The organism is Bacteroides sp. FSHCM14E1 (genome assembly GCF_019633785.1).
GTDB classification, from domain to species: domain Bacteria; phylum Bacteroidota; class Bacteroidia; order Bacteroidales; family Bacteroidaceae; genus Bacteroides; species Bacteroides hominis.
The window spans coordinates 230,685-288,355 of record NZ_JADKYL010000003.1 but is presented as its reverse complement, the minus strand read 5'-3'; the positions used below and the strand labels follow the sequence as shown (position 1 = coordinate 288,355).

General features: G+C 43.1%; 47 protein-coding genes and 2 pseudogenes (2 of these 49 cut by a window edge). 27 read left to right on the top strand and 22 right to left on the bottom strand.

Annotated elements, in window-relative coordinates:
• From ISX59_RS06885 to ISX59_RS06820, 14 genes are all read right to left on the bottom strand, one after another.
• Positions 1-486: the beginning of a serine hydrolase gene (locus tag ISX59_RS06885; protein WP_220575758.1), read on the bottom strand. Its footprint begins 1,437 nt before the window's first position; only the first 486 of its 1,923 coding nucleotides appear in the window; its start codon is at positions 484-486; its stop codon lies beyond the left edge, outside the window.
• A 31-nt stretch (positions 487-517) separates the two neighbouring features.
• Positions 518-1,363 carry an N-acetylmuramic acid 6-phosphate etherase gene (gene murQ, locus ISX59_RS06880; protein WP_005811927.1) on the bottom strand — a complete coding sequence of 282 codons (846 nt, stop codon included), beginning with the start codon at positions 1,361-1,363 and terminating at the stop codon, positions 518-520.
• A 25-nt stretch (positions 1,364-1,388) separates the two neighbouring features.
• Positions 1,389-2,225: a BadF/BadG/BcrA/BcrD ATPase family protein gene (locus ISX59_RS06875; RefSeq protein ID WP_005822879.1), complete on the bottom strand. Its 837-nt coding sequence runs from the start codon at positions 2,223-2,225 to the stop codon at positions 1,389-1,391.
• The gene (locus tag ISX59_RS06870; protein WP_005779079.1) at positions 2,222-3,385 is read right to left on the bottom strand and encodes an acyltransferase family protein; all 1,164 of its coding nucleotides are present in this window, start codon (positions 3,383-3,385) and stop codon (positions 2,222-2,224) included. The genes ISX59_RS06875 and ISX59_RS06870 overlap by 4 nt, the downstream gene beginning before the upstream one ends.
• 23 nt (positions 3,386-3,408) lie before the next feature.
• Complete coding sequence (locus ISX59_RS06865) at positions 3,409-6,270, bottom strand: FAD-binding and (Fe-S)-binding domain-containing protein (protein WP_220575757.1); 2,862 nt, start codon at positions 6,268-6,270, stop codon at positions 3,409-3,411.
• A gap of 38 nt (positions 6,271-6,308) precedes the next feature.
• Positions 6,309-7,583, bottom strand: coding sequence for an exo-beta-N-acetylmuramidase NamZ domain-containing protein (locus ISX59_RS06860; RefSeq protein WP_220575756.1), 1,275 nt, complete (start codon positions 7,581-7,583; stop codon positions 6,309-6,311).
• A gap of 42 nt (positions 7,584-7,625) precedes the next feature.
• Positions 7,626-8,924, bottom strand: a complete 1,299-nt coding sequence (locus ISX59_RS06855) for an MFS transporter (RefSeq protein WP_005779073.1) — start codon at positions 8,922-8,924, stop codon at positions 7,626-7,628.
• 15 nt (positions 8,925-8,939) lie between these two features.
• A complete protein-coding gene (locus ISX59_RS06850; protein ID WP_220575755.1) occupies positions 8,940-10,253 on the bottom strand; it encodes a SpoIID/LytB domain-containing protein in 1,314 nt (437 codons plus the stop codon).
• Complete coding sequence (locus tag ISX59_RS06845; protein ID WP_220575754.1) at positions 10,250-11,182, bottom strand: DUF4922 domain-containing protein; 933 nt, start codon at positions 11,180-11,182, stop codon at positions 10,250-10,252. The genes ISX59_RS06850 and ISX59_RS06845 overlap by 4 nt, the downstream gene beginning before the upstream one ends.
• Complete coding sequence (locus ISX59_RS06840) at positions 11,179-12,645, bottom strand: glycosyltransferase family A protein (RefSeq protein WP_005811909.1); 1,467 nt, start codon at positions 12,643-12,645, stop codon at positions 11,179-11,181. The genes ISX59_RS06845 and ISX59_RS06840 overlap by 4 nt, the downstream gene beginning before the upstream one ends.
• A gap of 417 nt (positions 12,646-13,062) precedes the next feature.
• Entirely contained in the window at positions 13,063-14,934 is a 1,872-nt protein-coding gene (locus ISX59_RS06835) for a PQQ-binding-like beta-propeller repeat protein (protein ID WP_022011022.1), read from the bottom strand.
• Between the two features lie 111 nt (positions 14,935-15,045).
• Complete coding sequence (locus tag ISX59_RS06830; protein ID WP_220575753.1) at positions 15,046-18,096, bottom strand: xanthan lyase; 3,051 nt, start codon at positions 18,094-18,096, stop codon at positions 15,046-15,048.
• Between the two features lie 12 nt (positions 18,097-18,108).
• A complete protein-coding gene (locus ISX59_RS06825) occupies positions 18,109-19,557 on the bottom strand; it encodes a sodium:solute symporter (RefSeq protein ID WP_220575752.1) in 1,449 nt (482 codons plus the stop codon).
• A gap of 43 nt (positions 19,558-19,600) precedes the next feature.
• A complete protein-coding gene (locus ISX59_RS06820; RefSeq protein ID WP_005811900.1) occupies positions 19,601-20,770 on the bottom strand; it encodes an exo-beta-N-acetylmuramidase NamZ domain-containing protein in 1,170 nt (389 codons plus the stop codon).
• A 1,143-nt stretch (positions 20,771-21,913) separates the two neighbouring features.
• Between ISX59_RS06820 and ISX59_RS06815 the strand changes: the two genes are divergently transcribed.
• The 3 genes from ISX59_RS06815 to ISX59_RS06805 all read left to right on the top strand — a co-directional run bounded on the left by ISX59_RS06815 (position 21,914) and on the right by ISX59_RS06805 (position 28,580).
• Positions 21,914-22,762: a hypothetical protein gene (locus ISX59_RS06815; protein ID WP_005783329.1), complete on the top strand. Its 849-nt coding sequence runs from the start codon at positions 21,914-21,916 to the stop codon at positions 22,760-22,762.
• A 462-nt stretch (positions 22,763-23,224) separates the two neighbouring features.
• Positions 23,225-26,707, top strand: a complete 3,483-nt coding sequence (locus tag ISX59_RS06810) for a TonB-dependent receptor (protein WP_022011020.1) — start codon at positions 23,225-23,227, stop codon at positions 26,705-26,707.
• A gap of 13 nt (positions 26,708-26,720) precedes the next feature.
• Entirely contained in the window at positions 26,721-28,580 is a 1,860-nt protein-coding gene (locus ISX59_RS06805; RefSeq protein WP_032540326.1) for a RagB/SusD family nutrient uptake outer membrane protein, read from the top strand.
• 54 nt (positions 28,581-28,634) lie between these two features.
• On the opposite strand, the gene ISX59_RS06800 is transcribed toward ISX59_RS06805, so the two are convergent.
• Positions 28,635-29,645: an aspartate-semialdehyde dehydrogenase gene (locus ISX59_RS06800; RefSeq protein WP_005779051.1), complete on the bottom strand. Its 1,011-nt coding sequence runs from the start codon at positions 29,643-29,645 to the stop codon at positions 28,635-28,637.
• Between the two features lie 198 nt (positions 29,646-29,843).
• On the opposite strand from ISX59_RS06800, the gene ISX59_RS06795 reads away from it, so the two are divergent.
• The 3 genes from ISX59_RS06795 to ISX59_RS06785 are packed head-to-tail and all read left to right on the top strand — an operon-like array spanning position 29,844 to position 33,344.
• Positions 29,844-31,979, top strand: a complete 2,136-nt coding sequence (locus tag ISX59_RS06795; protein WP_032531108.1) for a cation:proton antiporter — start codon at positions 29,844-29,846, stop codon at positions 31,977-31,979.
• Positions 31,961-32,689 (top strand): ThiF family adenylyltransferase, encoded by a 729-nt coding sequence (locus tag ISX59_RS06790; RefSeq protein ID WP_080715586.1) that lies wholly within the window; start codon positions 31,961-31,963, stop codon positions 32,687-32,689. The genes ISX59_RS06795 and ISX59_RS06790 overlap by 19 nt, the downstream gene beginning before the upstream one ends.
• Positions 32,690-32,693: 4 nt before the next feature.
• Positions 32,694-33,344, top strand: coding sequence for an ABC transporter ATP-binding protein (locus tag ISX59_RS06785; protein WP_032540324.1), 651 nt, complete (start codon positions 32,694-32,696; stop codon positions 33,342-33,344).
• Here ISX59_RS06785 and ISX59_RS06780 read toward each other — a convergent pair whose 3' ends face one another.
• On the bottom strand, positions 33,345-34,247 hold the full coding sequence (locus ISX59_RS06780; protein ID WP_005811885.1) for a helix-hairpin-helix domain-containing protein: 903 nt from the start codon (positions 34,245-34,247) through the stop codon (positions 33,345-33,347). It lies immediately after the preceding gene.
• A 2-nt stretch (positions 34,248-34,249) separates the two neighbouring features.
• Positions 34,250-35,617 carry a sodium-dependent transporter gene (locus ISX59_RS06775; RefSeq protein WP_005811883.1) on the bottom strand — a complete coding sequence of 456 codons (1,368 nt, stop codon included), beginning with the start codon at positions 35,615-35,617 and terminating at the stop codon, positions 34,250-34,252.
• 104 nt (positions 35,618-35,721) lie between these two features.
• Here ISX59_RS06775 and ISX59_RS06770 point away from each other — a divergent pair, with 104 nt between their 5' ends.
• The gene (locus ISX59_RS06770; protein ID WP_005779039.1) at positions 35,722-36,114 is read left to right on the top strand and encodes a VanZ family protein; all 393 of its coding nucleotides are present in this window, start codon (positions 35,722-35,724) and stop codon (positions 36,112-36,114) included.
• A 4-nt stretch (positions 36,115-36,118) separates the two neighbouring features.
• On the opposite strand, the gene murF is transcribed toward ISX59_RS06770, so the two are convergent.
• Entirely contained in the window at positions 36,119-37,417 is a 1,299-nt protein-coding gene (murF, locus tag ISX59_RS06765; protein ID WP_032540323.1) for a UDP-N-acetylmuramoyl-tripeptide--D-alanyl-D-alanine ligase, read from the bottom strand.
• 88 nt (positions 37,418-37,505) lie between these two features.
• A complete protein-coding gene (locus tag ISX59_RS06760; protein WP_005779036.1) occupies positions 37,506-38,741 on the bottom strand; it encodes an MFS transporter in 1,236 nt (411 codons plus the stop codon).
• A 261-nt stretch (positions 38,742-39,002) separates the two neighbouring features.
• Between ISX59_RS06760 and ISX59_RS06755 the strand changes: the two genes are divergently transcribed.
• Positions 39,003-40,445: a glutamate decarboxylase gene (locus ISX59_RS06755; protein WP_220575751.1), complete on the top strand. Its 1,443-nt coding sequence runs from the start codon at positions 39,003-39,005 to the stop codon at positions 40,443-40,445.
• A 14-nt stretch (positions 40,446-40,459) separates the two neighbouring features.
• Positions 40,460-41,425, top strand: a complete 966-nt coding sequence (gene glsA / locus ISX59_RS06750; protein WP_005811878.1) for a glutaminase A — start codon at positions 40,460-40,462, stop codon at positions 41,423-41,425.
• Between the two features lie 77 nt (positions 41,426-41,502).
• Here glsA and ISX59_RS06745 read toward each other — a convergent pair whose 3' ends face one another.
• Positions 41,503-43,515: a HAMP domain-containing sensor histidine kinase gene (locus ISX59_RS06745; protein WP_220575750.1), complete on the bottom strand. Its 2,013-nt coding sequence runs from the start codon at positions 43,513-43,515 to the stop codon at positions 41,503-41,505.
• Between the two features lie 110 nt (positions 43,516-43,625).
• On the opposite strand from ISX59_RS06745, the gene folP reads away from it, so the two are divergent.
• From folP to ISX59_RS06715, 7 genes and pseudogenes are all read left to right on the top strand, one after another.
• Positions 43,626-44,486 carry a dihydropteroate synthase gene (folP, locus tag ISX59_RS06740; RefSeq protein ID WP_122142921.1) on the top strand — a complete coding sequence of 287 codons (861 nt, stop codon included), beginning with the start codon at positions 43,626-43,628 and terminating at the stop codon, positions 44,484-44,486.
• Between the two features lie 33 nt (positions 44,487-44,519).
• Positions 44,520-45,284 (top strand): diadenylate cyclase CdaA, encoded by a 765-nt coding sequence (gene cdaA, locus ISX59_RS06735; protein ID WP_005779023.1) that lies wholly within the window; start codon positions 44,520-44,522, stop codon positions 45,282-45,284.
• 419 nt (positions 45,285-45,703) lie between these two features.
• Positions 45,704-45,931 carry a hypothetical protein gene (locus tag ISX59_RS06730; protein WP_005811873.1) on the top strand — a complete coding sequence of 76 codons (228 nt, stop codon included), beginning with the start codon at positions 45,704-45,706 and terminating at the stop codon, positions 45,929-45,931.
• Positions 45,928-46,998: a hypothetical protein gene (locus ISX59_RS06725; protein WP_005811871.1), complete on the top strand. Its 1,071-nt coding sequence runs from the start codon at positions 45,928-45,930 to the stop codon at positions 46,996-46,998. Before ISX59_RS06730 ends, ISX59_RS06725 begins: the two co-directional genes overlap by 4 nt.
• A gap of 65 nt (positions 46,999-47,063) precedes the next feature.
• Entirely contained in the window at positions 47,064-47,291 is a 228-nt protein-coding gene (locus tag ISX59_RS06720; RefSeq protein WP_005779008.1) for an NVEALA domain-containing protein, read from the top strand.
• Positions 47,291-47,498 (top strand): annotated as a pseudogene (locus ISX59_RS21400) (hypothetical protein); the annotation flags it as partial. The gene ISX59_RS06720 and the pseudogene ISX59_RS21400, both read left to right, overlap by 1 nt.
• A 245-nt stretch (positions 47,499-47,743) precedes the next feature.
• A complete protein-coding gene (locus tag ISX59_RS06715) occupies positions 47,744-48,802 on the top strand; it encodes a BF3164 family lipoprotein (protein WP_005779014.1) in 1,059 nt (352 codons plus the stop codon).
• A 54-nt stretch (positions 48,803-48,856) separates the two neighbouring features.
• Here the strand turns inward: ISX59_RS06715 and ISX59_RS06710 are convergent, their stop codons facing one another.
• Positions 48,857-49,174 carry a transposase gene (locus ISX59_RS06710; protein WP_122296863.1) on the bottom strand — a complete coding sequence of 106 codons (318 nt, stop codon included), beginning with the start codon at positions 49,172-49,174 and terminating at the stop codon, positions 48,857-48,859.
• Positions 49,175-49,228: 54 nt separating this feature from the next.
• Complete coding sequence (locus ISX59_RS06705; protein ID WP_234059408.1) at positions 49,229-49,294, bottom strand: hypothetical protein; 66 nt, start codon at positions 49,292-49,294, stop codon at positions 49,229-49,231.
• 271 nt (positions 49,295-49,565) lie between these two features.
• On the opposite strand from ISX59_RS06705, the gene ISX59_RS21395 reads away from it, so the two are divergent.
• From ISX59_RS21395 to ISX59_RS06650, 11 genes and pseudogenes are all read left to right on the top strand, one after another.
• A complete protein-coding gene (locus ISX59_RS21395) occupies positions 49,566-49,955 on the top strand; it encodes a hypothetical protein (protein ID WP_032535549.1) in 390 nt (129 codons plus the stop codon).
• A 52-nt stretch (positions 49,956-50,007) separates the two neighbouring features.
• Positions 50,008-50,385, top strand: a pseudogene (locus tag ISX59_RS06695) (hypothetical protein); the annotation flags it as partial.
• A 65-nt stretch (positions 50,386-50,450) separates the two neighbouring features.
• Positions 50,451-50,678, top strand: coding sequence for an NVEALA domain-containing protein (locus tag ISX59_RS06690; protein WP_005779008.1), 228 nt, complete (start codon positions 50,451-50,453; stop codon positions 50,676-50,678).
• Entirely contained in the window at positions 50,678-51,565 is an 888-nt protein-coding gene (locus tag ISX59_RS06685) for a DUF1573 domain-containing protein (RefSeq protein WP_032540321.1), read from the top strand. Before ISX59_RS06690 ends, ISX59_RS06685 begins: the two co-directional genes overlap by 1 nt.
• Positions 51,566-51,699: 134 nt before the next feature.
• Positions 51,700-51,993 (top strand): NVEALA domain-containing protein, encoded by a 294-nt coding sequence (locus ISX59_RS06680; protein ID WP_032531268.1) that lies wholly within the window; start codon positions 51,700-51,702, stop codon positions 51,991-51,993.
• Positions 51,994-52,055: 62 nt separating this feature from the next.
• Positions 52,056-53,234 (top strand): 6-bladed beta-propeller, encoded by a 1,179-nt coding sequence (locus ISX59_RS06675; RefSeq protein ID WP_005810839.1) that lies wholly within the window; start codon positions 52,056-52,058, stop codon positions 53,232-53,234.
• A complete protein-coding gene (locus ISX59_RS06670; protein WP_032535541.1) occupies positions 53,231-54,118 on the top strand; it encodes a DUF1573 domain-containing protein in 888 nt (295 codons plus the stop codon). Before ISX59_RS06675 ends, ISX59_RS06670 begins: the two co-directional genes overlap by 4 nt.
• Positions 54,119-54,702: 584 nt before the next feature.
• The gene (locus tag ISX59_RS06665; RefSeq protein ID WP_032531352.1) at positions 54,703-55,869 is read left to right on the top strand and encodes a 6-bladed beta-propeller; all 1,167 of its coding nucleotides are present in this window, start codon (positions 54,703-54,705) and stop codon (positions 55,867-55,869) included.
• 20 nt (positions 55,870-55,889) lie between these two features.
• Positions 55,890-56,321 (top strand): hypothetical protein, encoded by a 432-nt coding sequence (locus ISX59_RS21390; RefSeq protein ID WP_005810832.1) that lies wholly within the window; start codon positions 55,890-55,892, stop codon positions 56,319-56,321.
• Positions 56,322-56,375: 54 nt separating this feature from the next.
• The gene (locus tag ISX59_RS06655; protein ID WP_032540320.1) at positions 56,376-57,476 is read left to right on the top strand and encodes a 6-bladed beta-propeller; all 1,101 of its coding nucleotides are present in this window, start codon (positions 56,376-56,378) and stop codon (positions 57,474-57,476) included.
• Positions 57,477-57,527: 51 nt separating this feature from the next.
• Positions 57,528-57,671, top strand: the 5' portion of a protein-coding gene (locus ISX59_RS06650) for a BF3164 family lipoprotein (RefSeq protein WP_032540318.1). The gene runs 978 nt beyond the window's last position; the window shows 144 of its 1,122 coding nt (coding positions 1-144); the start codon lies at positions 57,528-57,530; its stop codon lies beyond the right edge, outside the window.

The window sequence follows — 57,671 nt, the reverse complement described above, 5'->3', positions numbered from 1 at the left end:
TACAATGCGGATGTCCTGTTTCTCTCCGTTCTCTCCCTGCCATTCCCGGAAGTCAGGCAGGTAGAGGTTGACGCGATCGAGTAGGCGCAGTTGTCCGCGTTCAATCAGAATCATGGCAGAAACAGCAGTCGACATCGGCTTGCTGCAAGAAGCCATATCGAAGACGGTATTTATCTCCATCGGTTCTATATTGGGATAGATCCGCCGGTTACCATAAGCCTTGAGATAGGCCATTTTGCCATGACGGACCACGGCGAGTACGGCTCCCGGTATTTCTTTGTTAAGGATCGCCTTCTGAATAGCCTCGTCGGCATGCAACAGACGGTGAGAATCCATGCCTACTTGCTCGGGGGCAACGCGTGGCAGAGGTTGTGCGACAGCTTGCAGGCTGCAGAACAGAAGCGCCAAAGCGGTGAGCAGAGATTTCGTCCCTTTTCTTTCCTGCAGGGAGATGGGGGAGAAGTGAACTTTGTTTTTCGTATTCATGGTATTGTAAGTTTAGGAGGGTTCGGTTTTGTTATCCGGCTTTATATGCATCCACCGCTTTTTTCACGGAACCGTGCATCAGCAACAGTGCTTTAGCCTTGTCATATTCTAACCCGAGTTCTTCGACAATCATGCGTGTGCCGCGGTCCACCAACTTCTGGTTGCTAAGCTGCATATTGACCATCTTGTTGCCTTTCACGCGTCCCAGTTGAATCATAACCGAGGTTGTGATCATGTTCAGAATCATCTTCTGTCCTGTTCCTGATTTCATGCGCGAACTGCCTGTTACATATTCGGGACCTACGATCATTTCGATGGGTACATCGGCTTCTGCGGCCATCGGCGAGTTCGGGTTGCTGGTGATGCAACCGGTGAGGATGCCGTGCTCGCGTGCCGCATGCATGGCTCCGATCACATAGGGAGTCGTACCTGAGGCTGCAATACCGATGACGGTATCTTTACTGTTGATGTTATGTTCCGTCAGTTCTTCCCACCCCCGGGTGGTATTGTCTTCGGCATTTTCCACCGGATTACGCAAGGCGGTATCTCCGCCTGCAATCAGCCCGATGATCAATGTGGGAGGCATCCCGAAAGTGGGAGGGATCTCTGAAGCATCGAGAACCCCGAGGCGTCCGCTGGTTCCGGCCCCCATGTAGAAGATGCGTCCCCCCTGTTTCATGCGGGGGACAATCTGTGTGACTAACTTTTCAATTTGAGGAATAGCTTTCTGTACGGCAAGAGCCACCTTTTGGTCTTCGGTATTGATATCTTCCAGTATTTCGCGGACCGACTTCTTCTCAAGATCACTGTAGAGCGAGGGTTGCTCGGAAATCTTGACGAAGGATGTTTTATCTGATTTTTCTATATTACTATTCATGTTTTTGTTCTATTATTCGTATACGTTACTCGTGAAATTTAATCAGTCCTTCCATCGGACTCTTGATAATCGTTCCCAGGTGAATCCCCATTGCCTTACACGCCTCCGACAGTAATTCTTTGTAGTAGAACGCTACTGAACCGATGAAATGGACCCGGGCATGCTGGTAGTCGTATTGCATTACATTGCGTTTCAGGAACTTTTTAAAGCTGTTCAGAACCAGTTCGCGTATGGCCGGTTCATCGAGGTGTTCGACCAGGAATGGAGAGAAACTTGCCAGGAAACGATTTGGAAACGGTTGGCGATATACCCGGTCGATAATTTCGGCAGGCGTCAGGTTGTATTGTTCCAGGAACTTTTCTTTAAGTCCCGGAGTCATTTGATTCTTAAGGATATCGCCTACCAGCAGCTTACCCAAAACCGCTCCACTGCCTTCGTCACCCAGAATAAATCCTAATGGCGATACATTGCTGACTATGTTTTTACCGTCATAATAACAAGAGTTCGATCCTGTGCCCATGATGCAGGCGATGCCCGGTTGATGCCCACACAGTCCCCTGGCGGCAGCAAGCATGTCCGTACTGACCTCAATCTCTCCGCTTACTTGCAGATGCGCAGCTATGGCTTTGCGCACCGTTTCTATTTTGTCGGGGAAAGCGCAACCGGCTCCATAGAAGTGAACAGTCTCGAACTTGTTTGTCTTTAATTGAGGAATCAGGGCGGTTGCTATTTCATTACTGATTTCCTCTTCAGACTGAAAGAAAGGGTTAGTGCCTTTCGTAAAAATCTGCTGGACTAACTGTCCATGCTCTACTACACACCAATCGGTCTTAGTAGAACCACTGTCTGCTATTAGTATCATATCTTTATATATATTTTTTTCTTATACAAGATGTATCCGATACACCAGTTCAGCCCTACGAATAAGATGGCGAATGCTAAAGAACCGGGATAATCGCCGAGCAGGGGTTGGAGGATGATCTTATACACAAATCCGTGAAGGCTGATGGTATGACCGTCATAAGGTATCAGTATGTTGCCCAACAGAATAGAGAGAACGGCTCCGGTCACATAGATGAATAGTGGGTTGACTCCGAACGATTCGAAGAACCGGCTCCATCGTGTATAACCTTTCACGTCGATAATCCATACGAGGAGTGCCAGGAAACTGGATGCCAGTCCGCAAGTGACAATCGCGAATGTCGGTGACCAGATCTTCTTGCTGATTGGACAGCCGTAGCTGAGCAGGAAACCCGCAAAGGTGAGGATAGTGCCAACCAGGAACAGGCGTTCTATTTTTTCATTGATGTCTTTTACTTCCATCAGCAGTTTGCCTACGCAGAAGCCTATCAGCACATGGGCTATCGAAGGTATGGTGCTTAATACACCTTCCGGATCGATGCCGTTGTCTTTGTACATATGTGCCTCGCCCAATACGGCACGGTCCACCACCGCCAGGATGTTGGTACTGTTGTATTCAAATCCGTTTCCGGTGATCAGGATGATGAAGTAACCGATTAGCAAGGCGGCTATCAGGTATGGGATGTATTTATGCTTCATGATTAAAGCGATGATAGCCGTTGCGCCGTAGCAGAGGGCCAATCGCTGCATGACACCCAGGATGCGAATGTGACCGAAAGTCCAGACTGATTCCCCCAGACGGGAGAAGAATGGAATATCTTCGCCGGATAGTGAATTCCAAGTGTGGCAAAACATGGAGAACCATGCGATTCCCAAACCGATGGCAAAGATCACAATGGTTCTTTTAAGTATTTTCAAGGCTGCAGAATGACTGAATTCGAAGTTATACTTTCTTAATGATATATAGGTGGAAATGCCCATGATGAACATGAAGAAAGGAAAGACCAGGTCGGTCGGAGTCAGACCGATCCATGCCGCATGTCCGAGGGGAGCATATACGTAGCTCCAGCTGCCGGGATTGTTGACCATAATCATTCCTGCGATAGTGATACCCCGCAACACATCGAGGGCAAGTAGACGTTTGTTGGCTGTTTGATTCATTGCATTCTTATTTAAGTGTTAAGTTATTCTTTTGTTTCACGTGGACGAGTGCACTGATCCACCAGATAGGCAATCGATACATAGGGGATGCCGGTGTTAGTGGCTAAACCGATTTCACAGGTGCGGCTGTTTGAATAGCCGATACTGATTCCTGCTTTCTCCAGTTGCGGACGCAGTTTGCGTAAAGCATAAGTGTTGAGTTCCGGCCGGGTGAATCCTTTATCTCCGGCAAAGCCGCAACAACCCACCTCTTCCGGAACAAGCACTTGCGTTGAACATAGTCCGGCCAGTGAAATCAGTGTATTCGACAATCCCATTTTACGCATGGAACATGTGATGTGTACGGCTACGGGACGGTTTGTGGGAGTGAATTCCAGTTTATCCCGCAGGAACGTATAGATAAATTCAGCCGGTTCGTATAGCTTCATCTTTTGGATAGTGGCACGCATACGGTGCAGACAAGGGCTCTGGTCGCAAAGTACTGGATACCGTCCCTGTTCGCTGGCCTCCCATAAGGCGGCTTCCAGTTCAGCCGATTTGCTGTCGGCTATATCCAGCATACCTTTGCTTTCCCAAATGGTTCCGCAACAGAGTTTCTCCATCTTGGGCGGGAAGATGACTTCGTATCCCGCTTTCTGAAGCAGAGAGAGCATTTTGTTAATCAAAGGTTGCTCTACGGGAGAATTTTTTGCCAATCCCATAGTTTGGTTGATGCAACTGGGGAAGTAGACCACCTTGTTCTTTGCATCCGGTGCCTTGTTGTTGTCCTTCTTGTGTATCTTATAGCTCATAGGCATGGCCGGTGTCCATTGCGGAAGTCCCCATACGTTGTGCATCTTTCGAGTAATGGAAGTCATCCTGGAAGTTCCCAGCAGGCTGTGTGTCGTATTGGCAAGTGACAGTACCGGTCGCAGGGCATTTTTTATTCCTGCGAAATGATTGGCGGCAAATTTTCCCGCCTTATAACCGGTGCTGTTGGACGGTAGCTCTGCCTGACGCAGGAGGTGGGTCAGGTCACCGGTATTGATACCCATCGGACAAGACGTGGCACACAGGCCGTCACCGGCACAGGTCTGATTACCCGGATACCGGTATAACTTGGACAGTGTTTCCAGTAACTGCGGATTTTCCCCGCTTTTTTTCAGGCGTGAAATTTCCCTCTGTATGACAATGCGCTGGCGTGAGGAGAGCGTGAATCCGCACGAGAGACAGTTCACTTCGCAGAATCCGCATTCGATACACCGGTCTATCTGGCGTGTCACTTCGGAGCCTTCTCCTATTGCCAATGGCGAGAGAGGCTTGAAATGTTTGATATGGCATTGAGGGTCGTCGTTGAAGATAACACCCGGATTAAATAATCCTTTGGGGTCAAAGAGTTGTTTTACTGCCTTCATGATAGCGAAAGCTTCTTCTCCCCATTCCTGCTTTACGAACGGAGCCATGTTTCGTCCTGTGCCGTGTTCTGCCTTTAATGAGCCGTCATATTTGTCCACTACCAGTTCTTTTATGTCGTTCATCAGGGCTTCATACCGTTTTATTTCAACTTCATTACTGAATGACTGGTTGATAATGAAGTGGTAATTGCCTTCTAACGCATGACCGTAAATGCAGGCGTCATCGTATCCGTGCCGGGCAATGAGCTGTTGCAGTTCGGCTGTCGCCTCGGGGAGGTCTTCAATGTGGAAGGCCACATCCTCAATCAGACAGGTTGTTCCCGGAGGACGGGTTCCTCCTACAGAGGGGAAAATGCCCGAACGGATTGCCCAATATTTGGAATATTCCTCGGGACGGTCGGTAAAGTGGACCGGGATGTAGGTTTTAAATGCCTTTAATGTATCTTCGATGACAGTGATGTTGTGGTTGAGCTCTTCCTGTGTGCGTGCTTTGGTTTCGGTCAATACGGCTGTTAGCCCTTCTCCCGTCGGATCATTCACAGAAGCCAGGGATTTCCAGTCGAGCAGTTCCGCACCTTTTACAATCCACTCCCCATCTGTGTTGACGAGTTTTTTCATGGCTACCACTGCACGGCATGCTTCTTTGATGTCGCTGAAATAGAGCATGGCGCTTGCCTTGTGCGGATAGTCGTATTCCGTTTTCATAGTCACACCGGAAAGGAAAGCTAATGTGCCCTCCGAGCCTACCATCAGGTGGGCAATAATATCGAACGGATCATCGTATACGAGGAAGGGAAGAATATTCAACCCTGTTACGTTCTTGATTGAATATTTATAACGGATACGTGCACTCAGTTCTTTGTTGCTGCGTACCTGGTCACGTAGCTCGCAGATGCGGCGGAGGAAATCGGGATGATCTTCTTCAAAGTTTTCTCGGGATTCCTGGCTGGCGGTATTAAGATAATATCCGTCAGGGAGTATGATACGTACCGACAGCAGCATCTTATCACTGTTGGCATGTGTCCCGCAGTTCATGCCCGAAGCATTGTTCATTACGATTCCACCTACCATGGCGCTTTTTATGGAAGCCGGATCGGGAGCAAATTTACGTCCGTAAGGTGCGAGGATCTCGTTTACCCGTTGTCCGATGATACCGGGCTCCAGGTAAATCTGTTCGTGATCGGGTGAGAGTTCGTAGTGATCCCAGCCTTTGCCGGCTATAATCAGAACAGAGTCACTGATGGACTGTCCCGAAAGACTGGTTCCGGCAGCGCGGAAAGTTACCGGTATATTATATCTGTCGGCCAGATAGATCATTTCGAATACTTCATCGTCGTCGATCGAGTTAACTACAATTAGAGGAATCAGTCGGTAGAAACCCGCATCTGTCCCCCATGCCAGGCGATGGAGCTCGTCGGTAAATATTCTATCCTGTGGGATAAATCGGCTGATGTCTCGCAGGAATTCGTCATAGTTTCTTTCCGTTTTCATTGTTTCTTTGTTTGTCGGGCACTCCTCGGTCCCAGTTTTTATTTATACAAATAATACTTCTTCGACAGCCGGCGGAAGTCGTCAACGTCTTTGTACCAATAATCGCGGACGTCTTCCCAGCGGTTGCGCCGACTGAAACGTTCGCGTACTTCTTTGGAGCCGCTGACGAGATCGAACATACGGAAACGTCCTTTATCGGCATGGTCGAATACGGCCCGGCCCGGATAGAGTACAGCTATTTCCTGCATCACGTAAAACTGTATCTCGCTTAGTGCAGCTTTATTAAAGTCCACAATATGTACTTGTACGCCTTGCAGATGTTCCCCTTTGCCTACCGAATAGAAGGGTTTGAGGTGCATCGGACGGAATATCACTCCCGGCAGGTTCAGACGGTCCAGGTTATCAGCCAACCTGTCTGCCTCTATCCAAGGAGCGGCAAACATCTGGAACGGAATGGTATAACCCACACCAATCGACATATAGCCCAGTTCGCCGAGTATCCCCGAAACGGGATAGAAGAAAGCGGAATGCGGATGCGGGATGTGTGGGGACGAAGGAATCCATTGGAGTCCTGTCTGTACATAATCCATTTTTCGCTTCCACCCCTTCATTTTCACAACATGCAGGTTGCATGGCCTGCCCAACATTTGTTCTCCATTGAGCATCAGTGCAAGCTCGCCACAAGTAAGTCCGTAAAGGTACGGAATTTTAAATTGGCTGACAAAAGATATGTATCCATCTTCTACGAGATTCCCTTCTATTTTTAATCCGCCTATCGGATTGGGGCGGTCAAGGACAATAAACTCTTTACCATTTTCGGCGGCAGCTTCCATAGCCACTCCCATGGTGCTGATATAGGTGAACGAGCGGCAGCCGATGTCCTGTATGTCATATACCAATACATCAATGTCTTTTAGCATTTCGGGGCTCGGCTTACGCGTTTTGCCATAGAGTGAATAAACGGGTAGTCCGGTAGTGGGGTCGTTCGTGTTATCCACTTTGTCGCCGGCATGCATATCACCCCGTACACCATGCTCCGGTCCGTACAGAGCCACTAAGTTGACATTGGGCGCTTCATGAAGAATGTCGATAGTGGACCGCAACTGATTGTCTACACCGGTCGGGTTGGTGATCAGTCCTACACGTTTCCCTTCAAGACATTTGAAGTTTTGTTCTTTTAGGACTTCAATACCTGTTTTGATACGGATTCCCGGAGGTTTTACACCTGGTTCCATCCCTTGGGAAAGGGGAGTATTGGAAACAAGGATAAAAAGAATGAGCAAAAGTCTCAATATACTTCTTTTATGTGTCATAATCTTATCTTTTTTAGTTATCCTACAATGTCTGGAGTAACTTTATTTCTTCTCCTCGGCAATATTCTCTTTTTTCTTCCCATAATCGGGGTCTATCTTGATGAAGGCACATACGGCAATTGTGGCGGCACAACAAGCCATTACCCAAATAAAGAAGTTTTCGTATCCGATCAGTTCCTGTAACCAGCCGGCGGCCATGCCCGGCAGCATCATGCCTAATGCCATGAAAGCAGTGCAGATGGCATAGTGCGCCGTCTTATGTTCTCCGTCAGAGTAGTAAATCAAGTAAAGCATATAGGCTGTGAATCCAAACCCGTAACCAAACTGTTCGATAAATACGCACAGGTTGATGATCACAAAGTTCTGTGGCTGGAAGTAACCCAGATATACAAAGGTGAGGCAGGTCAGCGACAGGCTCCATGCCATTGGCCACAACCATTTTTGCAGTCCTCCTTTGGCTGCACAAATACCGCCGACGATGCCTCCTAATGTCAGTCCGATGATGCCGATGGTTCCGTAAACCAATCCTACTTCGGCGGTAGTCAGTCCTAATCCGCCTTTCTCGACAGGATCGAGCAGGAATGGGTTGATGAGCTTCACTAACTGTGCTTCAGGGAAGCGATAGAATAGCATAAAGAGGATGGCTACTCCAGCCTGTTTTTTGCGGAAAAAAGAGGCAAAGGTTTCTATGAATCCATTGAAAATGGCGCTTGCGCTGTTCTCACCTACTACTGCTTTGTCACTGTCAGGTTTCGGTAATACGCATTTGTGGTAGAGGCAAAAAGCAAGGAACAGTCCTGCAAGGATAAAGAAGGTGATGCTCCATCCGTATTTAATACTGCCTGTCCATATTTCCAGGCCGCCGGCAAGCATCACCAACAAACCTTGTCCGGCAATTGTGGCAATGCGATAGAAAGTACTGCGTATCCCTACATAAAGTGCCTGGTCTTGTACGTTCAGTGCCAGCATATAAAATCCGTCGGCAGCAATGTCATGCGTAGCCGAACTGAAGGCCACCAGCCAGAAGATGGCAAGGGTAGTCTGGAAAAAATTTGGCATGGGTATGGTGAAAGCGATTCCTGCCAGTCCGGCACCAACCAGCAACTGCATGCTGATTACCCACCAGCGCTTGGTTTTCAATAAGTCGACAAACGGGCTCCAAAAGGGTTTGATGACCCAGGGCAGATAGAGCCAGGAGGTGTAGAGTGCAATATCCGTGTTGGAGATACCCAGATTCTTGTACATAATTACCGAAATAGTCATTACGGCTACATAAGGTAATCCTTGTGCAAAGTACAGGGTCGGAATCCATGCCCATGGTGATATGGTCTTGTTTTTCATGATAAGAGTGTGTGTTTAATAAAGTTTATCTATCGTTGCACCGATGTAGTAATGCAATAAAATAGTATCGTATGGGTAACCTTGTTCGCCCATGACGGCTGCTCCTATTTGGCAAAGTCCTACTCCGTGCCCCCATCCGGCACCGGTGAGGATAAACCGTCCCGGTACGTCATCCACGATATCTGCCTTGTCGATGACGAAAGCGGAACTGTAAAGGTGAGATGTAGAGAGTGTACGGCGTATTTCCAGTTCCTTACCGATAGTCATGGTCCGTTTGCTCCCTCTGATTTTTAACTTGACAAGCCGTCCGGAGGTTCCCCGTTCCACCGGAATCAGGTCGAGTATCTGTCCATAATCAATGCCCGAACGTTTCAGGATAAGCTCGGAAAGTTCATCTTGTTTATACTCTATTTTCCAACGATAGAAGTCGGTGGTCTCCTGATCGTAGTTATTTAAAACCTGAGACAATATTTTCTTGTCTTTTGTGTTACAGAAAGCTTCGGGTGAGGTTCGAATCCATTGGTCGGCTTCGGACTCTACCCGTAGATCGGGCAGTCCGGATCCTGTTTTGCTGTCTCTTTGCTTGGAAAGATACGGATGCTTGATACCTTCCCAACAATATTGGAACTCTTCGAAAGCACCGCCGCAACATTTTGAGAAACGGGCGTCACAAATGTTTCCTTTCCACATAAGTACTTGTCCGCGGGTGGCAGCGATGGCTTGCCTCACCATTTCGGTTGAGGCACGGGTGATGCCTTGGTAGCGCTGGCAATGGTCGTCGGCGCAAACGTCGAAGTGGGTGTGATCTTCACGGTCGTACCATCTGATAAGCTCCTGGCCGGTCTGTGTGAAAGCTGAATAGAGGCTTTGAGATGCCGTAATTGCTTTGTTCTTATGAATTTGGGCCAATAACCAGCTTCTTGAGATCACTGCATGGGCCTTCAGCAGTTCGAGGCTTGCCGTTGCACTCATCTCCGATGAGATGACACTGGTCAGGTAGTCTTCCACATGAATTACATTGATCCCTGTCAGCTTTTCGTTCTCGACAATGATTTTCAATGCTCCCATAAAGCGTTGGTCTTCTTTCCGTTCCCAATGGAAGTTAATGCCGATGGTGACATTCAGTAATTCGAAAGCATCACTTTCTTCGTGCATGGGTTCAAACAGCAATTCGTCATAAAGGTGTCCTTGCCAGCGGATTTGTCCGTCAACATAGGTCACGACCTGTCTGCCGGCAATCTCTTTTCCTTTGATATGGTAAGAGTTCAGCAGTATGAATTCGATTTGAGGTTCGGACAAAATGCCGACCTGTACTTTAGGTTCTTTCATGATCGTTGTTTTATGCGTTCTATCAATGCACGGAAGTCTGCCGGTTTCAAGCATACCTCACTGAGAATGTCGGCAATATCATTTGCTGTGATTTTCTCAAAGTCCTTCTCCAATGGAGTGATGAAAACGCCACCCATATCTACTGACGCCGGGCTGATCAGTATATTGGTATCTCCTTGGGCCATATAACATGCAGGGCGGTGTCTGGCGCGGGGAAAGATACAGACAATCTGTTTGCCTCGTTCTTTCCATGCCAATACATTCATCATCGGCTCCTCTTCGCCGGATTTGAGATTCATGGCTCCGTATACGGCGTTGAACAGTGTGACGGCTGCCTCTTTACTTTCCGATTCAATTAAGAGTGTTGTACGGGGAGAGTCGTCCAGTGCCCATAGAGTGGCAGCTTCATTGGTAATTATTTTCTCTGCCCTTTTCCCCTTCCATTCTTGTTCGATGGGAAGGAAGCCTTTGCTACCGGCCTGGAAATGCATATGGTCGGGGGCTGATGCGCCACATTGGGGGCCGTTGTAGAAGACAATATAATCTTCCGCACAATCAGCCAGATCGAGCATATCAGCAAAACGGTACAAGATGCGCTGGTCGACGTGCTGTAGTTCGGGAACTGTCAGGTGCCTGGGGAATATGGGAAACGGATTGACCAATATCTGATAATGGTCTCCGAAAGGAATCCCCTTTTGCATTGGCGGAAGATGGGCCGGACACAGGAAACACTTACGTTCCTGAATCGACTTGCTGTCTACTTTGGCTGCCGATGAAACAATGCGTGCCGGGTTGAATTGCACTTTGTAAAGACAGCCATTCACTTCTACCTCTTTTACACGTACACGCTTCAACGCATCGTAATTCTTTTGCGCCATTTCCCACGAGGTGAGCTGCTCATTCAGCAGGTTCTGTAATTCCTTGTTCATCTTTGTTTTTTGTTTAATGCGATCCGTGCCTGCAATTCCCAGGTACGGATGCGATCTTTGTAAAGGTTGTGTCCATTCATCTTCACAATGTCGAGTGAGGCGTCCGAGTTATCGTCCCATCGGCGGCAGAGGTAGACAACTTCGTATATACGGCCGATCTGGTAGCGGCGTGAGAAATTCAGTCCCAATGCGTAATCTTCACCATAGCTGGTATTGGGCACTTTCACTTCGCGGAGCATCGGTGTATAGAATGCACGGGGAGCACCCAGACCATTAATACGGAGCGCATTGTTGCGTCCGTTTTCCGGGGTCCACTCTTTATGGTCAATGACGCCCGGCGGAATCATGTTCATATCGAAGTCTGTCATCATGTAGGTGCCTACTACCATGGCACAGTTCTGTTCGTAGAAGGCATTGACCATCAGTTGCAGCGCTCTCTCGTGAGCATATACATCGTCACTGTCCAGTTGCACGGCAAACTTGCCGCACAGGGGATGGTACACGCCCAGGTTCCAGCAACCGCCGATACCCAGATCGTTACGCTCGGGAATGAGGTGAATCAGGCGGTCATCCTCTTTATATTCGTCGATGGCTTCGGTAGTGCCGTCGGTAGAATGATTGTCGATAACGATCAGATTGAACTTGAATTCTGTTTTTTGGCTGAGCACCGAACGGATGGCATCGCGTATGGTGCGGATGCGGTTACGTACCGGGATTATCACGGAAGCTTCGTATTCAAAGTTATCGGCACTGAACTCTATCTTTTCAAACTCCGGTTTCAGATAACCGCCTATCTCTTTCAGGTGTTCGGTGCAAGTTGCTTCCATTTCGATCTGCCGTTCACGATTCTTCGGGTCTACATAATCGAATATCTTTTCACCACTCTTGCGGGTATCATTCTCTATTTCCGAGTAGAGATATTCGTTGATGTGTACCAGCGGATATTTCTGCGATAGTTTGAGGCGCAGGTCATAGAGACCGGCGAAGTCGTAACTGGTTTTCATCCTCTTGACAGTCTCTTTCAGGGCTGAGGCCTTGAATAGGAGTACAGAGCCGAAGTCAAAATCGTCACGGAGGCTTCCGAACTGATAGTCGATGACAGGGGCATTGCTCTGCTTACCTTCCGTCACCTGATAGTGGTCGGCATATACCATGCCGGCTCCCGAGTCTTTGGCGATATGAATCATCCGTTCGAGTGCGAACATGCCCAACTCGAGTGTGGTATGTTTGGTATAGAGTAATGCATAGTCTGCATCGGAACGCTCAGCAATGGCGTACATGGCAGCACTGTCAGTGAGTTTGTCCACATAGAGCAGTTCGCATCCCGGCAGTGGATCGATGTCGGGAGAGGTGGCGAGGAGGTAGATTTTCTTCACTAAATCTGTAGCCTGTAATCCTTGAACTGTTTTTTCTGCTTGTGCCACTCCCGCATAGGGGATGAAGCAATTGATTGTTGATTCCATAAGCGATTGACGGTCTCTCCCAAAATCTCTCCTACATTGGAGGGGAGGAGGGATACTGCCGATTATTATTGTTATTATTTCATTTTTTTCTCTCTTTATTGTCTTCCGGCCTGTCACTAAGGCAGGTAGTCTCTTTTTTTATTCATCCGATAGATGCATAATTCCGATAACCGGAATAAAGCGTTCGTCTCTTTTCACGATCACTCCATTCACTCCGCATGATCACTCCATTTACATACCGGGGTAAAGAGCTTTACATGCCGGGGTAAAAGGTTTTACATGCCGGAGTAAAAGCCGTTACACGCCGAGGTAAATGCTTTTACATCCGTTCGAAAAAGCCGGTAAATGTAACGCGTTGATAAATAGAGCTATTTATTAAACTACGCATTTACCGGATGAACCTCTCTATTCTCCTCATTACGGGAGGGGAGAACAGTTGAGTCTTCCCACTTCGCCGCCGGTAGCTGTAAACAGTACCTGGTGGCGACTGACGGGAATCACGGTATTAATCAGTGAATTACCGATCTTATGTTTCCACAGTACCTGCCCGGTGCTTGCTTCCAGTGCAAAGATAAGTCCTTCTTTGGTACTACTGAACACTATGCCGTCTTTTTCCATCTGCATGGATGGGGCATGTTCATAGCCGAAACCGACATTAGAGGCCCAGAGCTTTTTCGGGACGTCTCCGATGGTGGAGTAACAGACTACGCTGTCATTCATTGTTTTGCTATAGATCCTTTTTTTGTCGGCGGATAATCCGATGGTTTCGCGTACCATCGACTGGAAGGTACGCCATACAGTTTCTCCTGTCTCCAGGTTGATGGCAGTCATGGCACGTTGCGGGTCGGTGATGAATACTTTTCCGTGTGCAGCTACCGGCCATACGGCAGCGGGTGAGAAGTGCATGCGGGTGAGTCCTCCGGTCCATTTCCAGAGTTCCTTGCCGTTAGTCTTGTCAAGGGCATAGAGCGTATTGTCCCATGCACCGAATATGACTTTGTTTCCTTCTATCAGAGGTTTTGTCTCAACATAGCCCTTGATGCCGGCATAGCTCCACAACACCTTTCCGCTTTTGATGTGGATGGCACGGAAGGTGGAGTCGCTGGCACCGATATAAGCAACTCCTTTTTCAATGGTTACGGCTCCTAATACCGGTTCTCCTGCGGTCACCCGCCAACGTTCTTTACCGGTTCGGGCATCCAGGCCGTAAATGTTATGGTCGGCAGAGCCAAAGACGACGACTCCATCGGCTACATCGGGAGTGCCTACAATACGTTTCCCGGATTGGAAATTCCACAATTTCTGTCCGCTTTTCAAGGTATAGCAGGTCAGAAAACCCAAGTCGTCACCGACATAGACTTTGTCTTTCCAGACAGCAGGTGAGCAGTAAATACCGGCTCCGGTCTGCACTAACCAGTCTGCTTTCACTTGTGGATATTCTTCGTTCACCGCGAAACTGGGATATTTCACTGCTTTTCCGGAACGGTCGTAATAAGGTTTAGTGAGTGACAAGGCAGCCCATCGTTTCATCGGTTCACCGATACGCTGTTCGTAAGTGATAATAGAATCCGGAGTGACATCAAATATGCCATAACCGCCTATGCCATCTTTGTCCCGCAGGTTCGAGCGGGTGAGAATGCCCGGAATCCCGTCGTACGAGAGGAGACGGTTACGGTGATAGTGCCCTCCGATAAAGGTGCGGATATTGTAGGGACGCACGGCATCGGTGACATCATACCAGTTGTCAACATCTCCATCCAGCATGGGGTAGTGGGTGACTAGAATCACAGGCTTGTCTTTCCCTGCTTTGTTCATTTCCTGTTTCATCCATGTGATGTCTTGCGGCACTACATGCCCGTAGGCCATGCGCATTAGCGGACCGGAATTGAATCCAAGGAACAGGAAGCCTTTGTGTTCAAATTCAAATCGCTCTCCTCCGAAAATATCGCTGAACGCGGTGCATCCGGAGTCGCTCCATTTGGTTTCGTGATTACCCAGTATGACATAGTATTTCACCTTCAACTGGTCGAGTATGGACTTTACAAGCAACATGGTGGCACGGTCACCTTCTTCGGTGAGGTCTCCGGTGACTAATACAAAGTCTATTCCCGGCGTGGTGTTAATCTGTTCGACAGAACGTTTCAAATCTTCTGCCGGTTTCGGGTTGTTGGGACTGAGGTGTATGTCCGTCAGTTGTGCAAAGCGGAAAGAACCTGTTGCCTGTGCCTGCACGGCGGCAGGCAACAGGAAAAACAAAATGATTACGAATGTAGAAAGCCTTCTATTCATAGATGATGATTTTATTTGTTATTACTACACTTTTCAGTTTCTTGTCAGTGGGACGGTTGCTGCCTTGATGAGGGTATGCACCCTATACGTGCAGTTACTCCACCTGTGTTATCATTGTTCAAAGAAAGCCAGTATGGCTTTCATTAACTGTTCTCTCTCTTCGGGGGTACGTACCGATTCGAACGGGAATCCCAATACACAGGTCTTATAATCTCCTTTATAGGCTATACCGGCACTCAGGTTGTTTTCCGAATATCGCAATACGGTGAATGCTCCCCGGACGGCCGGTTCGATGGCATCGGGCGACTCTACGACATACGATTCCGGATTCAACTCCTGATGGTATGTGTAATTTCCCTTGATTGCAGGGAATGGGGAAGCAACGCCTTTCACTTTTCCGTTACGGGCGGCTTGTCCTGTGCGCCATTTGTATTTCAATACTTCCATCGCGAACTTCTTGTCTTTTTCGTCCGCTTTCGCTAAACGATTATCCCATAGGTCCGATGCTACATAGGCTCCCGATACGAAGAAATTACCCCCTGTCCGGCAATAATCTGAGATGGCATTCTGCATTTCTTCGCTAAAAGTCTTAAACTCCAATGGTTTTACTCCTTCCCGTCCCATCTTGCTCTGACATTGTTTACCCAAAATCAGGTCTACGTATTTGTAGTCGTTCATCCGCAGGACAGGAATGCCCCCTGACGCAGCATCCGTCTGGTTGGCGATACTATCTCTCCCGTTCTTCTTCTTGAGTGAAGAGCAGGGAGTGAGACCACACGATACAAATGAATATCCTGCTTTCAGAATCGCCTCTCCATGTACAGCCGGATAGTCGAATGAGTTTCCGGCAATTACCATTGTCTCGTGCGTACCATAGCTGTCGCCGAATCCGGAGGCGTCGTCGTCCATCCATGGGATCTGTCGACGAAACTCTTTCATCGGACCAATATAGCTGATGTCTGTCTGGTAAGGTACTCCGTGGTCCAGTTCGTCAAGGAATCCGGCCAGGGTGTCTGCATCTGCCGTAAAGTCTGCCGGACCACTGACTCGGCTAAACCCGTTCACTACCAGTACTGTTCCCTTTTCGTTGAGGGCTTTCCCGATAGAAAGAATTTCGGACGGGAAACTTTCACCTCCCTTGTTGAGGGCGGTTACTTTGAAACTGCAAACTACGCCTGAAGGGATGTTTGTCTGGTAATCCGGAGTGTCTACGATCACGCCATTATCAAAGTCTCCTTCTCCAATGCGGGTATATACGATGTATTGGTCTGCTTTGGCGGTAGGTTCCAGCGGATCGTCTACCGGTTGCCATGAAAGCATTATCCGGTTGCCCTCTATGAAGCGCAGGCTTATAGAATCGACGGGCAAAGGCTGTACCACATAATCCATTTTATATTGGGAACAGAGGAATTGCAGCATTCCTTTGTAGATGGCACGGCTGACGGTGAAACGAAAACGGGGATCCAGTCCGTAACGCATGTCGGCAAAGTTCTGGTGAGACAGGAGTTCAAGCAACATGGTTGGTACTCGTGGCACACGGGCCTCATAATAGGACTGGTTCCACATTCCCCGGCGGGTCCATTCCGGTTCATGCAAAGTGCGGATGTCTTTCACGATGTTGGACTGTATCAGATCGCACAAGTCCCGGGAGGCATACCGTGAAGTGCCATTTGCATATATCCCGTCATAGGCAGAGGTTTGGAAAATACCTAATGTGCCGATAATGGTGTCACCATAGGTGGTGCCGGCATCTGAATGGAAGGCGAAAGCCATGTCTATGGGAATATTCAGTCCTTTTTCAGTGGGGTTGGCAGCCGAACCTCCGGCGAGATAGTTCACCCAAATTCCACGTGATTTATAGTCATCGGTATAATCGTTCTTACCGCGACTGTCTGAGTAAACGCTATCCGGTATGCCTGCCCATTGCATCCAGTAGCGTGCTGCTTCGCAGAAACGAGGGTAGTTACTGATCTCATAAGGATAATCTACACCCCCTTCTTCAGAGATACTGCGGGCGATGTTTCCATAACCACCGCCTATTTTTACAGCATCGGCTGTCACCAGACGGCCCGCTTTGGAGGATTGGTTGCTGAGGACGACTTTATGATCGGTTTTGCCTGCACTGAAACTAAAAGTGCCTAAGTAGACCCAGGTTCCTCCTCCCATCTGCTGGTTTACTTTGAACTGTGATGTGCCGCCTTGGTGATAGACGGTGTATAGAGCATCGTCTGTACTGTTGTCCACCGTTTTATAGGAGACATAAACAGCATATCGGCCTGACCGGGGAATTGCGGGGATCCATTCGGCAATGCTTGCGGTTCCTTTCTTAATCGTTTCTGTCTGGCGGTAACTGCCTTCGCAAAAGGGATTCTCAAAGTCTTTGTACGTTGCCCTCAGGTGGGCGAATCCTGTTTCGGTTCCGTTGCTCCATGCCTTACTGCCGTTTTGTTCTGTATAAATTGAGTGTCCGTCTCTGCATCCATCGTTGTCGACAATAATTTCAGTTGTCTGCCAGTCTCTTTCACGAGGAAGAAGGACAGTCGCTCCGGCATTTTCTAACATCGGAACAAGGAAAGGGAGTACATAGCTTTGAGTGTAGAGATCTTCTACGGTCTGAAAAATACGTGCACGCTGCCACTCCCAACGGGTTAGCTTCGGTTCGTAATAAAAGCCGTGACTTTGCCATAAAGCGATGTGCCGGTTCTGTAATCCGTTTGTGGGGGCATACGGAGTAGATAACCTGGTAATCAGGGGGTTGTCTACTTTGTGGCTGAATGTCAGAGTTTTCATCTTGCCCTTTTTACTTCGAAGTGCCAGGGGGATCAGTTCTTCGATGGCATGGTGGTCTGTCCGGATCTGTAATTTCCGTTTGCTCAACTCTGGGGGGAGCAGCGCTTTTACGCTCTGATAGATTTCGGCTACGTTGTTTTCGCGGAAAGGAATGTATGAACAGTTCATGTTAGCGAAAAATATCAGTTCGTTTTTTTCCATACTGATAGAATCGATAAGGATTTTCCCGATAGAAACTTCTTTCCGGGCAGTTTCATTCAGGAGCTCACCTACTTGGGAGCGTAGGTCTTTGGGCAGGTCTTGCGCTGCTGCGGCTTGTGGGAATAAGCCGGCTGCAAGCAGCAGAATCAGGGAAGTGCGAATTGGTTTCATTGTGGTGTTAAGTTAATTGGTTTTCTTAATCAGGAGGCATAGTCCTATAAAAGTGAACAAAGCATTAAATATCAGTAGTTCGTAACTGAATTGATAACCATTGAACCAGGTCTCCGAGTTCTTTTGCAAAATGAAACAGAGGATGGGTGAGAGGATGGCTACCAGGGGGATATATCGGTCACGTACTTGTTTTTTAGTAAAAATGCCAAAGGCGAACAGGCCTAAAATAGGGCCATATGTATAGCTGGCAAGGATGTAGACAGCATCAATAACGCTGGTATTATTCAGTAGATTGAATACGAAGATGACAATTCCCATCACGACCGCCATGCCGATATGTACTCGTTTACGTATCTTTTGTACAGTCTTTTCTGTTTTCCCTTTGCTTCCCAGTATGTCTACGGTGAACGAGGTAGTCAGTGCTGTCAGGGCTGATCCTGCTGCGGAATAAGCTGCTGAAATCAACCCAATGATGAACAAGATGCCCACAATGGCTGGAAAATATCCACCTGTAGCGATCATAGGGAAAAGCTCGTCACTTTTTGCCGGATTTGTGATGCCCTGGCGTGACGTGAAGATGTAGAGCAGTACTCCCAGCATCAGAAATAAGAGGATGATGAAAAATTGGGAGATGCCGCTGGTAATCATATTCTTTTGTGAGTCTTTGAAGTTTTTGCAGCTTAGGTTACGTTGCATCATATCTTGGTCGAGTCCTGTCATGGCTATCATTGTAAACACACCGGCAAGAAACTGCTTGAAGAAGTAACGTTTGTCATTTACGTCGTCAAAAAAGAACATACGTGACAGGGAACTGTCGGAGATACTGGAAATCATCTCTGTGAAACTGAGCCGCAGATCAGTGGCAATGTAGTAAATACATAATACGACGGATACTACCAGACAGAATGTTTTCAGTGAATCAGTCCAAATCAATGATTTCACTCCTCCACGGAATGTGTAGAGCCAGACCAATGTTACTGTGAGAATGACATTCAGGATGAAAGGCATGTGAAAAGGTCCGAAAACCAGAAATTGTAATGTGAGGCATACGAGGAATAACCGTACAGCTGCTCCCAGCATTTTGGAGATGAAGAAAAACCATGCTCCTGTCTTATAAGAAGAGGTTCCGAAACGGCTCTCCAAGTACTCATAAATGGATACCAAATTCATCCGGTAGAACAAGGGTATCAAAACAAAGGCTATAACGATTTGTCCGGTTACAAAACCAAGTACCATTTGCAAGTATGAGAAATTACTGACTCCAACCATGCCGGGAACCGATACAAAGGTGACTCCGGATATGCTGGAACCAATCATGGCAAAGGCTACCACATACCAAGCCGATTTGCGGTTACCCACAAAGAACCCTTCGTTATCAGCTTTTCTTCCTGCAATGTATGAAATGGTAAACAATATCAGGAAATAAGCAGCAATAGTGATTAATACCGCTATAGGTGTCATGCTTTTCAGATTAATGAATATAATATTTCCGGTTAAGAGTTAATCAATTGTCTGGATAGAGTAGATAAGGCTTTCGCTGTACTTTGAACTTTTCGACATCCTCTTTCCATCTTGCTTTTATTTCGTCGGCATTTTTGCCCTCTTCTATCATTTTACGTACATAGTCCGTACCGATCAGCAACTCAAAAAATGGTCTGAAGAAATGGTCCCCCATATTTAGATTACGATAGGCATCGATTATGTAGGTTAGGTTTACTCCTTTTTTCCATATATCTTCGTCGCTGAGATTGCTTAGATTTACTCCATGACACAATTTATTGAGTTGTGGTGGGTTCTTTGCTCCTGGGACACTTCGAGGAGTAAAACTGTAGTTGTATCCGGTCATATTAGGATGTCCGTAAACTTGGAAAGGTAAACTAGTCCCGCGTCCCAGACTTACCGGGGTCGCTTCAAAGAAGCAGGTAGAAGGATATAGGTAGATCGCTTTCATATTCGGCAGGTTAGGTGAAGGAGGAATGGGCAGGCGATACATCGTCTGGTGAGTGTAGTTCTTACAAGGAATGACTGTCACATCACAAGTCCGTGAGGAGGGCAACCAACCCTCACCGTTGACCATCAGGGCTAACTCACCCAGTGTCATTCCATGTACAATGGGAATAGGTAATCCGCCTACTCCTGATTTATATTTCATATCCAATATTGGTCCATCGACATAATGCCCATTCGGATTGGGGCGATCCAGGATAAGAACCTTGCGGTTGTATTCAGAACAGGCATCCATCAGCCGTACCATGGATATGTAATAAGTATAGAAGCGCAGCCCTACATCTTGTATATCTACAATCAATATGTCGAACTTTCGTATGGAACTCTCACTGGGTTTCTTGGATTTTCCATCGTAGAGAGAAAGAATGGGGACTCCTGTTTTTGAATCTACTGTACTGGATACATGCTCACCGGCATCGGCATTCCCTCGGAAACCATGTTCGGGAGAGAAAATAGCGACTACATTGAACTTGTTTTCCAGCAAAACATCCAGAAGATGCTTGTTTCCTATCATTCCGGTATGATTGGAAAAAATAGCTATTCGCTTATTTTTCAGGATAGGAAAGTATTCATTGGTTTGCTCGGCACCTACAATTACCTCCTTCTTTTGTGCCTGACAAAAGAGAGTACTGCATAATAAAGTGAGTATAAGTAGGATCTTTTTCATAAAAATAGTATTAGCAGGAATTTCTTTGTAGCAAAGATAGTCTTTATTTTAATATCAAAAACATATATTCAGATATATTTTATATTATAATCAATAATTTGCAAATTGAATCTTTGTCTGAAGCTATAAGGTAAAATATAAAACTCTTCCTATTTCTATGGTTCAAATCGTTATAGGAATAGAATGGGCTTTGTATTTTGCTGAGTATCCCTGATTACCAACCGGGGATGTTGAGGCCTAATTGCGGATTTTACGCAATTGATAATGTCTTAAAGTATAATTCTCCGCAGCCTGTGCCATTATCATATCCTAAGAGTTGTTCATAAAATGTATTCACATAGCCGGATATATTTCTTTCATTGGGGCATTTAGTTCATGAGAATTGTCACGTACTGAGTTCTGATCTACTCTGTATCTTCATTGACTTCTGTTGGGGGGAGAAGTATTTATTTTTTTCTCCCTGGGAATTTCAATACACTGTCGGCAATCTACTGGTTTAATGGCTGTATTATTGAAGTTAAATATATAGTTGGCATTTGAAGTTAATCCTTTGATAATATTTGCTTTAAGGAAAGCTTCCATATGGGTATAAGAACTGTTGGTTTAGTCATTTACTGTTTGCTTGAGGATATGAGGCAATGTTCTTTATGCCAACTTCCTGATAAGTCCCATTAGAACTTATATGAAAATTAGTGTACTTATATATCTGCATCTGTTCTGAGTAGTGAATCTTCTAATTAGCACTAATAATATGCGTCCAATCCAACACAGGTCCTGTAAGTATCTGGCAACCTGTTTTTTGATATTGATAGTTTTAAAATAAGTCATAATATATCAATGTTATGTTAAATCAAAGTGTCTTCTAATGAACTGATGACTTCTATTGCATATAGATAATCATCACATTATTATATATATAAAAGATTCTCGGATATTAGGTTATGGATAAAAGAGTATATTAGATAATATTGTTTTTGACGATCTCAAATATTCGGCATATGCAGAAAAAACACATGGATTTTTCTACCAACTATAAATAAAGTTTTGGGGTGGTTATTGCGTTATAGAAAAACTTTCCGATCAAAATAAATTAAATTACAAAAAATGTTATATATTTGTATCCAAATCAAAAAAAACTGCGAAATGAAACTTATTGCGGAAAGTGGTTCTACAAGAACAGAGTGGGCATTGGTTGAAGACAATCATCTCGTACAACGTGTGTTTACCGAGGGGTTAAACCCTTTCTTTCAGACCAGAAGAGAAATTAGCAGAAGTGTCAGACTAGGATTACCGGAGTCTTTCTTCAAAAAGAAACTGGACCAAGTATATTATTATGGTGCCGGATGTAGTTCATATGAAAAGAAAAACATTTTAGGTGCTTCCTTAGTAGCACAGTTTAAAACTCCTATCCAAGTTGAAAGTGACTTGTTGGCAGCGGCTCGAGGACTATTCAAATGTGAATCTGGAATTGCCTGTATTTTAGGTACCGGATCGAACTCATGTTTTTACGATGGTAAAATCGTTGTCAAAAATGTGAAAGCTGCAGGATATATTCTCGGTGACGAAGGCAGTGGAGCTGTTCTCGGAAAACTATTTTTAGCTGATCTTCTTAAAGGGTTAGCTCCCAAAGAATTGGCGAGTGAATTCCATGAAAAATTTCGCATATCTGCCAATGATGTGATGGAATCTGTATATAATTTACCTTTCCCTAACCGTTTTTTAGGTACGATTGCATATTTTTTAGGAGATTATATGGACAATGAATACGTATATAATTTGTTAACCAATAATCTGCGAAGCTTCTTTAACCGTAGCGTGTGCCAATACGATTATATGAATTATCCTATTCGGTTTGTAGGATCACTTGCCTATGCGTATTCAGATACTTTGCGTAAAGTAGCCAGAGAATTTGGAGTGGAGATTGACGTTATAGAAGAAACTCCAATGAATGGCTTAATTGAATTTCATTCAATGAACATTGAAGAACCTTAAAAATACACAGCTATATCTAAATAATAGTTTCGAACTCTTAAATACCGCATTTTTATCTGTCAGTATGAGCCAAAACTCTTAAAGTCAAATCACTCTCTATGTGAATATATAGATATAAATCTAAAATATAATAAATATTTGTTCTTGATATTAAAATAATATATATCTTTGCTATGATGAAACTCGGAAGGGTTTTGAACCTTTGTTAATAATGGACAATTTATCTCTTAAAAGAACCATAAAGCTAATTGACATTAATTAAACTGGCGAAAACCAAAGTTCTAATGGAACTTTAACTCAGTTAATAATAGAGATAATATAAAAATTAAAACCTTTAAATGACAAGAAGCCTATGATGAATAAACAACCTCTTGTGGTGGGATGATTCCCACTTCCTAATTTTACCTTACCTGCATTTTGAGAAATCAATCGATTAACAAACAATTTAATCATCTATCTTTTATGAATGAAGATCGCAAGAAACGAGGACTAGCAAACAGCAAGCTCCTTACGGCCGTGGCAATAACTGCTTTGTTTATAGGCAGTGGTAATGCGGTGGCTGCTTCAACTGCTTCCGGCAGTGCTTATGAAGTGACAGAACAATTACAGTCGCAAGCTATTAGTGGTGTAGTGACTGATGCAAACGGAGAGCCTGTTATTGGTGCCAGTGTTTCAGAGAAAGGGACAACAAATGGTACTATTACAGATATTAATGGCAAATTCAGTTTAAATGTTAAACCCGGGGCTGTCTTGAAAGTCACATTTGTGGGCTATAAGCCACATGAAGTGAAAGCTACAAGAACAATGAAAATCATCTTGAAAGAGGACAGTGAGCTTTTGGATGAAGTTGTCGTTGTAGGTTATGGCACTCAAAAGAAAGAGAACCTGACAGGTGCAGTGGCTTCAGTAGATGTGAATAAAACACTAAGTAGCCGTCCGATTGCGGATGTTGGACGTGGCTTGCAAGGAACGACACCGGGACTTTCTGTTGTAATCCCGAGTGGAGAAATTGGTTCGGATCCTACCATGAAGATCCGTGGCCAGATTGGGTCTATTAACGGAGGTTCCGCTCCGCTTATTTTAATGGACAATGTTGAGATTCCAAGTATTCAGATGGTCAATCCGGACGATATTGAATCTATTTCAGTTTTGAAAGATGCGGCAGCATCTTCTATTTATGGTGCAAAAGCTGCGTTTGGTGTTGTATTGATTACTACTAAAAAAGGAGCTAAGCAGGAAAGTATAAATGTGAGCTACTCCGGAAACTTTTCTTGGCAGAATATTTCCAAGAAAATGGAGATGGGAGGAATTGATGCCTTGGAGTATTCGGTCGAAGCTTTTAAACGTGTGGGAGGAACCGTAGCCGGTGCATTTGTTCAGATTACTGAAGAGGGTCTTGTCAAAGCCAAAGAGTGGGACCAAAAGTATGGTGGCAAGTTAGGTCCTAATGATCCTTACGTGTATGGTCGTGACTGGTATGTAGACGCTAATAACCGTAAGATTGGTTTGAGAACTTTCGATCCATATGATTATATGATTAAAGAGTGGACTCCCTCAATGACTCATAATCTCTCGGTTAATGGTAAAAGCGGACGTACGACTTATAATATTGGCTTCGGTTATCTGGATCAAACAGGACTGATGAAACCGGCGAAAGATGATGATTTTAAGCGCTATAATGGTTCTTTGAGAATCAGTACCGATATTAATAAATATGTCACAGTGAGAGCTGGAGCCATGTATTCTAAACGTGAAAAGAGATACGCCTATGCTACCTCCTCTACTACTGCTGATCCTTGGTTGTATTTATACCGCTGGGGACCGAACATGCCGATGGGGTATGATGATGAAGGAAATATTATCCGCAGCCCGCATTCGGAAGTAGCTCAAGCCAATACGGCATCACGTGCATACAACTATATAAATGTAAACGTAGGGGCTACGGTCAATATTATGAAAAACTGGAAGTTGGATATTGACTATACACATGCTGCCAATGAATATGTACTTAAAACTCCTGGTACCCGCTATACAGCTCTTAATTCATGGGGTGGAGCAGTAGCTAAAAATGATGCCAGTGGTAATCGTATTTATGTCAATGAAGCCGGTGAAACAGTTGCTGCCGGAACTCCGGGAGCAATGCCTGCCTATAAATTAGGTATGACAGAGTATACGGCTCATGGAGCGAATCCTGACCATATGTATCGACGTTCTGAGACAACGAATCAGGACACTTGGAATATTTCTACTACATATGACTGGAAAGTGGATAAGAATAATGCGTTTAAGTTCTTGGTCGGCATGAACCGGGTGACTTATGATGAAGAATACAACTGGTCGCGGAAAGGTGACTTATCTGATATTACCAATCCACAGTTTGACCTCGCTGTAGGTTTACAAGAGGCAAGTGGAGGATACGATTGGGAGGGTCAACTCGGGTTCTTCGGACGTATCAATTACGCTTTAAAGGATAGATACTTATTGGAGGCTAATCTCCGTTATGATGCAACTTCCAAATTTCCGGATAACTTGCAATGGCGATGGTTCCCATCTTTTTCAGCCGGATGGCGTGCAAGTGAAGAAGCTTTCATGCAGTGGATGAAACCTGCTGTCACATCATTGAAATTCAGAGGGTCGTGGGGTATTATCGGTGACCAGACTGTATCCAATTCTTTATATATCCCCACCATGTCTACCGGTCAACTGAATTGGCTGGACGAGAGTGGAAATAAGCTGGTTTATGTAAGTACACCCAGTGCAGTGGCAAGTAACATCACTTGGCAGGACATTCAGACTGTCGATGTTGGCTTGGATGCACGTTTTCTGGATGGCGAACTCGGTTTAACTGTTGACTGGTATCAACGTGATACAAAAAATATGATTGTCCCGGGTGCCGGTGTTACTTTGGCGTTTGGTACCGGAGCCCCGAAAGGAAATTTTGGATCTTTGAGAACCAGAGGATGGGAAATCGCACTTGATTACAATCACCGTTTTTCTAACGGATTAGGTATAAATGCGATGGCTACCCTGTCTGATGCTGAAACAGAGATTACAAAATATAGTGATACCCGGGTCGTTAGTGATTGGTATGTTGGTAAAAAGTATGGAGAGATCTGGGGATATCAGACGGAACGTCTATATCAGAAAGATGATTTCGTATATAATGGAGATCAGATTGTGACAACTTGGGCTTTGAATGGTAAAGAAGTTGCTCAGGGAACTAAAGGTGCTAAAAAAGTGAATAAACTGAAAGGGGATAATCCTGTTTATCAGGACTTTTTGCAGAGTGGCAACTTTGTTTTTGGTCCGGGTGACGTAAAATTTGCTGATTTGAATGGCGACGGATTGATTGATTCCGGAAGTGGAACAGTCGATGATCCGGGTGACCGTAAAGTAATCGGTAATTCTACTCCGCGCTACGAATATGGTTTCCGTTTGGGAGCCGACTATAAGGGGTTTGATTTTTCTGTATTCTTCCAAGGTGTTGGCAAACGCGAAGTTTGGGGTAATGGTTTTCTTGCCATTGCCGGATATAACTCTTCGGATGGTGCCATGCCTCAGGCTATTGCCGGAAATTATTGGCGGGAAGACCGTACTGATGCTTTTTATCCGCGTCCTTACAATTTAGCCGGTTCCAATAACTCTTTGAATATGGTAACTCAGTCGCGTTACCTTCTCGATATGTCTTATTTGAGAATGAAAAATATCACGATAGGTTACTCCATACCTGCCGATATCCTACGAAAAGTGCGGATGCAGAAAGCGCGTATCTATATGTCTTTAGAGAACTTTGTGACTTGGGATAATTTGAATGGTCTGCCTATCGATCCGGAAGAGGTACAAGGATTTTCGATGTTTAATACAGATAATTATAATTCGGGTCGTACCGGTGTCGGAACTCCTACCTTTAAGAGCTTGTCCGTTGGTATTCAGTTGAATTTCTAAAATAAAGAAGAATATGAAAAAATATATATTTACTTTACTTTCACTTGCCGCACTGAGTTTCACCAGTTGCGATGATGTGTTAGATCGTCCTCAGTTGACAAAACCGGTTGATACGAACTATTGGCGAAGCGAAACAGATTTCCGTCTGTATGCCAATGAATGTTATCCTAATTACTTTGTTGGCTATAACAATACATGGGGAGTGGATTATGCTCCGTTGCGTGGATATTATTTTTCGGATGATAACGCATGGGCAGGAAAGCAGTCTGTGATGGAAAATGCCGTTCCGTCCAGCAGGGGATCGAGCAGCTTGTCTACTGGTAGCGACCTTTGGTTGACTAAGTATGGAAGTGCAACTTGGAATTTTGCATGGGTACGTAAAATTAATACGATGATCGACAGACTTGATATGTATGGCAAAGTAAATCTGACAGAAGAAGCATACAATCACTGGATGGGGGTTGCCCGCTTCTTCCGGGCATTCGAATATCATCGTTTGGTCTGGTCTTTTGGAGACGTCCCCTATTTTGATAAGGTTTTTTTGGAGACAGACGCAGCTCAAATGTATAAAGACAGGACGCCGAGAGCTGAAGTCATGGAGAAGGTTTATGACGATTTGAAGTTTGCTTTTGAGAATCTTCGTTTGTCAGACGGTGCGATGTATTTGAATAAAGACATAGCAGCCGGCTTTATTACCCGGATTATGTTGTATGAAGGCACTTGGCAGAAATATCATAATTTAGATCAGGCATTGGCAAAAAAATATCTGGAATTTGCCAAGGAAGCGGGTGATTATGTGATTGGTACCGGGAAATATGCGATTTCCGGAGATTTCAGAAGCCTGTTCGGTTCTCAGGACTTGAAGGGACACAAAGAGATGTTGATGTACAGGCACTATGATGCTGCGAATGCGACACATCACGTGGCTTCTTATTCGAATGGTTACGAGGGGCAGTCCCCGTCTCCTAATCTGGCATTGGCTAAGTCATTCTTATGTAATGATGGTAAACCGTATGAAGCATCAGCAGTGCCTGATGCCGCGAAACTGGATATCAAACACATGGTTAAAACCCGTGATCCCCGTTTTGAAGCTACCTTCTGGGATGAACCGAGAGTACAGGCCAGTACGCTTTTATACGCTTGTAAATTTATCGACCGCACCGGGCCAACATACTGGAATGCTGCAACTATACCACCTCAGTACGGAAGCATGACCAACACCAACGATGCTCCTGTTATGCGTTATTCCGAAGTGCTTTTGAACTGGATAGAAGCTAAAGCAGAGTTGGCAATCATGGGAGAAGCGGCAGTCACACAAGGTGATATTGATATTTCAATCAATGCGATTCGCAATAGAGATCTGGACGCTGAGGCTATTGCTAAAGGGGTACAGAAAACAGCTCCGATGAAACTTGCCGATATCACTGAAGCTTTTGCACCCGATCGTGATGCCGATGTGCCTGCTTTGATTTGGGAGATCCGTCGTGAACGTCGTATGGAATTTGTATACGAGCATACTCGTTTGGCTGATATCAGACGTTGGAAGAAACTCGACTATATGGATAATAATAAATACCCGGATACGATGTTAGGATTGTGGATTAACCTGAAAGAAGAACTTCCTTCATATCTGGAACAGGGTAAAGACGGAAAGTATACCGCTTATCAGGTTCGTAAGATGGACGGTACCGTGGTTACTTATGATGGTAGTAATGCTGACGATATGGTTGGCTTCTTTGTTCCGCTGAAGGCGGTAGCCCGTGATGTGTTTGGCGATGAATGTTATTTGGCTCCTGTGGGCAAAGCACAAATCGATCAGTATGCCGATCAGGGTTATAAATTGAGTCAAACTCCCGGTTGGGAGAATAAGTAAATAAAAAGGGGAAGCACCGCTTCCCCTTTTTTGATTTGATATGAATATTTTGGCTTATCCGATATTTCCTTCTTTAATCAGGTATTCGGCAATCTGAACAGCGTTCAGTGCGGCACCTTTCTTAATCTGGTCACCTACAATCCAGAAAGTCAGTCCGCAGTCATTGGTCAAGTCTTTGCGGATACGGCCAACGTAAACAGGGTCTTTGCCTGCCAGGAACAGCGGCATCGGATAGTCTTTTTCTGCCGGATTGTCCTGAAGTACCAATCCTTCGCCTTTGGCAAAAGCTTCACGAGCCTCTTCTACGGAAATAGGACGTTCTGTTTCTACCCAGATGCTTTCGGAATGTGCACGAAGTGCCGGAACACGTACGCAAGTAGCACTAACCTTTACGTCAGAATGCATGATTTTGCGGGTTTCGTTAAACATCTTCATTTCTTCTTTTGTATATCCGTTTTCTGTAAATACGTCAATCTGAGGAATCAGATTGAAAGCCAGTTGGTATGCAAACTTCTCAACAGTGACAGGTTCATTGGCCAAAACCTGGCGATACTGTTCATAAAGTTCGTCCATAGCGGCTGCGCCGGCACCACTGGCTGCCTGATAAGTAGATACATGCACGGTTTTTATATGAGAAAGCTCTTCGATGGCTTTCAGTGCGACAACCATCTGGATGGTTGTGCAATTCGGGTTAGCGATCACGCCGCGCGGACGATCTTTAGCATCGGCTGCATTCACTTCGGGCACCACCAAAGGTACATCTGCATCCATACGGAAAGCGCTGGAATTATCGATCATTACCGCACCATATTGGGTAATGGTTTTCTCGAACTCCTTAGATGTGCCTGCACCGGCCGAAGTGAAAGCAATGTCCACCCCTTTAAAGTCATCGTTGTGTTGCAGAAGTTTGACCTCGATCTGTTTACCGCGGAAAGTATATTTGGTCCCGGCACTACGTTTAGAGCCGAACAAAACTAACTCGTCCAACGGGAAATTTCTCTCATCGAGCACGCGCAGGAACTCTTGTCCTACGGCTCCGCTTACGCCAACAATAGCTACTTTCATCTTTTTCTTTTGTTTTATGTGAATACTCATCCTCTACAATTTAAATCAATCGTAAGGATTTGGCTGCAAAATTATAACATTTTGCAATATAATAAGCATTTTAGGGAGAAGATTTCTCATTGAAAATCTCTTTCCTAATGAATTGGCGGTGTGATAACTTTTTTGTTATTTTGCAGTTAAATACAAAAATCCCGATATATGCACTGGTTTGATCTCAGTTTACAACTTCCGATAACAGACCCTACATGGGTGTTTTTCTTGGTTCTGATCATTATTCTATTTGCGCCGATGATACTGGGACGCTTGCATATCCCCCATATCATTGGTATGATTCTGGCCGGGGTAGTTATTGGTGAATATGGTTTCAATGTTCTCGAACGGGATAGTAGTTTTGAGCTGTTTGGGAAAGTGGGACTCTACTATATCATGTTTCTGGCCGGGCTGGAGATGGACATGGAAGATTTTAAGAAGAACCGGACCAAAGGGCTGGTCTTCGGATGGTTTACATTTATTATTCCGATGGCATTGGGCGTATGGAGCAGTATGGAGTTGTTGGGGTATGGATTTACCACAGCTGTGCTCTTGGCCAGCATGTATGCTTCCCATACATTGATTGCCTATCCCATTATCAGTCGTTATGGGCTATCTAAGCTAAGAAGTGTAAATATAACGATTGGGGGGACAGCCGTAACCGTTACTTTGGCTTTGATTATTCTGGCTGTCATTGGAGGTATGTATAAAGGGACTGTCGACGGCATGTTCTGGATTCTGCTGGTGGCAAAGGTTGCATTCCTGAGTTTTTTGATCGTATTCTTTTTTCCGCGTATCGGCCGTTGGTTTTTCCGTAAGTACGATGATAGCGTGATGCAATTTGTTTTTGTACTTGCAATGGTGTTTTTGGGTAGCGGCTTGATGGAGTTTGTTGGCATGGAGGGCATTTTGGGGGCTTTCCTTGCAGGGTTGGTACTGAATCGTCTCATTCCGCATGTCTCTCCTTTGATGAATCGTTTGGAATTTGTCGGAAACGCTTTGTTTATTCCCTATTTTCTTATTGGTGTGGGGATGATTATTGATGTCCGCACTTTGTTTGCCGGAGGCGAAGCTTTAAAGGTTGCGGTAGTGATGACGGTATTCGCTACTTTGAGTAAATGGCTCGCTGCCTGGATTACACAGAAGATTTATCGTATGCAGCCCAATGAGCGGAGCATGATGTTCGGTTTGAGCAATGCGCAGGCGGCTGCTACTCTGGCAGCAGTGCTGATAGGGCATGGCATTATAATGGAGAATGGGGAACGTTTGCTGAATGACGATGTGCTGAACGGTACGGTGGTGATGATTCTCTTTACATGCGTAATCAGCTCACTTGTGACCGAACGCTCTGCACGACGTTTCGCTTTGCATGAAGAGATGCAGTTCGAAGATAACAAGGAGAAAACAGAACAGGAACAAATCCTGATTCCGGTAGCGAATCCGGATACTATTGAAGAGCTGATTAACCTCGCATTGGTTATCAGAGATACCAAACAGAAGAAAGAACTGATTGCACTCAACGTAATTAATGATAATAACAACTCGGAAAATAAGGAGTTACAGGGTAAACGGAATCTGGAAAAAGCAGCAATGATTGCTGCCGCTGCCGATGTTTCGGTTAATATGGTGAGTCGTTACGACCTTAATATTGCTTCAGGCATTATCCATACCATTAAAGAGTATGATGCGACGGACGTAGTAATCGGTCTGCACCGTAAGGCAAATATTGTCGATTCATTCTTTGGTAATCTGGCTGAGAGTTTGCTGAAAGGTACTCACCGGGAAGTGATTATTGCCAAGTTCCTTATGCCGGTCAATACACTTCGGCGGATCATTATTGCCGTACCCCCAAAAGCTGAATACGAGACCGGGTTCTCTAAATGGGTGGAACATTTCTGCCGTATGGGAAGTCTGTTGGGTTGTCGGGTACATTTTTTTGCCAATGAGCAGACCCTGATGCGGTTGCAGCAGTTAGTGAAGAAGAAGTATGGAAGTACTCCCACCGAATTTTCCAGACTGGATGAATGGGACGACCTGCTTTTGCTGACCGGGCAAGTGAATTTTGATCATTTGTTAGTGATTATCAGTGCGCGGCGCGGATCTATTTCGTATGATCCTGCGTTTGAGCGGTTACCCAACCAGCTTAGCAAATATTTTTCTAACAACAGCTTGATCATCCTGTATCCCGATCAGTTTGGCGAGCCTCAGGAGATAGTTTCTTTTTCTGATCCACGGGGGTACAACGAATCTCAGCATTACGATAAGGTAGGTAAATGGTTCTATAAATGGTTAAAAAAGAATTGATGGAAAACTGGCAGCAGAGAACTAAACTTCTTTTAGGAGAAGAGAAAACGGAACGTTTAAGAAAATCACATGTGTTGGTTGTTGGGTTAGGTGGAGTAGGCGCTTATGCGGCCGAAATGATTTGCCGTGCAGGTGTAGGCCGAATGACGATAGTGGATGCCGATACTGTGCAACCTACTAATATCAACCGCCAGCTACTGGCTACGCATGCCACCTTGGGTATGGAGAAAGCAAAGGTGCTGGAAGTAAGATTCAGGGATATTAATCCGGAGATAGAGTTGAACGTATTGCCTGTTTATCTGAAAGACGAAAATATACCGGAGTTGCTGGATGCCTCAAAATACGATTTTATAGTTGATGCCATTGATACCATCAGTCCGAAGTGTTACTTGATTTATCACGCTCTTCAGCGCCGTATAAAGATAGTATCGAGTATGGGTGCCGGAGCGAAAAGTGATATCACTCAGGTGCGTTTTGCCGATCTTTGGGATACGTATCATTGCGGTCTTAGCAAAGCTGTCCGCAAACGTCTGCAAAAGATGGGAGTGAAACGTAAGTTGCCCGTCGTCTTTAGTACGGAACAAGCCGATCCGAAAGCAGTATTGCTGACGGAGGACGAGAGAAATAAGAAATCGACTTGTGGAACAGTGAGTTATATGCCGGCTGTGTTTGGCTGTTATCTGGCAGAGTACGTTATAAAAAGATTGTAAGATTATGATTCATTTAGAAGGTATAACCAAGAGTTTCGGTTCGTTGCAGGTGTTGAAGGGGATAGATCTGGAGATAGCCAAAGGAGAGATAGTAAGTATCGTAGGTCCCAGCGGAGCCGGAAAGACCACACTGCTTCAGATTATGGGGACTTTGGATAGTCCGGATACAGGTACGATAAATGTTGATGGTACGAACGTAAGCAAGATGAAGGAGAAGGAACTTTCTGCTTTCCGGAACAAACACATTGGCTTTGTGTTCCAGTTCCATCAATTACTGCCTGAGTTCACGGCATTGGAAAATGTGATGATCCCTGCATTTATTGCGGGTGTGTCTACCAAAGAAGCTTCTATACATGCCATGGAGATACTTGATTTTATGGGATTGACGGAGCGTGCATCACATAAGCCTAATGAACTTTCGGGCGGAGAAAAACAACGGGTGGCTGTAGCTCGTGCATTGATCAATCAGCCGGCGGTTATTCTGGCCGATGAACCTTCGGGAAGTCTGGACACCCATAACAAGGAAGAACTGCATCAACTCTTTTTTGACCTGAGAAACCGGTTTGGACAAACCTTTGTGATTGTGACACATGATGAAACATTAGCAAAAATCACCGACCGTACGATTCATATGGTGGATGGAAAGATCATCTGATTATTCAAAACAGACGTAATGACTGATCCGTTCCAGATCTTGAGTCGTGAATTCTTCGTAAAGGGATAATTGTTTCAGGCTCTTCAATGTTCTTTTTTTCTTTCTGTATTCTACGATTACTTTGGCTTGATAAAAGTTGATATAGGGATGAGCTCTGAGTCGTTCAATGCCGGCTTTGTTGAGGTTTATTCGTTGAGTCGTTCCGGCTGTCACACAGAGCCAGGGACGGAGTTTATCCACATCGAGATGTATCTCTTCCAACTGGGCTATATCGTAGAATCCACCCAATCGTTTGCGATATCCTGTTATCATACGCGCAATCCCACTACCGATGCCGGGAATCTTTTTCAATTCTGTAGTATCTGCCTGGTTCAGTTCGACTACTGTTCCGGCTTCGTATTTAAAGTCTTTCAGTGTATCCTTCTCCGCTTTCCGGATGTAGAGGTGAAATGTATCTTTTTGTTCTATGATCGGAGCTATACGGATATAAGGCTGGAGAGTGGCGTATTGTTCTTGTGTCAGTCCATATACTTTCCGGAAGTCTTCTACCCGGCGGAATTTTCCTCCTTTATTTCTGTATCTGAGTATATTCTTTGCCATCCATGCAGGAATCCCTAAGTTGAGAAATCCTGTAGAATCTATTGTGTTAGGATCGAAAGGTGCCAGAACTATTTCCCGTCGGTGCCGGAAGTGGCTGTTGTGTGTATATCCTCTTTCTTTTTTCTCTTGTATGGAGGCCATGAACTCTGCATATTCCTTTTTGAATTTCTCAGTATCGTTCGTGGCGGTATTCTCTTTGTCGGGTATCAACCATCCGCCAATGAATACCAGTATACACAAAACGGCAAGTATCAGGATACCTTGCCGTTCTGTACGTGTAAAGTAAAAGAAGTTTTTCCACATTTTTATTTCAGCAGCCCCAGTTCATTGATGAAGATTACTGAAATGGCAATCGGGGCTACATATTTCAGAATAAAGATAATCAGTTTATAGATAGGTACTTTCAGTGTACCATTATTGGTTATTTCCGACCAGACAAGCTTCTTGTCCAGATACCATCCGGTAAAGATGGAGATAAGCAATCCTCCTAACGGCAACATCAGTTTGGCGGTCACGAAGTCAAATAAGTCAAACATGCCTAATCCGAATATGGTGAAATCTTTGGTAACTCCCAAAGAGAGTGAACAGAGTATCCCCAGCAGAATACAACCGGCAGTCACCAACCGGGCCGCTTTTCCCCGGGTAAAGTTGAATTCTTCGTGTAAGTAGGCCGTTACTACTTCATGCAACGAGATGGTAGAAGTAAGGGCCGCCAATGCCAACAATACGTAAAACATCACCGAAAAGATGTATGCCAGGACAGGTATTCCACTGAAAGCCTGTTGGAATACATTGGGCAGGGTGATGAAGATCAAGCTTGGACCTGCATCCGGCTGGATGCCTACCGAGAAAGCCGCAGGGAAGATGATAAATCCCGCCAGTACAGCTACAAATGTATCGATAATGCCTACACTGAAAGCAGTCCGGGTTAGGTTGGTGTCTTTGCTGAAATAAGAAGCATAGGTACATAGACATCCCATGCCCAGACTAAGCGAAAAGAATGCCTGTCCCATAGCTCCCAGAAACACGTTACCGTCCACTTTGCTGAAATCCGGTTTCAGTAGAAATTCGATGCCTCTGCTTGCTCCGGGTAAAGTGACGGAACATCCCACCAATACAAGAATAATGATGAAAAGGGTCGGCATCATAATTTTGGATGACTTTTCGATACCCTTCTCCACTCCTTTTACAATGATGAAGTGGGTAGCGAGTAAAAACAGAGTGAGCCACAAGGCCGGACGCCAGGGATTGCTGGAGAAGCTTTGGAAAGAAGAGATGAACTCTGCCGGAGTTTTACCTGCAAAACTATTGCTGACAGCCTCAAATATATACTCTAATGTCCATCCTGCTACTACGGAGTAATAGCCAAGAATAAGGAATCCTGCCAAAACTCCCATTCGCCCTACCCAACGCCATTGAGTGCCCGGAGCCAGTATCTGGTAGGCACGGGCGGTGTTGGCTTGTGAGTGTCGTCCGATTAAGAATTCGGCTATCATAATAGGTAATCCCAGTAGAAGGATACATCCCAGGTAAATAAGGATAAAAGCAGCTCCTCCATGATTACCTGTTTCATAAGGGAATCTCCATATATTACCCAGCCCGACAGCTGAACCTGCAGAAGCTAATATCACACCTAATTTACTACCAAAATTACCCCTGTCTTTTTTTGTCATAGAAAGCGTATGTTATCTTACAATTCGATAGATTTTATTGTTTTAAACGTGCAAATATAGAAAATGTTCCTTATATTTGCGACTCATCTGTAATTTATTTAGGTATGCTATCTTATATTAAGAAATATCCCGTATCGCTCTTTATTATTCTTGCGGTCATCTATTTATCGTTCTTTAAACCTCCTTCAACGGAGATCAGTAAAATTCCTAATATCGATAAGATTGTTCATATTTGTATGTACTTCGGCATGTCCGGTATGTTGTGGCTGGAGTTTTTGCGGGCACACCGTAGAGATCATACCCCGATATGGCATGCATGGGTAGGAGCTTTCGTTTGTCCTGTATTATTCAGTGGATGTGTAGAATTGCTACAGGAATATTGCACTACTTATCGCGGAGGAGATTGGTTGGACTTTGCAGCCAATACCACAGGAGCGGTATTGGCCAGTCTGATAGGGTATTTTGTAGTTCGTCCACGGATGGTAGACCCAAAGTAACTTATTATAGGAACTCTACGACCGTACTTAGCTTAATGCCATTTGAGCCTTTAATCAGGATGGTGTAGCCTTGGGGTTTTTCCGTTTGCAAGTCCTTTATTAATTCCTGTGCGTTAGCATATGTAGGATAGGGAGGATTGGTTGATGCAAATAATTCTCCTACCAGCAGGACTTTTTCAAACGAACACTCTTGCAGGTATTCTACAATTTTATGGTGTTCGGCTGCGCTTTCTGCTCCTAACTCGCGCATATCACCTAATATCAGCATTTTCCGTTCCACAGTCATGTTACGGAAGTTCTGCAGAGCGGCCATCATACTGGTCGGATTGGCATTGTAAGCATCTATAATCAGTGTATTATCCGCGGTCTTTTTTAGTTGCGAACGGTTGTTGCGGGGAGTATATCCGGCCAAAGCTTCATCTATCTTTGAGGATTCTACTCCAAAGAATCGTCCGATCGTGACGGCAGCCAATGCATTCGGAAAGTTATATTCACCGATAAGTTGTGTTTGTACCTGATGTAAATTTCCATCTTTGCCTGCTTTCCATTCGAAAGTCAGGTAAGGAGAATTACCGGTTACGTGGCCGTTGACGTACAGCGAATTTTCACTTCCGTAAGGAATCAGGTTCAGCCCCTGTGCGATGTCCATCAGATAAACATTATCATGGTGGATGAATACGGTAGAATCATCCTTCTCACGGAGGTAGTCATATAATTCCCCTTTTGTCCGAATCACTCCTTCGAATGAACCGAAACCCTCTAAATGGGCCTTACCCACGTTGGTGATGATTCCATAATCCGGTTCAGCAATATGTACCAGAAACTTAATCTCTCCCGGATGGTTAGCCCCCATCTCGATCACTGCCAGGTCGTGTTCCGCCTTTAGGCGAAGCAAGGTCATCGGTACGCCAATGTGGTTGTTCAGGTTACCTTCCGTGTAAAGCACATTGTGGGCTTTCGCCAGAACAGCAGAAATCAATTCTTTAGTCGTCGTCTTACCGTTGGTTCCGGTGATACCGATCACCTTCGTACCCAACTGCCGGCGATGGTAATTGGCAAGTTGTTGCAGGGTTTGCAGACAGTTGTCCACAAGTATGATGTGTTTATTATCTTCCGGAGCATATTTCGCTTCATCCACCACAGCATAGGCACAACCGTCCTTCAAAGCCTGGGCGGCAAAAGCATTTCCGTTGAACGATTCGCCTTTCAAGGCAATAAACAGTGAACCTTCAGGGCAGTTACGGCTGTCGGTGGTCACTACGGCACAATCCAGGAATATCTGGTAGAGAGCAGAAAGTTTCATAATAATCCGTTTTTACGGAGGGTGTTGCAAAAGCTCATCATAGACTTTAGTAACACCCTCTTCTGTTGTTGCTGCAAAATTACATTTTCTATTTCAGATTATCATTAAACAGGAACGAATTTCGTTTGGTATAAGAAATGACGAGCATCACAATGCTGATACATAAATTGAATACAAAAGCAAACTGTTGGGATTTGATATGAAACACGGTCGACTGGAAGAAATCGATAATGAAAGGGCACAACAGGATGGCGAGGTAATTCATCGCCATCACAAATGCCAATGCCAATGTCACTTTGCGGGGGATTGCCGTGTGGGTTGTCTGATTGTAGACAACAGGTTGAATGACTCCGTATCCCAATCCTACCAAGATACATCCCGGAGCTATCATCCATTCCTTGGGTGAGATCCAGATCAGTGCCAGCCCGATGCCGATACTGAGGAAGCTGTAGAATTTAGTTTTCTCCTTCAGTGTACCAACGATGCGACTTAAAAAGAAGCCGGGAGCCATGATGGCCAGAAAAAAGAGTGAGATCATAATGCCGGAGTTACCGCTGGTGAAATGATATTCTTCCATCAGGAACGGCAGGTTGAAACTGACTACCAGTACCAGGAAAGTGGCAAGCCCGTAAACAGACATGATTCCTGCAAGATGGCGGATATGAATGCCGTATTTACTGTTTCCCGTATCTACATCCTCCTCTTGGCTTGCCGTATCTTTATCATTGGTAAGTGAGGTGCTTCCTTCGCTTGCCATGCTGCGTTGCAGATATACTGACAGGATAAGTGAGACAATCGGCAACAGGTAGACCACAAATGGCAGATGCCAGTTGACTTCAGCCAGATATCCGGTGACCACCGTAGCTATCACAAGGGTTATATTCGTAATGGCGGAACTTAATCCGAACTGTTTCACACGATATGAACCGGTGAAGTATTTTGAGATCAGGCCGGTGGACAACGGAACGATCAGCCCCGATCCTACTCCCAGTAAAGCACTTACAGCAATCAGTTGCCACATTTGTCCCGAAAGTAGATAAAGTATTCCGCTTAAGGCAAAGATGGCAAGCCCGGCTTGTAATAGATGTATGAAATTGACCCGTTCGGTCAGTTTGCCCGCCAGAAGGATAAATGGGATAATCAGTAGTGAGGGCAGAGACGAAAGCATCTGTATGTCCAGTTCGGTGGAGTGTGGAAAGATGACGGATAGCTTCCCCAAAATAGGAGAAACCGCCAGACCGGGTAGGGCATTCAGGGCCGAGATAGACCAGATGCCGATAAGGGTGATAAGGGGTATAGTCCCTTGGCCAGTTTGAATACGCATAGTTGTATAGGTATTATAAAGTTTAGGTGTGTGAAGAACAAACGATTCGTCAGAATGTTCGGCATCTAAGCAGCAGAAAGTGTGTTGGGATATCTTCCTGCAGGATTGAAGATAACTTATTAACTTTTCCGTCTCCCTCCCTTTTTAATAAACGCCAAATAATGTAAAACCGAAGAACTTTCATATCCCTTCGATGTTGTTGTGGGAAATTCGACGGGGAAAATCCCCATCGCCTAAACCTAATTAAAAATAAGAGTAATTATGGAAGATTTAAATTTCAGAAAAGGTGATGCTAAAACCGATGTATTTGGTTCAAACAAAATGTTGCAACCCTCTCCGGTGGAGAAAATACCTGATGGACCTACGACTCCGGAAATCGCCTACCAGATGGTGAAGGACGAAACTTTTGCTCAAACTCAGCCCCGTCTGAATCTTGCTACATTCGTGACTACTTATATGGATGACTATGCAACGAAGCTGATGAATGAAGCTATCAATATCAACTATATTGACGAGACAGAATACCCGCGTATTGCCGTAATGAATGGTAAATGTATCAACATTGTAGCCAACTTGTGGAATTCTCCGGAGAAAGATACATGGAAGACAGGTGCGTTGGCTATCGGTTCTTCAGAAGCCTGTATGTTGGGTGGTGTTGCAGCTTGGCTGCGTTGGCGTAAAAAACGTCAGGCACAGGGCAAACCGTTTGACAAACCAAACTTTGTGATTTCAACCGGCTTCCAGGTAGTTTGGGAGAAATTTGCGCAGTTATGGCAAATTGAGATGCGTCAGGTTCCTCTGACATTGGGCAAGACCACACTCGATCCGGAAGAAGCCTTGAAGATGTGTGATGAAAATACAATTTGTGTAGTTCCTATCCAGGGTGTTACATGGACAGGCCTGAATGACGACGTTGAAGCGCTTGACAAAGCCCTCGATGCTTATAACGCCAAGACCGGTTATGACATTCCTATCCACGTAGACGCTGCCAGCGGTGGTTTTATCCTTCCGTTCCTGTATCCGGAAACCAAGTGGGACTTCCGCCTGAAATGGGTACTCTCTATCAGTGTATCCGGTCATAAGTTCGGTCTTGTATATCCGGGTTTAGGTTGGGTTGTCTGGAAAGGTAAAGAATATCTGCCCGAAGAAATGGCTTTCAGCGTAAACTATTTAGGAGCTAACATTACTCAGGTAGGTTTGAACTTCTCACGTCCGGCTGCTCAGATTCTGGGACAGTATTATCAATTCATCCGTTTAGGATTCCAGGGTTACAAGGAAGTACAGTATAACTCTCTGCAAATAGCTAAATATATCCACAGCCAGATCGCTAAGATGGCTCCGTTTGTCAACTACTCTGAAGATGTAGTGAACCCGTTGTTTATCTGGTACATGAAACCGGAATATGCAAAGAACGCCAAATGGACTCTTTATGATTTGCAGGATAAACTGGCTCAGCACGGCTGGATGGTTCCGGCATATACACTGCCTTCTAAACTGGAGAATTATGTGGTTATGCGTGTGGTAGTTCGTCAGGGATTCAGCCGGGATATGGCCGATATGCTGTTGGGAGATATCAAGAATGCTATTACCGAACTTGAAAAACTGGAATACCCGACAACCACCCGTATCGCCCAGGAAAAGAATCTGCCGGTAGAAACCAAAGTGTTTAACCATACCGGTAAACCGCAAGTTGCTAAGAAATAAATAACATTATTGATATGGACAAAAAAATATCTATTTCCCAAATAAAAGAGGTAGTACAACAGGCTTATGAGCAAGTCAAGGGTAATACCGGTGGTAAGAATGCCGATTATATTCCCTATCTTGCTAATATTGACAAGAACCTTTTTGGTATCAGTGTCTGTTTGCTGAATGGTCAAACTATTACCGTAGGGGATTTTGACTATCGTTTCGGTATCGAATCCGTATCTAAAGTACATACAGCCATTCTGATTCTCCGTCAATACGGGGCGCAGAAGGTGTTGGAAATGATTGGAGCGGATGCTACCGGACTGCCTTTCAACTCTATCATCGCCATCTTATTGGAAAATGATCATCCGTCTACTCCGTTGGTCAATGCCGGAGCCATCTCTGCTTGTTCCATGGTGACGCCGGTTGGTAATTCCGATAAGAAGTGGGATGCGATTGTACAGAATATTACCGATCTTTGCGGCTCTGCTCCACAGCTGATTGAAGAACTCTATAAGTCGGAAACAGCTACCAACTTCAACAACCGTTCTATTGCCTGGCTGCTGAAGAATTATAACCGCATCTATGATGATCCGAATATGTCGCTCGACCTCTATACCCGTCAGTGCTCTTTGGGAGTTACTGCACAGATGTTGTCGGTGGCTGCCGGTACGGTTGCCAATGGTGGTGTGAATCCTGTTACCAAGAAGCAGGTGTTCGATGCCGAACTGACTCCTAAAATCACTTCTATGATTGCCACCGTAGGTTTCTACGAACATTCGGGTGACTGGATGTATACTTCCGGTATTCCTGCCAAGACCGGTGTAGGTGGTGGTGTGATGGGGGTATTGCCGGGCGTATTCGGTATTTCTGCCTTTGCACCTCCTTTGGATGGTTCGGGCAACTCTGTGAAAGCACAGTTGGCCATTAAATACATCATGAACAAGTTGGGGTTGAATGTATTCAATGGTGCAAGAGTAACCATTGTTGAGTAGTAGCGGTAACGCTTTACCGTTTTTTTGTTTAGGTTGCTCCGAGGGCGGTTTCCGCCTGAGGGGCAACCTTTTTCTTTTCACACATTGGCCCGGATCAAAGGAAGGGTGAAGATAAAACGGCATCCTCCTGTATATTCCTTATCTATGATGAGGCTGCCACCTAACTTTTCTGCGATAATACGGCATATCGGGAGTCCCAGTCCGGTACCTTGAGAAAAGTCGTTCAGTTTGGCAAAACGCTCGAATACATATTCCTGTTGTTCTGCAGGAATGCCTTTTCCCGTATCGGTAACGGTGTATATGATCCGGCTTGGACTTTCCGCTATAGTGTAGGCCAGAATAATGCTTCCTCTATCCGTAAATTTAGCTGCGTTGTGTAGCAAATGGGTCAGTACTTGCGCTACTCTTGTCGGATTAGTCAATATGGTGAGCCGTCTGCATTGTGGCTCAAAGTAAAGGCTGACCCCCGGTTTCACAGAATCTCTTGACCGCTCGATGCTTGTCTGGCAGCAATTGTTGATGTCGTCGGGTTTATTGTATGGCAATTCTTCCGACTGATCAAGATACGAAATGTCGAGTACGTCACTCACAAGCCGCAATAAGTTAGTGCTGCTTGTCTCTATGATAGAGGCATACTCTTTTGTTTCATCTTCGTTTTTAAAGTAAGCACTCAGTACTTGCGAGAATCCTACAATCGCATTCAACGGCGTACGTATTTCGTGTGACATACTTTGGATGAATGTTGTTTTCATCTGGCTTGCAGTTTCCGCACGTTCTTTGGCTTTGCGCAGCTCCTCACCGTTTTCTGTCAATTCCTTGTTCTGTTGCACCACAATTGCTTCCGACTTCTTTAATTTCTGATTCAGTTTAGAAATGCGGCAGAACATCATTGCTACTACTAACAGGACGACAACGAGTGAGATCAGGATTGTATAAATAGTCTGTAGCTTTTCCTCTTGCATGTGAAGCAGCAAATCGCTTTTTTCTTTCTGTAACTGTTCTACCTCCAGGATGGCGTAGAACTCACTGGTAGAGTTCTGTATTTCCTGGGTGCGTATCGAATCTGTAGCCAGGATGTAGTCCCGGTAAAATTGGGCCGCCCGTGCTCTATCGTTCATTGCCCAGTAAATATTTCCTTCTTTTTGAGTGATGCTGTAGTTCAAGTATTTGTTTGAAAAGAGAGAGTCGGCTTTGATCCGGTCGATCACTTCGAGCGCTTTATTATATTCTCCGGTAGCCAGGTAATACTCAGTCTGTACATAGTATAATCCGTTTCTGTAGATGGTAAGTGTTTTGTCCTCTTCGAATAGTTGTTCCATCTTCCGAAGTATTTTCTTCGCTTTATCGTATTCTTTCGTTTCGATGTAGTACAGAATGTAAGCCTTGTTTATTGTAAAATTCTGATAGGCACTTTTTATCTTTTTGCTTCCTTCGTCCAGCGCTTTTTTGGCATCCTCAGGTTGGTGCAATTCAAGGGCACACTGGGCAAGCGATGCGTATTGGGTAGGCAGGTTGATGTCTTCTATTCCGTTTTGCTCGATAAGCTCTATTTGTTTTTTGAAATTCTCATATGCCAGTTTGGGATTCGACTGAGTCATATAAATGGTTGCCAATGCCCGATAACACTGTACGATTCCGGGGATGAAATTATCAGCTTCGGCCGACCGGAGCATTTTTTGCGCCTCATAAATGGCCGTACTGGTTTGATGTTGCTTTATGTAATAAATAATCAGCCGGCTTCCCCAGGCAAAATAGAAGTATTTCAACTGCCCGTTCTGTTTGCTTATCTTTTTCACGTTCTCTACTTCAATCAGAATGCTGTCGAGATCATTTTTATAATAATAATAGTCCAGCTTCAGCGAAGCGGCAACAGCTTCCATGTGTCTGTCCTTTTTCTGTTTTGACAGGCGGGCAAGGGTATCGTTTATTTGCAGGAAAGCCGGACTGTTGATTTCTGCCTTACATTTTAAGAAGTAGCTACGCAAAACGCTGTCCGTCTTTGTAAGCGTGTGTTCAGCTCTTGTCTGATATTGAAAGCAGAACAAAACCAGTATAGGTAATATGATGTGACGGCATAATTTGATAAACATTGTTTCAGTAGTCTTGATACCTGCAAAGATAACTTTATTTTTAGTGTGCAGATAGCATAGGGACATTTATTTTTCTTTATCTTTGCGACAATCAACTGTAAAAACAGAAAATGGATTCAATGATTCTCAAAAGTCTGAATGTAAACGGACGTTTACTCGATCTTTCCACTCCGCAGGTCATGGGAATACTCAACGTCACGCCCGATTCTTTTTATGCAGGCAGCCGTAGCCGGACTGAAGCCGAGATCGCTGCGCGTGCATGTCAGATATTGGATGAAGGTGCATCAATTATTGATATCGGTGCTTATTCGTCACGTCCCAATGCCGAGCATATCTCACCGGAAGAAGAGATGCAAAGGCTGCGTACCGGGCTGGAAATATTGAACCGTAATCACCCGGATGCTATTATTTCCGTGGATACATTCCGTGCCGAAGTGGCGCGGCAGTGTGTCGAGGAGTATGGAGCCGCCATTATCAACGATATTTCGGCGGGTGAGATGGACGAGCAGATGTTCCCAACCGTAGCCCGTCTGAACGTTCCCTACATCATGATGCATATGCAGGGCACTCCCCAGAACATGCAGAAGGAACCCCACTATGAAAACTTGTTGAAAGAGGTTTTTATGTATTTTGCACGGAAAGTCCGGCAGTTGCGTGATTTGGGGATGAAAGATATTATTCTTGATCCCGGTTTCGGTTTTGGCAAAACACTGGAGCATAATTACGAACTGATGGCACATCTGGAGGAGTTCGGTATCTTCGAATTGCCTTTGTTGGTAGGAGTCTCGCGCAAATCGATGATTTATCGCTTGTTCGGAGCTACTCCGCAAGAGGCACTCAACGGGACGACTGTGCTCGATACGGTGGCATTGATGAAGGGAGCCGATATACTACGTGTCCATGATGTACGTGAAGCAGTGGAGGCGGTCCGGTTGATTGAAAAACTGAAAAGCGTATCGTTTCATTCCTGATATCCGAATATTTAACTCTTAATATTTTAATCCGTGTTTTTTGAATTTGGCATAAAAGATTTTATTGATATCCTGTTGGTGGCTTTCCTGCTTTACTATACATACAAGCTGATGAAAGCCTCCGGATCTATCAATGTGTTTACCGGTATTTTGGTGTTTATCCTTATCTGGCTGGTTGTTTCGCAAGTGCTCGAGATGAAACTCCTCGGTTCTATTTTCGATAAGTTGGTAAGCGTGGGAGTATTGGCACTGATCGTTTTGTTTCAGGATGAGATCAGGCGTTTCCTTCTCACGCTCGGTTCGCATCAACATGCCAGTGCCTTGGTACGTTTTCTTACCGGAAATAAAAAAGAAAAACTTCAGCATGATGATATCATGCCCATCGTGATGGCCTGTATCAGTATGGGAAAGCAGAAGGTGGGGGCCTTGATCGTGATGGAACGTAATGTCCCTCTTGACGATGTCATTCGTACCGGTGAGATTATCGATGCCAATATCAACCAGCGCCTGATAGAGAACATTTTCTTTAAGAACAGTCCTTTGCATGACGGTGCAATGGTAATCAGTAAGAAGCGTATCAAAGCTGCCGGATGTATTCTTCCTGTGTCACATAATTTGGATATACCCAAAGAACTGGGACTCCGTCATCGGGCAGCAATGGGCATATCTCAAGTCTCGGATGCTTTAGCCATTATCGTTTCCGAAGAAACCGGAGCAATTTCTGTAGCATGGCGCGGACAGTTTTATCTTCGCCAGAGTGCTGAAGAACTTGAAAGTCTGCTGACAAAGGAAAGCTAAATATCACGCTCTCATACAAAAAATGCATTTCGATCTTCCATCTTCCACCTTTTAAGAATTTTGGTTCTGATAAACAGACTATTAGCGGGTGGAAGATGCTGTTTTTAAGGGCTTTTATCTTCCACCCCTATCTTCCATCTTCCACCCTTCATTTTAGTAAAGGAAATAAGCGTAATCTATTTATATATAGCATGATGGGTGGGCTGTTCTTTCTGCTTATACCTATAAAAGCATTTTGTTTTCCTTAGTATCTTTAGCGAAAATGGTCTGAATCTTATCCGGGCCCGCATGTCTGTGCCCATGAGCCCGGGTACGTGGGCCGATGAGCCCCGGTATGCGGGCCCATGAGCCCACGTATGCGGGCCGGAGTAAAGATCGTATGAAAAATGGTAATTATCTTGTTCATAAAGGTTTATGATATGGGGGAAATCAAGTTGGTCTCTTCCTTATTTGTACAGGGGGAAAGGTCTTTGGGAAATTGTGTGAAGAGTAATGAATCAATAGTGTATTTGCATGTGGCTCAGTTGGATAATGCCGGACTGTTATTGATAAGATTTATAGATGAAACTGGAGGTAGAAAAATTATATTTTATTTGCAATCAACTCTTTTTTTGATTTTCTTTGCAAAAGAAAATGATGAACAATGAAATTTATCTATAGTATCTTATTTGCTTTACTTTGGATAGGGGTTACAATTACTTTTGGATCCTATCTTTATCGTATGGGTCTGCCTATTGTAAATGCAAGTGCACAAAAACTCTTGTTGCGTACAATTGATGAAGACTTGGAATGTAGATTCCGAAAATTGAATCCCAATCATGCGTACGCTACCGGAAAGAAACAAACAAAGCATAAGAAAGTAACCCTTACAGATAAAAGTGGGACTTGCAATGTATGTCAATTTGCCATTGATACTGTTTATACGGATACATCTTTTATACAGAAAGCCAAGCAATCTTTCCTGATAGAACGAAACCCTATTCATGTAGATTCTCTGAATCAGAAATGGCAGTTGAAACTTCGTATGGATGGAATCTGTGCTAAGACCGGAATAAAACTAACAAATTCTCTAAAGAACGGAGAGCGGATATCGGCATCGAGTGGGCTAAATGAACCCGATTGTTTTTTATTAGCCTATAGTACAGGGGTCGGTTATGGTATAAAAATGGATGCTTTTATAAGACCTTTTTGGGCGAGCGTTATTTTAAAAGCGCATTGGAATAATATCTGGACTTGGAGCTATGTTCTTTTTTCACTGATCTTTTGTTTGTTTTATGTTCCGGGTGTTCGTCTTTTTCTTGTTCAAGTTTTATCTAAGTTCAGAATAGTAGATAATCATGTTAAATCGCCGCAACCGCTTGTTCAACAAAAAAGTGAATTTGTTTGGGAAGTCAATGGACTTACATTTGATTATCTGGAGAGGAGTATCACTTATCGTAAACAGACTTGTATACTCCGAAAACAAGTTGCTGAGGTATTGCTGGCATTTCTTAAAGCACCCGGCCATTTGCTGTTGAATGAAGATTTGAAAAAACTATTCTGGAAAGAATTAGAGGATGTAGATTCTTGTATGGAACGCAGGAACCGACTGATTACTGATTTACGTACTGATTTAAGGAAAATAGGGGCTAATCTTGGTGTTACTTTGGTAAATGGAGGCTATCAACTCCACTTTCGTTCAGAAAATAGTAAGAAATCAGTGAAAAATCAGTGAGAAATCAGTCTTTCTCACTGGCGGTGGGCGGGATAAGCCATACCTTTGCAAAAAAAACATAGAGTATGAAAAACGCAAAAATTACTATTGGACTTATCGGGCTATTGCTAATAGGTCTTGTTTCTGTGAGAAAAGAAGGAAAGGTACAAGAAGCCGGTTTACTATTGCAAAATGTGGAGGCTTTGGCTACAGGAGAGTCGTTTCCGGATGGAGAAATAGCCTGTTTCGGTGACGGATCTGTGGACTGTCCGTTCACATATCTGAAAGTTGAGGTAGTATACCGTGAAGAATAATGGGCCGTCCCATTAAACTTATCGGCTATTTATGCTTTCTGATGACACTTTGCTCATGTAAAGAGACCAAAGAGCAGCAAATATCCCGTTTGATTCACGAATGGGAAGGTAGAACGATTGTCTATCCCGCTGATTGATATAACATTCAGTGTTTTGGGAAAGGGCAGTGCCGACTATTCGTTTCCTCAAAATGAATATACCATAATGATTTGCATATTTCAAAGGGAGAAAAGGAAGCTTCAATACACATACACAGACTTGCAACCTTTGTTAATGAAGCTCCTCATACCCCATCATTATCAACCAATACGAAAGGAGGTGATGTGTGCAAAAGTAGCAAATTCTATCAAAACAGGAAAAGGTTTTTGATTCCACCTTAAAAGGAATGAGTGTCATGTTTTGGCACAAATGTCTATAATTTTTCCACACGTAGTTTAATAGTATGTAAACCTATGCAGAAACAGTTCTTTTTTATAGTAATTTTTTCATGCTTATTGTCGAGCTGTAATTTGAGGGATAATACGAATATCTCAACATTCGATAAGGTAATAGAAGTAAAATGCGAACAATCAGATACAGAATTATTGATTAATATGGGATGGATTGGTTGTGTTGATACTTTTTTAGTAATGACCCATATCGCCCAAAAGGACTTTTGCAGTGTATATTCGATACCTTCAGGAATGAAAAAAATATATGCTTATGGATCTTTAGGAAATGGTCCGGGTGAATTTCTTCAACCGATGATTACATACGCTCATGAAAACACATTTGGTTTGAACGATATCAATACGCAAACTTTGGCTGTAATGTCTTTGAATGATAGTAAAGATGGTATGGTTATTAAAGAGTTATCAAGAAATAGAGTACCTTATAAGCGTAAGAAAGGTGAACTAAATCCGGCAGATTATAACTTTGTGAAATTGGATGACAGACATTTTGTTTCGCTATTATGCGGAAAAGATGGAAGTTTCTTTTCGCTGTTAGATAGTAATTTACAACCATTACAAAGATTTGGAAATTCTCCTATTGAAGGAGAATTGTCTATGCAATCGTCACGAATGAATTTAAAGGGGTGTTTATCTGCTTATGAGGGCAATATGGTATTTACTCCTAACAAATTGCCATACCTTGCAAAATACCATTTGGAAAACGATGTCATGATAAAAGATTGGAGTTTTTATTTTGATAAATCTTTTTATGAATGTAAAAACAGCGACCTTCTGTTTAGTAAAGAAAGAAGTTTTGGACAAGTATTAGATTTAGCAATGGATGACAAGTATATTTATGTATTATATTTAGACCAGCTATTAAGTGATTATGATTTTAAAGACCCACATAAATCAATGGCAAACAAAATATTAATTTTCGACTATAAAGGATTGCCTATTGCAAAATTATTATTAGATAAAAGAATATACCGGATAGCTTTATGCACGAAGTTGCATAAAATAATAGGATTGGGTAATATGCCTGAACCTACTTTAGTATCGTTCGATAACATTCCATAATTTCAGAAGAGAGTGGGGCATTTCGCTGCGACTAAGTCCCTATATTCAAATTTATCATTTGGTCCTGTTAAGCATCATTTGTATCATTGTTAGGTATATCATGGTTTGTGAAGTTTCTGGAAGTACTTCGTTGTCTTTACTGAGCCTTCTAAAACTTTCGAACCATGAAAAAGTTCTGTCCACAATCCATCTTTTGGATGGTACTGTGAACTGTTTGGCGGCATCAGGCCTGAGTATGTTTGCAGTGTGAATAACTACCACCGGAATTATGCCAAGCGTATCAATGTGATGAGAAGTTCTTACAGTTTTGGAATCTATGGGGCTGATAGCTTTGCCAAAAGCTTTTCGGACCGATTCTCGGAGATGGTGCATCAACTCCTCAAAGACTCTTTCCAACTTCCATTTACGGAAATAGAAGTAAATGGTTTACCAAGGGCCAAATTCCTTGAGAAGCATTCGCCACTGACAGGCGGTCTTAGTAAGGTACAGCATAGCATTTATCATCTTACGTAAAGGATGTTTTCGTTTCCTTTCTTTGGTTTCTACTATATTTTTTATAACTTACCACTGTTTATCAGTTAGGTTGGTTGGATAATTACTCATAACTTATGTTTTGGTAGCCATAAAGTTAAGAAATGATATTTAATTAATCTGCTGATAAATAATATGTTATATTAATGTTTTATAATTCAAAAACAGCTTCTAAATATCTTAAAAACAATAACTGTGAATAGAAAGAATTGTCAGGTTTTTTTTCGCTATCATGATAGTCGTTTGTTATCTGTTTTTTTATTCAGATGCAGTTCGGGTGTTAATGACGGAAGTGGTGAGTAAAAGTCTTGCTGCTTCTAAAGAAATTTATTTTCGATCGGCTAAAATTGATTCGGTATATAGGAAGCATGAGGGGTATAAATACTTTCGGTTTGTGAAGAAGCTTGATGATGTGGAATTATCAAGTAACCTTGTTGAAGGCTCAGACTTGGTACTGGTTATAGTTGATGATAGATATAAATTACCTGATTGTGAACATTTGGTTAGTCTTTCTGCCGATGCATTTCCATTTATTCTCCTAGATAGTGAAGAGGATGTCTCTTTTGTTGTGTCATGTGTGGTGAAAGATTCGTTATATCGTTATCGGTTGAAAAGAGAATAGAAGGAAGGAAAGAGCTGACTGTTGTGTGGTGATGGCATTTACTGGTTGTTTTGAATTTATTGAATCATCACAACTGCCAGCTCAACAAAAAGGTGAATTTGTTTGGGAAGTCAATGGACTTACATTTGATTATCTGGAGAGGAGTATCACTTATCGTAAACAGACTTGTATACTCCGAAAACGAGTTGCTGAGGTATTGCTGGCATTTCTTAAACCCGATCATTTGCTGTTGAATGAAGATCTGAAAAAACTATTCTGGAAAGAATTAGAGGATGTAGATTCTTGTATGGAACGCAGGAACCGACTGATTACTGATTTACGTACCGATTTAAGTAAAATAGGGGCTAATCTTGGTGTTACTTTGGTAAATGGAGGCTATCAACTCCACTTTCGTTCAGAAAATAGTAAGAAATCAGTGAAAAATCAGTGAGAAATCAGTCTTTCTCACTGGCGGTGGCCGAGATAAGCCATACCTTTGCAATAAAAACATAGAGTATGAAAAACGCAAAAATTACTATTGGACTTATCGGGCTATTGTTAATAGGTCTTGTTTCTGTGAGAAAAGAAGGAAAGGTACAAGAAGCCGGTTTACTATTGCAAAATGTGGAGGCTTTGGCTACAGGAGAGTCGTTCCCGGATGGAGAAATAGCCTGTTTCGGTGACGGATCTGTGGACTGTCCGTTCACATATCTGAAAGTTGAGGTAGTATACCGTGAAGAATAATGGGACGGCCCATTAAACTTATCGGCTATTTATGCTTTCTGATGGCACTTTGCTCATGTAAAGAGACCAAAGAGCAGCAAATATCCCGTTTGATCCACGAATGGGAGGGTAGAACGATTGTCTATCCCGCTGATATGACATTCAATGTTTTGGGAAAGGACAGTGCCGGTTATTCATTTCCCCAAAATGAATATACCATAATGACTTACGTGGATTCGGTGGGCTGCACCAGTTGTAAATTGCAACTTCCTACATGGAAATATTTCATTTCTATGGTCGACACAATGGCCAATGGAAAGGTATCTTTTCTCTTTGCTTTCCATCCGAAAAACAAAAATGAAATCTCTTTTCTATTGAAAAGAGATCGATTCCTTTATCCGGTTTTTATCGATGAAAAGGGAGGTTTTGATGCTTTGAATCATTTCCCTTCGGATGTGAACTTTCAAACTTTCCTTTTGGACAGTCAGAACAGGGTGATTGCGATTGGTAATCCTGTCCATAATAAAAAGGTGCGTGACCTTTATTTGCAAATTATTACCGGACAGCAAACCGGAGTCGCTACCTCCTCCCAAACAAAAGTGGTTTTGGATAAAAACCTCGATGAAATGGGCGATTTTGATTGGAAAACTCCCCAGACTGCTACTTTTAGTTTGCGGAATCTTGGCGATCATCTTCTGATTATCGAGGACATAAATGCTTCGTGTGGCTGTACATCCGTCACTTACAGCAAGGAGCCTGTGCCTTCGGGGAAGTCTGCCGATATTCAGGTTACTTACCGTGCAGAACATCCCGAACATTTTGAGAAGACCATTACTGTATATTGTAATACTCCCACCTTTCCAATACGTTTGAAGATTCGGGGTAATGCAGTTGATAAAGAAAACTAATAGTTAACCTTAAAAAATTATGGAGAACGTTAGCCTATGGAAAAAGTTTGATTTAGAAGGCAATTGGATTGCTTTTCCGTGGAAATGATAAGCGGAATAAATAAAAAGATAATCAACTAAAGTAAGAAAATAAAATGAAGACGAAAGTTAAAGTAATGATTGCGTTCATCGCAGTGATAGTCATATCGTTTACTACTTATAATGTGTATAAAGCACAAAAAAAGAAAATGCACTTATCTGCTTTGGCAATAGCTAATGTAGAAGCTTTGGCATCATATGAATTACCTGAAGTAGTAATTACTTGTGGAGCAGAAGGTGGGCAGTGTTGGGCAATATCGGGTGATTGCTCTGTTGCTTGGATGCTCCGTTATGATGATTGTGCATTTACAGGTTATATGCGTGATTCGTGTCATACACCATGTGATTAAATTAATAAATGGGTGAGGTTATCTTTAGAAGATGGATAACCTCATCGAAAATATGTAATGTTATGAATAGAGCGAGTATTGTTTTATTGCTGATATTAATTTATGGATGTTCTTCAAAGAATCCAAAATTGGATGATGGGGTTGAAAGAATATCAGTCGATGTACATAATGTTTCTCAAGATGCTTCATTATTTATCGATAAAATTGAACTTGTACCTTTAGAAACAAATGATTCATCCTTATTACATAAGTATGGGAAAGTCATGTATGATAAAGAAACAGATGTTTATGCTGTTTACACTCGTGAACAAGTTATATTTACATTCTCGGGTAATGGCGCTTTTATAAGTAATTCGAAAAAGATGCAAGGGCAAGGACCTAATGAATATTATATGGTAGTAGACATGAAATTTAATCCCTATCTAAAAGGAATTGATTTGTTAAATCCCTATGGTGTAATATATACGTATAGTTCTGATTTTAAGTTTTTGGCCAAAAGAAAAATAAAGCCTGAATTTCCAGTTGATCATCTTATGGCATTAAGTTCTGAGGAATATATTTTTACTTATCCATTTTTGTGGACAGATCAGGAAATAACATTTGCAAATCTGGGAACACAACAGATATATAATATTAACTATAGCGGTACAATATCCAGTGGAAATTCGATGGATAAAGAGTGTTTTTATAAAATTGGAGATAGTTTTTATTTTATTCCTCATGGTATTAACTATTATTTCTATCGAATAGATACAAAAGGAATGAAACTTATTCCGATGATGTACCTTGACTTTGGTGATTCGGAGATAAAGGAAGAAGATTTACCTGGGCGTGCGATGGGTAAAAGAGTCGATTCAGATGCAGAGAGAGCGAGGATCGTAAAAGAAGCACAGGAAAGATCTCAATTTTTGAGGCATTCTAACAATCATCTTGTTCCTTTAATTAAATTCTTTAATGATGATTATGTTTATGTTTATTTTGTAAAGTCTACTCAAGGTGCCGGAAGTAACTTTATTTATAATAGGAAAACGAAAAAAAGTTTTCTGACCAAGGAAGGAAAGCCTTTTATTATGAATTTCTGTTTTGGTATAGTTGATAATGTTTTGCTTTCTATACGTCAACCTGAATATGTGTCCAGGCTTGTCGATCGACGTCTCATGTCTCCAGAAGAAATACATAAGATGGAGCAACTTAAGGAAGATGATAATCCCGTTATTATAAAATATTATTTGAAGAGATGATACGATTTGTTAATTTATTTTTGATATTTGTATTATTGGCTTCATGTAAAGAGACTGAAAATGACAGACTGATCCGTTTAATGGATGAATGGAGTGGGAAAATAATTTGCTATCCCGACAGCATGGATCTTACCTGTTATGTATCTGATTCGGTTGTAAAAAAATATAGTAGAGAAGCATCCTCTTATACAATATTAAGTTATGTGGATTCTTTAGGTTGTTTGAGTTGCAAACTTAATTTGTCTGGATGGAAAAAATTTATAGAAGAATTGGATTCGGTTTCTCCTCATAAATTAACTTGTATATTTGCTTTTAACCCTCGGAATAAAGAAGAACTTATCAAGCTTCTTAAAAAGGCTCGTTTCAATTATTTTGTTTATATTGATGAACCTGATACTCTTAATAAAATAAATGAATTTTTAGATGACGATAATTTTCGGACATTACTCCTTGATAAAGACAATAGAGTTGTGGTTATCGGGAATCCAATTCATAATCCAAGAGTGAAAGAGTTGTATAAGAGTGTTATTAAGGGAGATAATACTAACAAAATAGAGAAATCCCGAAATACTCTTATACAATTGGATAAATCTTCTGTAAACTTAGGAAATTTTGATTGGAAACAGGGAGCTCAGGCTGAATTTACGATAACTAATGTGGGAGAGTTTCCTTTAGTAATTATTGATGTGATTACATCTTGTGGTTGTCTTATGGCAGAATATCCTAAAGATCCCGTATTTCCAGGTAAGAACATGGTACTGAAATTAAAGTATGAAGCTGAGTTCCCTGAGCATTTTGAGAAGACCATTACTGTATATTGTAATACTCCTACCTCTCCAATACGTTTGAAGATTCGGGGTAATGCGGTTGATAAAGAAAACTAATAGTTAACCTTAAAAATTATGGAGAACGTTAGCCTATGGAAAAAGTTTGCTTTAGAAGGCAATGGGGTTACTTTTCCGTGGAAATGATAAAACGGAGTTAATGAAGTAATAATCGGCTAAAAAATGAAAACAAAAATAATGATTGCATTTGTTCTATGTGCGTCATGTCATCGGAAAGAGAATCGCTTACGAGAACAAATTGTGATTGATTTATTATCCAATGTGTAAGATACTTTGAAATATTCTTCTTTTGTAGATTCTATAAGTTATGTATCATTGGAGACAACAGACCAGTACCTTGTTGGTTCTTTTGGGGGGATGGGGGAATTATTCTCTTTTTCAATACTGGAAAGTGTCAATTGGAAAATAAAAGTTTTTTGGGTTTTTAAAGTGTTATCGAAAGGAAACGTTTTGGCAATGTGACTGAGACTTTCTTCCTCCTGAAGGGGATAATAACGATTATCAACTAAAAGATGGGGAAGTTGATTCTCTTTTTGACATTGTTTGAATGATTATTATTTATTACTTTCTTTTAAATATTAGTACAATTGCTTATCTTTAGATCGTAATCTAATTATTAGCTTATGAAAACGGTATTATTTTTAATTATAGGCTTTTGTCTATTCTCTTGTGTGCACAAAGGAAGGATGGCGGGAGACAAAGCTATCTGTTTGGATTCTATTGTTATACAAAAGGAGCTTCGATTCTCAAGTCTTTTTGAAAAACCGGAAATTATTATTTTGGATGATGATACCATTGTTGGCAATATTGACAAACTGTTGGCAAAGGACTCTTTGCTTCTTATTTTAGATAAAGAATTGAATGCTCTCCACGTATTTGATCGAAGCGGAGAATTTAAGTATAATATCGGAAGCCAGGGGAGTGGTCCGGGAGAGTATACGTTGCTGTGTGATTTTACCCTTGATAAGGAAGGGAATGTCTATGCCTTAGATTTTACCAGGCAGATTGTGTATTGTTATTCTTTATCCGGTCAGTTTTTCGGCTCTTCATCGTTGAATCGTGATGAAGGTCAAAGCCATTATATACACTATAATCAGGGTGATTTATACACAGATTTACATTCAAAATCGGGTGAAGACGCCATGATGAGGAAAGTTGATTTGAAGGGGGGGCAAACAGAAAGAAAATATTTTTCTGTAAATGTTAATAATGAAGGATGGAGGCAGATTCAAGGGCATTCTCCTTTCTGTTTACCTTTGGAAAAGGAATTATGCTTTTCTCCTTTGTATTCAAAGGATATATTATGTTTACAGGGTGACCGGGAAGATATCTGGCTGAAATTTGTAACGGACGCTTGGATGGATAAAAAGACACTTGATAAAATAGATGTGAATAAAGGAGAAACTCTTCGGTATTTAGTAGAATCCGGTAAGGTACATAGCTTGATATTTTTGGCTCATGTGAAAAATGATTATCTTTTTAAGTATCAGAAAGGTTATCAAACTTATTATGGTTTATTGAGTGCGTCTCGGGACTCTTGTTCTATATTCAATGGGTGTGTTGATGATTGGGTGTACAGGGCGAAGGGGGACGATGTACATATCATTCCTAATTTGATAACTTATGACGAGAAGGGAGTGTATGGCTGTCTTGATATGTACACTATGCCTTTGTTTTTGTCGTTAGTGAGATCGGGGCAAGTGAATGAGAGTTTGGATAGGATTTTAGAACTGAAGAATTTGACAGAGAATTCTAATCCATTGGTATTTTATTATCCTGCAAAAGAATAGATATCTTAGAAATAATAACTATGAATAGAAAACGGTATTTCGTTTTTTCTTTGTCTGCTATCACGATAATCGTTTGTTATCTGCTTCTTTATTCAGATGCAGTTCGGGTGTTGATAACAGAAATAGTACGTCAAAGTCTCACTACTTCTGAAGAAATTTATTTTCGATCGGCTAAAATCGATTCGATATATAGAAAGCATGAGGGGTATAAATACTTTCGGTTTGTGAAGAAGCTTGATGATGTGGAATTATCGAGTAACTTTGTTGAAGGCTCAGATTCGGTACTGGTTATAGTTGATGACAGATATAAATTACCTGATTGTGACCATTTGGTTAGTCTTCCTGCCGATGCGTTTCCATTTGTTTTCACAGATAGTGAAGAAAGTATTTCTTTTGTCGTTTCATGTGTGGCGAAAGATTCGTTATATCGTTATCGGTTGAAAAAAGAATAGGAGGAAGAAGAGAATTGGCTGTTTGACAGTATTTACTGGTTAAATTTTTATATTATGAGAAACTTCAGTTTAGTAGTATTGGGAATATTGTTTACGTATTGTGTTTCATCTTGTCAGAAACAGATTGATAAGGGGTTTGAAATGACGGTCGATCTGTCTATTTCTAATCCATATCTGCCGATGTCTGTATTGGTGGACACCATTGAGTCTGTCAGGCTGCAATTACCTTCTCCTTATTTTTGGGGTATGGTCGATAATGTAATTTCAAAAGATTCTTGTTATTACATTTCGGATAGAAAGCAAGAAATGGCATTCCGGTTTGATAAGAATGGTACTTTTTTGAATACGATTGGTCAGCGGGGTGAGGGACCGGGAGAGTATAGAGAGATGGACTCTTTTTTCGTAGGAAAAGATTGTGTTTATGTCTGTGATATGGGTAAACGGACTATTTATTCTTACGGTTTTGATGGAGAATTTCGTCATTCGTTGAGCTTCCCTTATTCTCTTGTTTTCAATGATGTTGTTGAGTTGCCGGATGGCCGTTTTCTCTGCCATCGTCCTTCTGAAGATGAGAATTGTAAGGGACTTTGGATTCTGGATCAGAAAGGGAGAAGAGTGAAGAATTTGTTAGAATATGAAAAGGGGATTCCTTATGTGCATTCTGCTTGGAATACACTGTGTGCTCAAGAGGATGGAACCATAAAAATTTATAATCCGGTAGATGGAAGCTATTATCAATATGATGCTGTGAATGATACAGTGGTAAGAACCATGAGGCAGAAGTCTAATTTGCCTATGTTGGCGGATTTTCACTGCTCGGACCGGGAATTGTACGAGACGAAAGAGGAGTGTACATACAGTCTTTTCACGGTGGATGGAAAGAATCTTGTTTTCTCTCTTTGGTCTTTTAATTCAGCAAATAAGGGAATGTGGTCTGTCTATTTTAAGAAGGATGGGCGGATAGAGCAAGGAAATTTGACCAAGATGGATATTCCGGGATATTCGGAAATGGGACGTCCGGTTTCATCTAATATCCCTAATACATTTGTCACAGTTTATACGGATGAATTCCCGGATGATGCATTTCCGTCCGCTTATCAGCAACAGGAGATAAATGAGCAAACTGCGATACTTAGTCTTTTGAGATTAAAATGACTATTCTGTTGATTTTTAAATAATAATCACAATATAAACTAAATTTAAGATATGCATATCATTAAAGTGATATTTAGTCTTGCACTAATATTGAATATTTGCGTTAGTTGTCATGAAAATGATGACACCGCATACTTCAATGGTAAAATTCAAACGATTGAAGATAGTATCAAAGACACGAAGAAAGCTACATTG

What these genes read in the sequence shown, in the direction of transcription:
- murQ (WP_005811927.1), bottom strand. Translation starts at nt 1,363, where the DNA reads ATGAATAGTAATATAGAAAAATCAGATAAAACATCCTTCGTCAAGATT.
- ISX59_RS06875 (WP_005822879.1), bottom strand. Translation starts at nt 2,225, where the DNA reads ATGATACTAATAGCAGACAGTGGTTCTACTAAGACCGATTGGTGTGTA.
- ISX59_RS06870 (WP_005779079.1), bottom strand. Translation starts at nt 3,385, where the DNA reads ATGAATCAAACAGCCAACAAACGTCTACTTGCCCTCGATGTGTTGCGG.
- ISX59_RS06865 (WP_220575757.1), bottom strand. Translation starts at nt 6,270, where the DNA reads ATGAAAACGGAAAGAAACTATGACGAATTCCTGCGAGACATCAGCCGA.
- ISX59_RS06860 (WP_220575756.1), bottom strand. Translation starts at nt 7,583, where the DNA reads ATGACACATAAAAGAAGTATATTGAGACTTTTGCTCATTCTTTTTATC.
- ISX59_RS06855 (WP_005779073.1), bottom strand. Translation starts at nt 8,924, where the DNA reads ATGAAAAACAAGACCATATCACCATGGGCATGGATTCCGACCCTGTAC.
- ISX59_RS06850 (WP_220575755.1), bottom strand. Translation starts at nt 10,253, where the DNA reads ATGAAAGAACCTAAAGTACAGGTCGGCATTTTGTCCGAACCTCAAATC.
- ISX59_RS06845 (WP_220575754.1), bottom strand. Translation starts at nt 11,182, where the DNA reads ATGAACAAGGAATTACAGAACCTGCTGAATGAGCAGCTCACCTCGTGG.
- ISX59_RS06840 (WP_005811909.1), bottom strand. Translation starts at nt 12,645, where the DNA reads ATGGAATCAACAATCAATTGCTTCATCCCCTATGCGGGAGTGGCACAA.
- ISX59_RS06835 (WP_022011022.1), bottom strand. Translation starts at nt 14,934, where the DNA reads ATGAATAGAAGGCTTTCTACATTCGTAATCATTTTGTTTTTCCTGTTG.
- ISX59_RS06830 (WP_220575753.1), bottom strand. Translation starts at nt 18,096, where the DNA reads ATGAAACCAATTCGCACTTCCCTGATTCTGCTGCTTGCAGCCGGCTTA.
- ISX59_RS06825 (WP_220575752.1), bottom strand. Translation starts at nt 19,557, where the DNA reads ATGACACCTATAGCGGTATTAATCACTATTGCTGCTTATTTCCTGATA.
- ISX59_RS06820 (WP_005811900.1), bottom strand. Translation starts at nt 20,770, where the DNA reads ATGAAAAAGATCCTACTTATACTCACTTTATTATGCAGTACTCTCTTT.
- ISX59_RS06815 (WP_005783329.1), top strand. Translation starts at nt 21,914, where the DNA reads ATGAAACTTATTGCGGAAAGTGGTTCTACAAGAACAGAGTGGGCATTG.
- ISX59_RS06810 (WP_022011020.1), top strand. Translation starts at nt 23,225, where the DNA reads ATGAATGAAGATCGCAAGAAACGAGGACTAGCAAACAGCAAGCTCCTT.
- ISX59_RS06805 (WP_032540326.1), top strand. Translation starts at nt 26,721, where the DNA reads ATGAAAAAATATATATTTACTTTACTTTCACTTGCCGCACTGAGTTTC.
- ISX59_RS06800 (WP_005779051.1), bottom strand. Translation starts at nt 29,645, where the DNA reads ATGAAAGTAGCTATTGTTGGCGTAAGCGGAGCCGTAGGACAAGAGTTC.
- ISX59_RS06795 (WP_032531108.1), top strand. Translation starts at nt 29,844, where the DNA reads ATGCACTGGTTTGATCTCAGTTTACAACTTCCGATAACAGACCCTACA.
- ISX59_RS06790 (WP_080715586.1), top strand. Translation starts at nt 31,961, where the DNA reads ATGGTTAAAAAAGAATTGATGGAAAACTGGCAGCAGAGAACTAAACTT.
- ISX59_RS06785 (WP_032540324.1), top strand. Translation starts at nt 32,694, where the DNA reads ATGATTCATTTAGAAGGTATAACCAAGAGTTTCGGTTCGTTGCAGGTG.
- ISX59_RS06780 (WP_005811885.1), bottom strand. Translation starts at nt 34,247, where the DNA reads ATGTGGAAAAACTTCTTTTACTTTACACGTACAGAACGGCAAGGTATC.
- ISX59_RS06775 (WP_005811883.1), bottom strand. Translation starts at nt 35,617, where the DNA reads ATGACAAAAAAAGACAGGGGTAATTTTGGTAGTAAATTAGGTGTGATA.
- ISX59_RS06770 (WP_005779039.1), top strand. Translation starts at nt 35,722, where the DNA reads ATGCTATCTTATATTAAGAAATATCCCGTATCGCTCTTTATTATTCTT.
- murF (WP_032540323.1), bottom strand. Translation starts at nt 37,417, where the DNA reads ATGAAACTTTCTGCTCTCTACCAGATATTCCTGGATTGTGCCGTAGTG.
- ISX59_RS06760 (WP_005779036.1), bottom strand. Translation starts at nt 38,741, where the DNA reads ATGCGTATTCAAACTGGCCAAGGGACTATACCCCTTATCACCCTTATC.
- ISX59_RS06755 (WP_220575751.1), top strand. Translation starts at nt 39,003, where the DNA reads ATGGAAGATTTAAATTTCAGAAAAGGTGATGCTAAAACCGATGTATTT.
- glsA (WP_005811878.1), top strand. Translation starts at nt 40,460, where the DNA reads ATGGACAAAAAAATATCTATTTCCCAAATAAAAGAGGTAGTACAACAG.
- ISX59_RS06745 (WP_220575750.1), bottom strand. Translation starts at nt 43,515, where the DNA reads ATGTTTATCAAATTATGCCGTCACATCATATTACCTATACTGGTTTTG.
- folP (WP_122142921.1), top strand. Translation starts at nt 43,626, where the DNA reads ATGGATTCAATGATTCTCAAAAGTCTGAATGTAAACGGACGTTTACTC.
- ISX59_RS06730 (WP_005811873.1), top strand. Translation starts at nt 45,704, where the DNA reads ATGGGGGAAATCAAGTTGGTCTCTTCCTTATTTGTACAGGGGGAAAGG.
- ISX59_RS06725 (WP_005811871.1), top strand. Translation starts at nt 45,928, where the DNA reads ATGAAATTTATCTATAGTATCTTATTTGCTTTACTTTGGATAGGGGTT.
- ISX59_RS06720 (WP_005779008.1), top strand. Translation starts at nt 47,064, where the DNA reads ATGAAAAACGCAAAAATTACTATTGGACTTATCGGGCTATTGCTAATA.
- ISX59_RS06715 (WP_005779014.1), top strand. Translation starts at nt 47,744, where the DNA reads ATGCAGAAACAGTTCTTTTTTATAGTAATTTTTTCATGCTTATTGTCG.
- ISX59_RS06710 (WP_122296863.1), bottom strand. Translation starts at nt 49,174, where the DNA reads ATGCACCATCTCCGAGAATCGGTCCGAAAAGCTTTTGGCAAAGCTATC.
- ISX59_RS21395 (WP_032535549.1), top strand. Translation starts at nt 49,566, where the DNA reads ATGATAGTCGTTTGTTATCTGTTTTTTTATTCAGATGCAGTTCGGGTG.
- ISX59_RS06690 (WP_005779008.1), top strand. Translation starts at nt 50,451, where the DNA reads ATGAAAAACGCAAAAATTACTATTGGACTTATCGGGCTATTGTTAATA.
- ISX59_RS06685 (WP_032540321.1), top strand. Translation starts at nt 50,678, where the DNA reads ATGGGACGGCCCATTAAACTTATCGGCTATTTATGCTTTCTGATGGCA.
- ISX59_RS06680 (WP_032531268.1), top strand. Translation starts at nt 51,700, where the DNA reads ATGAAGACGAAAGTTAAAGTAATGATTGCGTTCATCGCAGTGATAGTC.
- ISX59_RS06675 (WP_005810839.1), top strand. Translation starts at nt 52,056, where the DNA reads ATGAATAGAGCGAGTATTGTTTTATTGCTGATATTAATTTATGGATGT.
- ISX59_RS06670 (WP_032535541.1), top strand. Translation starts at nt 53,231, where the DNA reads ATGATACGATTTGTTAATTTATTTTTGATATTTGTATTATTGGCTTCA.
- ISX59_RS06665 (WP_032531352.1), top strand. Translation starts at nt 54,703, where the DNA reads ATGAAAACGGTATTATTTTTAATTATAGGCTTTTGTCTATTCTCTTGT.
- ISX59_RS21390 (WP_005810832.1), top strand. Translation starts at nt 55,890, where the DNA reads ATGAATAGAAAACGGTATTTCGTTTTTTCTTTGTCTGCTATCACGATA.
- ISX59_RS06655 (WP_032540320.1), top strand. Translation starts at nt 56,376, where the DNA reads ATGAGAAACTTCAGTTTAGTAGTATTGGGAATATTGTTTACGTATTGT.